Consider the following 57,671-nt stretch of genomic DNA (forward strand, 5'->3'; position numbering starts at 1 on the left):
CCAAAGGGGAAGAGATCTACTGCGATGAGTTCGGCCGCGTAAAAGTCGAATTCCACTGGGACCGCGCCGAATTCAACAGTGAGCGCAGCAGTTGCTGGGTGCGGGTGGCGTCGAGCTGGGCCGGTAACGGTTTCGGTGCCGTCATCCTCCCCCGCATCGGGATGGAAGTGGTGGTGACCTTCGAGGAAGGTGATCCCGACAAGCCGCTGATTACCGGCTGCGTGATCAACAAGATAACCCCCGCGCCGTACAAGCTTCCCGAGCACAAGACCCGAACCGTGCTGCGCAGTCGCAGCTCGCCTGACACGGGTGGCTACAACGAACTGACGCTTGAAGATCGCGCCGGTCAGGAACTGGTTTACCTGCGCGCCCAGCGCGACATGGAGCGGCAGGTTCTCCATGACAGCCGGCTGGCGGTCGGGCGCGATCGTTGGGAAAGCATCCAGGGCAGCAGCCAGACAACGGCCGGAAAAATCATCACCGTCGAGGCGGGCCAGCAGGTGCAGATCAAGGCCGGCGCCAGCGTGGTGCTGGATGCCGGCGCCAGCATCACGCTGAAGGCGGGCGGTCACCACATCGTGATCGACAGCGACGGGATCTTCAGCAGTACCGAGATGGTGGCGAGTGGAAAGACGTCCGCCAGCGGAGCCGTTGATCATCCAGAAGCCACAATGGCGGGTGCCTTGGCCGCAGGACCAGCAACTGCTTCCACTCAAGCAGCGGAGGAAGGAGAACTCGAAGAAGAGGAGGAAGAGGTCGAACTGGAGGATGAAACGCCTGCCGGAATTACTTTGCGGATTGGCGTGTTTTTCGATGGGACGGGGAACAACAAGGCCAACAGCGAAACGGTCGCGGCTTGCTATGCGCCAGATGCCAATCTGGCTGAGGCTGCCGAAGAGATTCAGAAGCACTGCGCCACTTATGGCTATGACGGAAATGGCAACTCGCCGGATAACAGTTATGGAAACGATGTGAGCAACATTGTGCGGTTGCATGAACTGTATACGGACCATGCCTTCGAGGTATTAGCGGAGAACACGAAACAGGCCTCCCTGCGCGTATACATCGAAGGCATCGGTACAACCGCTGATGGAGGCGATTCACTTTACGCACAGGCAACCGGCCGAGGCGAAACCGGTGTCCTGGCTCGTGTGGAGCAGAGCCCTGAAAAAATCATGGACCAAATGCGAACACTGATTAAAAAAAACCCCAATGCGCTAATAGAAAGAATCGAGTTCGATATTTTCGGTTTCAGTCGCGGCGCCGCCGCTGCACGGCACTTCGCGAACGAGGTACTCAAGGGCAAGCGCAGCATTCTCGCAAAGGCGCTGCCAGCGGGCTCTCCGTTCTTGGTCAGTGGCTTTGACTGGGATCCACAATCCAGTATAGGCATCAACTTCATTGGTCTGTTTGATACCGTCGCGGCAATCGCCAATCCATGGTTGCTCGACTTCACTGGCGCCAACAGCAGAAATCCGGGACTGAACTTGAAGCTGCCGGAGGGTTGCGCCAACAAAGTGGTGCACCTGGTGGCGCGTGATGAACATCGCGAGAACTTTGCCCTTAACAGCCTGGGTGAGATTGATCTGGTATTACCCGGCGCCCACTCGGATCTGGGAGGTGGTTATCTGCCCAGGGCCGGGGAGAAACTTCTATTGAGCAGTCCGGTCACCAGCACCATCAGCCGAAGCCACGAAGCGACCCGTAGCGCAGCTTACGTCGCTGCCGAAAAGGAGGCATTTACCTGGTATACAAAAGGCGTCATCGAAGATGACGCTCCAGGCAATCAACTGCGGGTTGCACTCTGGGAAACCCCTGTCATTCAACGATTGGAAAGGGGCCGATCCACACCGGATCCCCAGAAGCGGGTTTATGCTGCGGCCATGATTGAGCGCCCGGTACACGGTGAGTTGTCGCTGGTGTATCTACGCATCATGCATGAGCTTGCGGTGAGAGTCAGTGTACCGCTCAAGTTGATTCCCGACAGGCCAGCGCTAAATTTGCCCGTAGAGTTAATACCCATTCACAAAAAACTCCAGGCTTACGCCTTGGGCGAGTCATCTGTTGAAGGACTGACTATCAAAGAACGGGCTCTGTTACGCAGTCGCTATATCCATCTTTCTGCGCACTGGAACGCAGCCAAAGATTTCAACAACAGCGACATGAGCATTGTTTTCATAAACCGACCGACAAAAGACAAACAACGAGTGGTGCACCCCCATGAATAAACTCACTCGGCCCATCAAAAAACACACGGGGTTCGTCCTCGGATTGCTGTTGGTGCTTTGCACTCAAAGTCATGCACAACCGATCACCAAACGGCCCTGGTACCTCGGCTTCGGAGCACCCGCCTACATGGAGGTCTGGATTGAAACGGCCGACGTAGTGGATATCCGTGAACGTGTGTTCAAACGTGCCGGCGCCGGGATTGCCTCGGTAAACACCCCCGCCGACAACAAGGGCAAGCCTGCGGGCTGGCCTGACAGCCCCGGCAGCGGCGCCGGACGTGACGTCACCGGTGCCGATCTTCCCCGCTTGATCTATGTGCGATGGCAATCATTGGCAGAGCCTCAAACCTACGAGGCCTACATTGTTATTCCCGAGTCCGCGCGGGAAATCATGCGCAAACCGGAAAAGGCTTTTTGCAGACTGGATGGCAAATGGATCACAGACTACCGCGACCGCATAGGTATTGGCTTGGCTCCCGGCGGCATTGCCAAGGTCTGGCTGGGAGCGCCTTGTCTCAAGTCTGTCGAGATAACTCGGGTTGAAGGGAGCATCGTCAAGCAGGGGCCGTATCAAGGGAAAAATGGAGGACGCTACGCGCTACCTCTTTCACCCGAGTCCAAAACCTACATCGAAAAATACGGCATTCCCTTCGGGAGCTGGTAAGGCATCACATCCCCTTCAGTCACCTGCCAATCTGCAATCACTGGACAAAGGGATCCATAAGTAACGTTAGGGAGGGTTAAACCATCATGAGCGGCAGACACAATAAACGATCAATATCAGGGTTTGGATGCGCTTTGGTTGTCATGCTAACGCTCACAACCAGCACCTCTGCTCGTGCTGAGGGCTGCATCGGATTTGGATGCCTATTGAACGGTGGCCCCTTGGAGTTCTCGATGCTGACCGGGATCGGGTTGCTATTCACAACGGTTGGACCGTTCATTTCAACTTCAGACGCCAGTTCGGACGGCCCCTCGAAACATTACACCCAAGCCTTGATAGACGATGCAGCTGCGCATCTGGCGACGGAGGGCGAATACGAAAGTCCCATTCTCGAGTCCGAGTGGCGTAAATACCTGAAATCTTATGGACACCAGCCAAGCAAGAACGAGTTCGCCAGAATGGTGCTGGCCACCTACGGGTAACCGGCTAGACGAATCCCATAACGATCCACCAAGACCAGCTCGGCTCGCCATCAGCCAAAAAAATGGGCATCCGACCGCAATCGGTATGCCCATTTTTTATTACGGTGTTCCCCCGCTGTTCAGGGAGTGCGCCGCGATTATGGATTGACGCTGTCTTTCAACGATTTGCCTGGCTTGAACGCAACGGTGTTGCTGGCCTTGATCTTCACCGGTTCACCGGTCTGCGGGTTTTTGCCGGTGCGGGCACCGCGGTGGCGTTGCAGGAAGGTGCCGAAGCCCACCAGCGTGACGCTGTCCTTGCGGTGCAGGGCGCCGGTGATTTCTTCGAGAACGGCGTTGAGAACGCGGTTGGCCTGCTCTTTGGTCAGATCCGCTTTTTCAGCGATTGCAGCGGCGAGTTCTGGTTTACGCATTAGTGAAGCCCCTTTGACGGTTTTTTGTTGTTATGTCCGTGCTGTTCTCGTTGGAACAGCGCCCAAGGCGCCGCAGGCTCTACTCTGCGGCAGACGGGAGTGAGGATGGCACGCGGTTAAGGGCGGCGCCAGTCTCCCCGCGACCTTTGTGGGGGCAAAAGCGGGGTGATTCCGACAGAACGACCGGTATTTACGCCAGCAAGGCCGGAAGCTGTTTGTTCAGCGCAAGTTTTTCCATCACCGTCGTGCCGGTCAGGGCATAACCGAGCAGTTGCCCTTCGGCGTCATGACACAGCACCTTGACGTCGGCGCCCTGCCCTTCGACCGTCCAGACGCCTTCGCGGCCCCGTGGCGGCGGGGAAACCACCAGTGGGCAAACCGGGGTTTTCACGGTGATCGGCATCGGTCCGTAGTTCACCACGGTCGGGTTGCCGGCCAGGGTCTGTGCCAGCGCTCGCGCGCAACTCATGAGGGGCATGACGTACAGAAGATTCAGCCCGTCGACCTCGGCGCAGTCGCCCAAAGCGTAAATGTTGGCGTGCGAGGTTTGCAGATGACGGTCGACCACCACGCCGCGATTGGTCTGGATGCCGGCGGCCGCCGCCAGATCGATCCGCGGGCGCAGGCCGATGGCCGAGACCACCACATCGCACGGGACAACCTGACCGTCGGACAGGTGCGCTTCCAGCCCATCAGCGACTTTTTGCAGGCGGGTCAGCACCGGGCCGAGGTGGAAACGTGCACCGAGGCTTTCCAGCCCGGCCTGCACCGCAGCCGCCGCAGCGGGATGCAGCAGGGTCGGCATCACCTGCTCGCACGGTGCAACCAGTTGCACCTCGTAGCCACCCAGAATCAGGTCGTTGGCGAACTCGCAGCCGATCAGCCCGGCACCGAGCAACAGCACCCGACGCTTGCCGGCGGCCGCCGCGCGAAAGCGCGCGTAGTCTTCGAGATCGTTGATCGGGAACACCAGATCCCCGCCGTCGCCTTCGATCGGCACACGCACGGTTTCCGCGCCCCAGGCGAGGATCAAGTCGCGATAGCTCACCGCTTCCTCACCGATCCACAGCCGCTTGTGGCCCGGATCGATGCCGCTGATGCGGGTATGGGTGCGGATCTCGGCCTTCAACTGCTCGGCCATCGCGCCCGGCTCGGCCATGCTCAAGCCGTCGGCGTCCTTGTGCTTGCCGAAGCAGGTTGAAAGCATCGGCTTGGAGTAGGAGCGACCGTCATCGGCGGTAATCAGCAGCAACGGGGTTTCGCCATCGAGTTTGCGAAACTCGCGGGCCAGGTTGTAACCCGCAAGCCCAGTGCCAATGATGACGACAGGTGCGCTCATGCCCTACTCCTCAGTGTTTTCTCAGTTGATTTCGATCATTTCGAAGTCCATCTTGCCGACGCCGCAGTCCGGGCACAGCCAGTCTTCCGGCACGTCCTGCCACAGGGTGCCCGGCGCAATGCCGTCATCCGGCCAGCCGTCGGCTTCGTTGTAGATCAGGCCGCAGACCACACATTGCCACTTTTTCATTCAGGTACTTCCTCAGGGTTCAGGCTTTAGCCGGCGCGGACGGTCGATGGTGCAGCGCTGCCGTCCGGCTCAGGGCGTTTTGTACTGATCGTGCCGGGCAGATGCAAGCCTGTTCGGCGCAGCGGCGACCCGGATCAATCAAACTCGCGGCTCGCCATGGTAAGCTCGCCGCCTCATTTGCTGCCAATAATGACTCATTGTGCAACACACAAACGCTCCGCTGTGGCGCCCGCAAAGCGAACTGACACCCCTCCCCGACACATCCACGCTTGACTGGCTGTTCGATGAAGGCTCCCTGACCCGCCGGCTGACGCGCCTGTCCGATGACGGCTTCAGCGTGACGCCGCTGTTCGAAGGCTGGCAGACCCTGCGCGACGACGAATGCGCCGCGCTGGACCTGGACGAAGGCAGCGAGGGCTGGGTGCGCGAGGTGTATCTGCGCGGGCATGGCGAGGCCTGGGTGTTCGCCCGCAGCGTGGCTTCGCGCAGTGCCTTGCAGGGCGACGGCTTGCACATGGATGAACTGGGCAGCCGCTCGCTGGGCGAACTGCTGTTTTGCGATCACGCCTTCCAGCGCCGCGCCATCGAAGTCTGCCATTACCCGGAACACTGGCTGCCCGAAGGTTTCCGGGCTGCCGGCCTGTGGGGACGGCGCTCGCGGTTCGACCGTGGCGCCTTGAGCGTCCTGGTGGCGGAGATTTTCCTGCCTGCGCTGTGGGAAGCCGTCCGCGCCCGTCCGGAGAACTGCTGATGTACCAAAGCCTGCTCAAATCCCTGAATCGCTTGAACCCGCGCGCCTGGGACTTCATCCAGCTGACGCGGATGGACAAGCCGATCGGCATTTACCTGCTGCTGTGGCCGACGCTCTGGGCCCTGTGGATTGCCGGTAAAGGCTCGCCATCGCTGGCCAATATCGTGATTTTCGTCCTCGGCGTGATCCTGACCCGCGCTGGGGGTTGCGTGATCAATGACTGGGCCGACCGCAAGGTCGACGGCCACGTCAAACGCACTGCGCAGCGACCCATTGCTGCCGGCAGGATCAGCTCGAAAGAAGCGCTGGTGTTCTTCGCGCTGCTGATGGGAGTGAGTTTCCTGCTGGTGCTGTGCACCAACGCCGCGACCATCTGGCTGTCGCTGGGCGGTCTGGCGCTGGCGTTCACTTATCCGTTCATGAAGCGCTACACCTACTACCCGCAAGTGGTGCTGGGCGCGGCGTTTTCCTGGGGCATGCCGATGGCGTTCACCGCCGAAACCGGTGAGCTGCCGGCAACCGCCTGGCTGCTGTGGATCGCCAATCTGCTGTGGACGGTGGGCTACGACACTTATTACGCGATGACCGACCGCGACGATGACCTGAAGATCGGCGTGAAATCCACGGCGATCCTGTTCGGCGATGCAGACCGGGTGATCATCCTGACCTTGCAGGCGCTGTCGCTGGGCTGTCTGGTGCTGGCGGGGTCGAAATTCGAGCTGGGAATCTGGTTCCACCTCGGCCTGCTGGTAGCCGCCGGGTGCTACGCCTGGGAATTCTGGTACACCCGCGACCGGGACCGGATGCGTTGCTTCAAGGCGTTCCTGCACAACCATTGGGCCGGTTTGGCGATTTTCGTAGGGATCGTGCTGGATTACGCGTTGCGCTGATCTCAAGAAATCGCGGCCCGAGGCAATGCCTGCGGGCCGCGATCCTGATTCACTGCCAATGAATTACTTGTGCTCGTGAACCACGTGCCACACGTCCTTCATGCCATCGCCCTTCATTTCTCCGGGCTTCTCGTCCTTCACGAAGGTGTACAGCGGCTTGCCGTCGTAGGCGTACTGCATCATGCCGTCATCGCGTTTGATGACTGTCCATTTACCTTCAGCCTTGGCATCCGCCGGCGCCATCAACGGCGGCCAGTTCTTGGCGCAATCGTCGTTGCACATCGACTTGCCGCCACTGTCCTTGTCGAACGTGTAAAGCGTCATGCCCTTGTGGTCGACCATCATTCCGTCTTTCATCATGGCCGGCTCGGCCGCCATCGCCAGTCCGGGCAGAGTCAGGGCGGCAGCCATCAGCAAAGCCTTAAAGGAAGCAGTCATTTGAGTCATGGAAACCTTCTCTTGTGGTTGTCAGGATTCGGACTTAGAGCTTAGTTCAGGATTCGCACAATCGCCGCCGGACTAAAATACTGTCACACGACTGCAATAATTCCGTTATCTAATGCGGCGCAAGACAGTTAAATGACAAGAGGATTAAGGCATGGTTGGCAGGAGCATTCTGATCGTCGACGACGAAGCGCCCATTCGCGAAATGATCGCCGTTGCGTTGGAAATGGCCGGCTATGACTGCCTCGAGGCAGAGAACTCGCAGCAGGCCCACGCCATCATCGTCGACCGCAAGCCGGACCTGATCCTGCTCGACTGGATGCTGCCCGGCACTTCCGGCATCGAGCTGGCCCGCCGTCTCAAGCGTGATGAGCTGACCGGGGACATCCCGATCATCATGCTCACTGCCAAGGGCGAAGAGGACAACAAGATCCAGGGCCTGGAAGTAGGCGCCGACGACTACATCACCAAACCGTTTTCCCCCCGCGAACTGGTGGCACGCCTCAAGGCCGTGCTGCGTCGCGCCGGCCCGACCGATGGCGAAGCGCCGATCGAAGTCGGCGGCCTGCTGCTCGACCCGATCAGCCACCGCGTGACCATCGACGGCAAACCTGCCGAGATGGGCCCGACCGAATACCGTCTGCTGCAATTCTTCATGACCCACCAGGAGCGCGCCTACACCCGTGGCCAGTTGCTGGATCAGGTCTGGGGCGGCAACGTCTATGTTGAAGAGCGCACCGTCGACGTGCACATCCGGCGCCTGCGCAAGGCCCTCGGCGATGCCTACGAAAATCTGGTACAAACCGTGCGCGGCACCGGCTACCGGTTCTCCACCAAAGCCTGAGCCGAGCGTCAGCCCCGTAGACAAGGACCGCATTTTCCGTGAACCAAAACTGGCATGGCACCCTGATTCGCCACATGCTGTTGCTGGTCACCGGCTGCCTGGTGATCGGCCTGATCACCGGCTACTACGGCTGGAGTCTGGCGGCGGGCCTGGGCCTGTACCTGGCCTGGACGCTCAAGCAACTGCTGCGCCTGCACGAATGGCTGCGCCTGCACCAACCCGATGAAGCACCGCCCGACGGCTACGGCCTGTGGGGCGAGGTGTTCGACAGCATCTACCACCTGCAACGCCGCGACCAACGAGTGCGCGGACGCCTGCAAGCGGTGATCGACCGCGTTCAGGAGTCCACCGCCGCGCTGAAAGACGCGGTGATCATGCTCGACAGCGACGGCAACCTGGAATGGTGGAACCGCGCCGCCGAAACCCTGCTCGGCCTCAAGACCCCGCAGGACAGCGGCCAGCCGGTGACCAACCTCGTCCGGCATCCGCGTTTCAAGGAATACTTCGAGCAGGAAAGCTACGCCGAACCGCTGGAAATCCCCTCACCGACCAATGATCGCGTACGCATCCAGCTGTACCTCACGCGCTACGGCAACAACGAACACTTGATGCTGGTGCGCGACGTCACGCGCATCCATCAGTTGGAACAGATGCGCAAGGACTTCATCGCCAACGTCTCCCACGAGCTGCGCACCCCGCTGACGGTGATCTGCGGCTACCTGGAAACCCTGCTCGACAACGTCGAGGAAGTGAACCCGCGCTGGAGCCGCGCCCTGCAGCAGATGCAGCAACAGGGCGGGCGTATGCAAACCCTGCTCAACGACCTGCTGTTGCTGGCCAAGCTGGAAGCCACCGATTACCCGTCGGACAACCAGCCGGTGCACATCGACACCCTGCTGCAGTCGATCAAGAGCGATGCGCAGCAGTTGTCAGGCTCAAAGAATCAGCGCATCACCCTGGAAGCCGATACCAGCATCCTGCTCAAGGGCAGCGAGGCGGAACTGCGCAGTGCGTTTTCCAACCTGGTGTTCAACGCCGTCAAATACACCCCGGCCGAAGGCAATATCCGCATCCGCTGGTGGGGCGACGATCAGGGCGCGCACCTGAGCGTGCAGGATTCCGGGATCGGCATCGACAGCAAACACCTGCCGCGCCTGACCGAACGCTTCTACCGCGTCGACTCCAGCCGCAACTCCAACACCGGCGGCACGGGCTTGGGCCTGGCCATCGTCAAACACGTACTGCTGCGCCATCGCGCCCGGATGGAAATCAGCAGCGTGCCCGGTCACGGCAGCACCTTCACCTGCCATTTCGCCCCGGCCCAGGTCGCTCAGGCACGGGTCATCAGCGCCGCTGAGTAATGCCGGACTAGGCAATCGCCAGGTCAGCCGCTACATTGGCTGACTTGCGCCTGCCTTTCAGGTGCGGATTTTTCTTTCTTTCGAATCACACGGAACCCGCAAAACTCCATCATGGACCCTTCCCCTGGCTTGTCCCTCGCAACAATATTCGCCGATTTCGGCATGATTCTTTTCGCTCTGATCCTGGTTCTGCTCAACGGCTTCTTCGTTGCGGCGGAGTTCGCCATGGTCAAACTGCGCTCGACCCGGGTCGAAGCCATTGCTGAGCAGCACGGCTGGCGCGGGCACATCCTGCGCACGGTGCACAGTCAGCTCGATGCTTACCTTTCGGCGTGCCAACTCGGTATCACCCTCGCCTCCCTCGGCCTGGGCTGGGTCGGCGAGCCGGCGTTCGCGCACATTCTCGAACCGCTGCTGAGCGCGGTCGGCGTGCAGTCGGCGGAAGTCGTCAAAGGCATCTCGTTCTTCACTGCGTTCTTCATCATTTCGTACCTGCACATCGTGGTCGGCGAGCTCGCACCCAAATCCTGGGCGATCCGCAAACCCGAGCTGCTGTCGCTGTGGACGGCGGTGCCGCTGTACCTGTTCTACTGGGCCATGTACCCGGCGATCTACCTGCTCAACGCCAGCGCCAACACCATCCTGCGTATCGCGGGGCAAGGTGAGCCCGGCCCGCATCACGAGCACCATTACAGCCGTGAAGAACTGAAACTGATCCTGCACTCTAGCCGTGGTCAGGACCCGAGCGACCAAGGCATGCGCGTGCTGGCCTCGGCGGTGGAAATGGGCGAACTGGAAGTGGTCGACTGGGCCAACTCCCGGGAAGACCTGATCACCCTTGAGTTCAACGCCCCGCTGAAAGAAATCCTGGCGATGTTCCGTCGCCACAAGTTCAGCCGTTATCCGGTGTACGACAGCGAGCGCAAGGAGTTCGTCGGCCTGCTGCACATCAAGGATCTGCTGCTGGAGCTGGCGGCGCTGGATCACATTCCCGAGTCGTTCAACCTCGCCGAACTGACCCGCCCACTGGAGCGCGTGTCGCGGCACATGCCGCTGTCGCAGCTGCTGGAGCAGTTCCGCAAGGGCGGCTCGCACTTCGCTGTGGTCGAAGAGGCGGACGGCAACATCATCGGCTACCTGACCATGGAAGACGTGCTGGAAGTGCTGGTCGGCGACATCCAGGACGAACACCGCAAGGCCGAGCGCGGCATCCTCGCCTACCAGCCGGGCAAGTTGCTGGTGCGGGGCGATACGCCGCTGTTCAAGGTCGAGCGCCTGCTGGGGATCGACCTGGATCACATCGAAGCCGAAACCCTCGCCGGGCTGATCTACGAAACCCTGAAACGGGTGCCGGAAGAGGAAGAAGTGCTGGAAGTCGAAGGCCTGCGGATCATCATCAAGAAGATGAAAGGTCCGAAGATCATTCTGGCCAAGGTGCTGATGCTCGACTGACGGGGTTTACTGCTTGCCCAGCGCAAAGTTGGGCAACGCCCCCAGCGGCTGGTTGAACTGATACGGAATCGACACCAACCCCATCCCGGTATTGCGCTGCACCACGAAGTGCAGGTGCGGGCCGCTGCTGTTGCCGGTGTTGCCGGACAGCGCCAGCGGACTGCCCACCGCCACTCGCTGCCCCTCGCGCACACTCACCGACCCTTGTTTGAGATGCAGGTACACGCCCATCGTGCCGTCGTCGTGCAGGATCCGCACGAAGTTGCCGGACGGATCGGTGCCGCGTCCGTTCTGGGAATTCTCGGTCTTCACCACCACCCCGGCGCGCGCCGCGATGATCGGCGTGCCGACCGGCATGGCGATGTCCATCGCATATTTGTTCTTCGGCCCGAAGTGGCTGTAATCGCCATTGGCGCCCTGACTCAGGCGGAACGGCCCGCCACGCCATGGAAACGGATAGCGATAGCCCTGAGCCGCGCCAGCCGGGTCGCCGAGGGAATACTGGAACATCGGCGTGTACACCAGCGGTTTGCCACCGGATACCGGCGTCAGCAACGCCAGCCGCGTATTGCTGCGCGCCGGTAGCACCCGGCGAATCGTTTGCGCCGGTGCGCCGCGCACGTTGCTCATCCCGGTAAACGCCAGGGCAACCTCGACCGGCGCATACAGGTCGTTGCGCACGAACACCACGTCCGCGCCCTTCTGTTTCTTGATGTCGAGATAGACCTGGCGCTCGAGGCGCTCGACCATCCGATCCTGAAACACGAACACCTGGGAGCCTTTGCTCGGACGGTCGCTGTACGAAACCACTCCGTTGGCATCGGTGGACTTGTAGATCGTCATGGCCACCGTCGAGGTGGAGGCCATGAACAGACCACAGAAAAACAGCAGGCGCAGGGGCATGGGCAAAAGTTCTGTCGAGTAAGGCCTGGGAATGAGCCTAGCAGCTGAAGCAGACCAGGCTAGTCGACAGATGTTTCAAATTGGGCAGTGCGAGAGATGGGTGGTGCTTTTGATGACCCCATCGCCAGCAGGCTGGCTCCCACAGGTTCGGTGTGAACCCCGTGGGAGCCAGCCTGCTGGCGATGGCGGACGGTCAGGCGACGAAGATCACGCGCCCGGAACGAAGTGCTTCTGCGCCGTGCCGCGGGCGATCAGGCGGGAGATGTAGTCGAGCTTCTGCGCGTCCTGGTCGACGAAGCGGAAGGTCAGTTGCAGCCAGTCGCTGTCGGGTTTCGGCTCGTGGGCGACGACGGCGTGCAGGTAGCCGTTGAGACGGGCGATTTCGGCGTTGTCGCCCTGCTCCAGATCGAGCACGGCGCTGTCGAGGATCTGCGGCAGGGTGTCGGTGCGTTTCACCACCAGCAGCGCTTCCTTGATGCTCAGGGCCTTGATCACGCATTGCTGGGTGCCGCTAGGGAGGCGCAGTTGGCCCTGACCGCGACCGCCGGCTGGAGCGCTGGACGCTGCAGGAGCTTTCACCGGCGGGCTGTTGAGCAGGCCACGCTGTGGCGCGGCGGCAGGTGCCGGGGCTGCAGCGGCAGGCTTGGCAAACGGGTTGGCCGCCGCCGCAGTCGGTGCGGAACCGACGACCGCAGCCTTGCCGCCGGTCAACGCGCTCAGGGAGTCGTTGCCGAACGCCGAGTTCATCTTGGTTGGAGCGCTGTTCATCAGAGTGTCGAGCTTGCCGACCTTGTTCAGGGCCTGCTTGACCTTGGTCAGCAGTTGCTCGTTGGTGAACGGCTTGCTGACATAACCGGTAACACCGGCCTGGATCGCCTGCACGACGTTTTCCTTGTCGCCCCGGCTGGTGACCATGATGAACGGCATGGTCTTGAGGTTGTCCTGCTCACGGCACCAGGTCAGCAGTTCGAGACCGGACATTTCCGGCATTTCCCAGTCGCACAGCACCAGGTCGAAGGCTTCCTTGGCCAGCATGGCCTGGGCCTTCTTGCCGTTGATGGCGTCCTCGGTGCGGATCCCCGGGAAGTAATTACGCAGGCACTTTTTCACCAGGTCACGAATGAACGATGCATCGTCCACGACCAACACACTGATCTTGCTCATCCAACACCCCTATTAAAATCCCGGCAAGCATAACGCTGGCTGATGGCACATTGCCAAAACTCTTCAGTCACGCCGGGACTTTTCGTTCGCGGGTGCTGCTTTTTATTTCGGTTCTGCCTATGAAAAGCAGAAACAAAAACGCCCGGCCAAAGGGCCGGGCGCTTTTCTCAGGCAATCTTACTTATCGTCAGCATCGCCCGGAACATTAGCGGTTTCGCCACTTGTCCCTTCAACTTCTTCCTTCATGCGCTTGAGGCCCATGTGCCGCACGTCGGTACCGCGCACCAGGTAAATCACCAGCTCGGAGATGTTGCGCGCGTGGTCGCCGATCCGCTCAAGCGAACGCAGGACCCAGATAATGCTCAAGACCCGCGAGATAGAGCGCGGGTCTTCCATCATGTAGGTCGCCAGCTCGCGCAGGGCGGTCTTGTATTCGCGGTCGATGATCTTGTCGTATTGCGCCACCGACAGCGCCAGGTCGGCGTCGAAACGGGCAAAGGCGTCCAGCGCATCACGCACCATGTTGCGCACCTGGTCGCCGATGTGGCGTACCTCGACGTAACCGCGCGGCGCTTCGCCTTCTTCGCACAACTGGATCGCACGGCGGGCGATCTTGGTCGCTTCGTCGCCGATGCGCTCAAGGTCGATCACCGATTTGGAGATGCTGATGATCAGACGCAGGTCGGACGCCGCCGGCTGACGACGGGCCAGAATGCGCAGGCATTCTTCGTCTATGTTGCGTTCCATCTGGTTGATCTGGTCGTCGATCTCGCGCACTTGCTGGGCCAGGCCCGAGTCGGCCTCGATCAGCGCGGTGACTGCGTCATTGACCTGCTTCTCGACCAGCCCGCCCATGGCCAGCAGGTGGCTGCGCACTTCTTCCAGTTCGGCGTTGAACTGCGCGGAAATGTGATGGGTAAGGCCTTCTTTACTAATCATGTTGGCGTCCTTGGAGCGTCCGGTAAGGTGCGGCGGGCCGCAGCGTCAATTCTGTGAATAACCCGCAACTGTCAGCCGTAACGACCGGTGATGTAGTCTTCGGTCTGCTTCTTGGCCGGATTGGTGAACAGGGTATCGGTGTCGCCGAATTCCACCAGTTTGCCCATGTACATGAACGCCGTGTAGTCGGACACCCGCGCCGCCTGCTGCATGTTGTGGGTCACGATGACGATGGTGAACTTGGATTTGAGCTCGTAGATCAACTCTTCGACTTTCAGGGTCGAGATCGGGTCGAGTGCCGAGCACGGTTCGTCGAGCAGCAGCACTTCCGGTTCCACGGCGATGGTACGGGCGATCACCAGACGCTGTTGCTGACCACCGGACAGACCGAGAGCCGAGTCATGCAGACGGTCTTTGACTTCGTCCCACAGGGCCGCGCCTTTCAGTGCCCACTCGACGGCTTCGTCGAGGATGCGCTTCTTGTTGATGCCCTGGATGCGCAGGCCGTAGACCACGTTTTCGTAAATGGTCTTGGGGAACGGGTTAGGCTTCTGAAACACCATGCCGACCCGGCGACGCAGCTCGGCCACGTCTTCGCCCTTGCGGTAGATGTTGTTGCCGTACAGGTTGATCGCGCCTTCGACGCGGCAGCCGTCCACCAGATCGTTCATGCGGTTGAAGGTACGCAGCAGCGTGGACTTGCCGCAGCCGGACGGGCCGATGAAGGCGGTCACGCGCTGTTTCGGGATGTTCATGCTGACGTCGAACAGCGCCTGTTTCTCGCCGTAGTAGAGGCTCAGGCCCGGCACTTCGATGGCCACGGTTTCCTGCTCGAGGTTCAGGCTCTGCTTGTCGCGGCCCAGGGCAGACATGTTGATGCCGTGGGTATGTGTTTCGTGCTGCATGGGAGATCCCCTGTGCTAACAAATTCGGTTCGGTTGGCTGCCGGGATACAGGCCGGCAGCCCTTCAATTCTTGTGACGGCGATCAGCTGTCCAGCGCCTTGTACTTCTCGCGCAGGTGGTTACGGATGTACACCGCCGACAGGTTCAGGGTGGCGATCACCAGCACCAGCAGCAGCGCCGTGGCATACACCAGCGGCCGCGCGGCCTCGACGTTCGGGCTCTGGAAGCCAACGTCATAGATGTGGAAGCCCAGGTGCATGATCTTCTGATCCAGGTGCAGGTACGGGTAGTTGCCGTCCACCGGCAGCGACGGCGCCAGTTTCACCACACCTACCAGCATCAGCGGCGCCACTTCACCGGCGGCGCGAGCCACGGCGAGGATCATGCCGGTCATCATCGCCGGACTGGCCATCGGCAGAACGATCTTCCACAGGGTTTCAGCCTTGGTCGCGCCGAGGGCCAGCGAGCCTTCACGCACGGTGCGCGGGATACGCGCCAGACCTTCTTCGGTGGCCACGATCACCACCGGCACCGCCAGCAGCGCCAGGGTCAGCGAAGCCCAGAGCAGACCCGGCGTACCGAAGGTCGGTGCCGGCAGCGCTTCAGGGAAGAACAGACGGTCGAGCGAGCCACCGAGCACATAGACGAAGAAGCCCAGACCGAACACGCCGTAAACAATCGCCGGAACACCCGCCAGGTTGTTCACCGCGATCCGGATCACCCGGGTCAGGGTGTTCTGCTTGGCGTATTCACGCAGGTACACCGCCGCCAACACGCCGAACGGGGTCACGATCATCGCCATGATCAGGGTCATCATCACGGTGCCGAAGATCGCCGGGAAAATCCCGCCTTCGGTGTTCGCTTCACGCGGGTCGTCGGACAGGAATTCCCAGACCTTGCTGAAGTAGAAACCGATCTTGGTGAACGTCCCCATCGCGTTCGGCTGGTAGGCGTGAACCACTTTGCCCAGGCCGATTTCGATTTCCTTGCCGTTGGCATCGCGAGCGGTCAGCGCGTCACGGTTGAACTGCGCGTGCAGATCAGCCAGACGGGCTTCGATGTCCTGATAGCGGGCGTTCAGCTCGGCGCGCTCGGATTCCATGTCCGCTTGCGCGGTGGCGTCGAGCTTGCCTTCCAGCTCCAGCTTGCGACCGTGCAGACGGATGCGCTCGAGGCCGGCGTTGATTGCGCCGATATCGGTTTTTTCCAGCGACTTGAGCTGCGCGGCGAGGCCGTTCACGCGGTTGATCCGCGCCTGCAGCTCAGGCCAGGCCGCTTCGCCTTCGGCGATCACCTTGCCGTCCTGTTTGACGTTGACCAGGTAGCCGTAGAAGTTGCCCCACTCACGACGCTCCAGCGCCATCAGCTCCGGCGGATTCTTCTGGTCGGTCAGCCACTCGCCGACGATCCAGGTGAAGTCGTTGCCGTTCAGGTCACGGTTGCCGACCTTGATCAGCTCGCGGGTCATGAATTCCGGACCTTCGTCCGGCACCGGCAGGCCGGCGCTCTTCAGACGGGCGCGCGGCACTTCTTCTTTCTGCACCACTTCGCCCACGACCAGATGCTGGCCCTGGCCCGGTACGTCATAGCTGGCGTGGATCAGATCCGCCGGCCAGAAGTGACCCAGACCGCGCACGGCGATCACCGCCAGCAGGCCAATGGTCATGATGACCGCGATGGACACCGCGCCGCCGCTGATCCAGACGCCGGGGGCGCCGCTCTTGAACCATCCTTTCAGGGAGTTCTGTTTCACAGACTTCTACCTTTGCTTAAAGCGACGAGTATTTCTTGCGCAGACGCTGACGAATCAGTTCCGCGAGGGTGTTCATGACGAAGGTGAACAACAGCAGCACCAGCGCCGAGAGGAACAGCACGCGGTAGTGGCTGCCGCCGACTTCCGACTCCGGCATTTCCACCGCGACGTTGGCGGCCAGGGTGCGCAGGCCTTCGAACAGGTTCATTTCCATGACCGGGGTGTTGCCGGTGGCCATCAGCACGATCATGGTTTCACCGACTGCACGGCCCATGCCGATCATCAGCGCCGAGAAGATGCCCGGGCTGGCGGTCAGGATCACCACGCGCGTCATGGTCTGCCACGGCGTGGCACCGAGGGCCAGCGAGCCCAGGGTCAGGCCGCGCGGCACGCTGAACACGGCGTCTTCGGCGATCGAGTAGATGTTCGGGATCACCGCAAAACCCATGGCCAGACCGACCACCAGTGCGTTGCGCTGGTCGTAGGTGATGCCCAGGTCGTGGGAGATCCACATGCGCATGTCACCGCCGAAGAACCAGTTCTCCATGAACGGGCTCATGTACAGCGACAGCCAGCCCACGAACAGGATCACCGGGATCAGCAGCGCACTTTCCCAGCCATCCGGGACTTTCAGGCGGATCGATTCAGGCAGGCGGCTGAAGGTGAAACCGGCGATCAGGATGCCGATCGGCAGCAGCATCAGCAGGCTGAAGATGCCCGGCAGATGCCCTTCTACATAAGGCGCGAGGAACAGACCGGCGAAGAAGCCGAGGATCACCGTCGGCATCGCTTCCATCAGCTCGATCACCGGCTTGACCTTGCGGCGCATGCCCGGGGCCATGAAGTACGCGGTGTAGATCGCAGCGGCGACGGCCAGCGGTGCGGCCAGCAGCATCGCGTAGAACGCGGCTTTCAGGGTGCCGAAGGTCAGTGGCGACAGGCTCAGTTTCGGTTCGAAATCGGTGTTGGCAGCTGTCGATTGCCAGACGTATTTAGGCTCGTCGTAGTTCTCGTACCAGACCTTGCTCCACAGTGCGCTCCACGAGACTTCCGGGTGCGGGTTGTCGAGCAGCAGCGGTTGCAGCTTGCCGCCGGCTTCGACGATCACGCGGTTGGCCCGTGGCGACAGACCGAACAGGCCCTGGCCTTCGACGACTTGATCGACCAGCAAGGTGCGGTGCGCGGTGCTGTGGAACACGCCGAGCTTGCCGCTGGCATCCAGGGCCAGGAAGCCCTTGCGACGTTCTTCGGCGGAAATTTCAACGATCGGCGTGGTGCCCATCTGGAAGGTGCGGATCTGCTTCAGGCGCAGCTCGCCATCGGTGTCGCGGGCCATGAACCACTGGGCCAGGCCACCCTTGGAGTCACCGACGATCAGCGAGATACCACCGACCAGTTGCGTAGTCGCAGTGACTTCAGCGTCAGCGTTTTCCAGCAGCTTGTAGCGACCGTTGAGGCTCTTGTCGCGCAGGCTGAACACGTCGGCCTGAGCACGCCCGTTGACCACGTACAGCCATTGCTGGCGCGGGTCGACGAAGATGTTTTTTACGGGCTCGGTCATCTGCGGCAGATCGATACGCTTCTGCTCGTTGGTGACTTCGCCGGTCATCATGTTTTCTTCGCTGGTCAGCGACAGCACATTGAGTTGCGAACCGGTGGAGCCGACCAGCATCAGGGTCGAATCGGTGGCATTGAGGCTGACGTGCTCCAGCGCACCGCCACTTTCGTTGAGCGCGATCGGTGTCTCGCCGTACGGATACTCGATGGCCGGAGTGATGGTCTTCTTGCCATCCGGGTAGCTGACTTTATAAGTGTGACGGAACACCAGCGCCTGGCCGTTGGACAGGCCCACGGCCACCAGCGGATGGCCCGGCTGGTCTTCGCCGATGGAGGTCACACTGGCGCCTGCCGGCAGGGGCAGATCGACGCGCTTCAGTTCAGCGCCACTGTCGATGTCGAAGAACAGCGCCTGGCCCTTGTCGGAAACGCGCATGGCCACCTGATTCTGCTCTTCGAGCGAAATCATCAGCGGCTTGCCGGCGTCCTGCATCCAGGCCGGGGTGAGTGCATCTTTCGCGGTCAGGTCGGCACCCTTGAACAGCGGCGCGACCACGTAGGCGAGGAAGAAGAAGATCAGGGTGATGGCTGCCAGTACCGCCAGCCCGCCGACGAGGACGTACCAGCGGGTGAAGCGATCCTTGAGCGCGCGAATGCGGCGCTTGCGTTGCAACTCAGGCGTATTGAAGTCAATGCGCTTGGGAGGGTTCGTAGTCATTTTGGAATTGGCCAGATCATTCATGCGCACACCCTAGCGATCCTGTATGACAGAAAGATGACAATGCAGTGACGCACCAAATCCGCCGCCAGCAGGGCACTGGCAGTGGATAGAAGAATTCGGGGAGTGTGGGGGCCGGGCCGCTTGCGGGCCGGGCCCCACACGTGAGTCAGGCGGGGTTCACCCCTGACTCAGTTTGTTACTTTTTTGCGACTTCAGCGCCGCCTTCCTGCAGACCCAGGTCAGCCAGTGCTTTTGCAGCAACCTTGGCCGGCAGCGGGATGTAACCGTCTTTCACGACCACTTCCTGACCCTGTTTCGACAGAACCAGTTTCACGAACTCGGCTTCCAGCGGGGCCAGAGGCTTGTTCGGGGCTTTGTTGACGTATACGTACAGGAAACGCGACAGCGGATACTTGCCGTTCAGGGCGTTTTCTTCGGTGTCTTCGATGAAGTCCGAGCTGCCTTTCTTGGCCAGGGCCACGGTTTTCACGCTGGCGGTCTTGTAGCCGATGCCCGAGTAACCGATGCCGTTCAGCGAGGAGCTGATCGACTGCACGACCGAAGCCGAGCCTGGTTGTTCGTTGACGTTAGGCTTGTAGTCGCCTTTGCACAGGGCTTCTTCCTTGAAGTAGCCGTAGGTGCCGGATACCGAGTTACGGCCAAACAGCTGAACCGGCTTGTTGGCCAGGTCGCCGGTCACGCCCAGGTCGCCCCAGGTTTTCACGTCGGCTTTGGCGCCGCACAGGCGGGTGGACGAGAAGATCGCGTCAACCTGTTCCATGGTCAGGTGCTGGATCGGGTTGTCCTTGTGTACGAAGACAGCCAGGGCGTCCACGGCGACCGGGATAGCGGTTGGCTTGTAGCCGTATTTCTGTTCGAAGGCCGCCAGTTCGGTGTCCTTCATCTTGCGGCTCATCGGGCCCAGGTTGGAGGTGCCTTCAGTCAGCGCAGGTGGCGCAGTGGCGGAGCCAGCGGCCTGAATCTGGATGTTTACGTTCGGGTATTCTTTTTTGTAGTTCTCGGCCCAGAGGGTCATGAGGTTGGCCAGGGTATCGGAGCCGACGCTGGACAGGTTGCCCGACACACCAGTGGTCTTGGTGTAGCTCGGGATCGCAGGGTCAACAGCGGCAACCGCGTTGGCGGTCGCAACGCCAGCAGCGACAAAAGTCATTGCCGCCATCAAACGCTTCAGTTTCATGCCTTACTCCTAGCAGATAGGGTGTGTTAAGTCGGGGCCAAGTATCAGCAGGCCGTGTGAACACTCTATGGCTGAAATATGACAATTGGATGAAAGGCCAGCATCCCTGTCGGAAGGCTGGCCTTTCAGTTGTAACCGCAAGTGTGAAGTTGGCTTAGCGACCTTTGCTCCACAACCACGCGCCGACCAGGATCCCCATCCCGCACAGCACCGCCACATAGTAGGCAGGCCCCATCGCGCTTTCTTTCAGCAGCAGGCTGACGACCATCGGCGTCAGGCCGCCGAAGATCGCGTAAGCGACGTTATAAGAGAAGGACAGACCGCTGAAGCGCACCACCGGCGGGAAAGCCTTCACCATCACATAAGGCACCGCGCCGATGGTGCCGACCAGAAAACCGGTCAACGCGTACAGCGGGAACAGCCAGTTCGGGTGATCGGCGAGGCTGTGGTAGAAGGTCCAGGAGCTGGCCAGCAGAGCCGCGCAGCCGAACACAAACACGCGACCGGCACCAAAGCGATCCGCCAGCGCGCCGGAAATGATGCAGCCAAAGCTCAGGAACACGATCGCCAGGCTGTTGGATTGCAGCGCGGTGGTCGGCGAGAAGTGATAGACCGTCTGCAGCACGGTCGGGGTCATCAGGATCACCACGACGATGCCGGCGGACAGCAGCCAGGTCAGCAACATCGACACTGCAATGGCCCCGCGATGGTCGCGCAGTACGGCGCGCAGCGGCACTTCTTCGGCCAGGGCCTTGCGCAGTTGCAGTTCGGCGAACACCGGGGTTTCGTGCAGCCAGCGACGCAGGTAAACCGAGAACAGGCCGAACACGCCCCCCAGCAGGAACGGGATCCGCCAGGCGTAATCGGAAACTTCCGTTGGCGTATAGAGGCTGTTGATCGCGGTGGCGACCAGCGATCCCAGCAGGATGCCTGCCGTCAGGCCGCTGGTCAGGGTGCCGCAGGCGTAGCCGATGTGCTTGCCGGGTACGTGTTCGGAAACGAAGACCCATGCCCCCGGTACTTCGCCGCCAATCGCCGCGCCCTGAATGACGCGCATCAACAGCAGCAGGATCGGCGCCCACAGGCCGATCTGCGCGTAGGTCGGCAGCAGGCCCATGATCAGGGTCGGCACGGCCATCATGAAAATGCTCAGGGTGAACATCTTCTTGCGCCCCAGCAGGTCGCCGAAGTGCGCCATCACGATCCCGCCCAGCGGCCGCGCGAGGTAGCCGGCGGCGAAGATGCCGAAGGTCTGCATCAGGCGCAGCCACTCGGGCATGTCGGCCGGGAAGAACAATTTGCCGACCACGGTGGCGAAGAACACAAAAATGATGAAATCGTAGAACTCCAGCGCGCCCCCCAGGGCCGAAAGCGACAGAGTCTTGTAGTCATTGCGGGTCAACGGTCGTGCGGGTTGGTCGGGCTGCGCGAGGCTCGAGGGCGCTGTGGTCATGGCAAGGTCTTCTCTTATAGTCGGATCTGCCGCCACAACAACGCTGGCTGTGGCTCGGGCAGGTTCGGCACCATAGCAAATTGTTCGAAAAAGCACATAGAGGCGCGTATTTGCCGGTCGAAATCAGAACCGGACGGTCGTCGCGGAGTCTACCGACCGATATACTCGCAACCTTGCTCCGGTTTGTAAGGGGTTGCTGTGCGAAAACGTCGTTGGCCCGACCCTTGCTCGGGATTAGCCGGTTTCGCAGAGTTTCTCCTTAGGCGCCTGATGGAAAACGTGACGAACGTAGTATGTTCGGTGCTGAATCGTTTTTCCCGAAGACGGCTACCACCAGCAATACCCAACGAAGAGTCACGGGTCAGAGGCACCCCCGGCATGATAGAGCTCGAACAAGAAGATCCGATCCCGCAAGGCGACCTGGCCCTGCAAATCACCGCGCTACCCCGCGAAACCAACGGCTTCGGCGATATTTTCGGCGGTTGGCTGGTCGCACAGATGGACCTGGCCGGCACGGCCATGGCCAGCCGTGTTGCCGGTGGCCGTGTCGCGACCGTCGCCATCGACCGCATGGCGTTTCTGGTGCCGGTGGCTGTCGGCGCGCAATTGTCCTTTTATACCCAGACCCTGGAAATCGGCCGCAGCTCGATCCAGATGATGGTCGAGGTGTGGAGCGACGACCCGCTGTCCAGCGAGTGGCGCAAGGTGACCGAAGCGGTGTTCGTGTTCGTTGCCATCGATGGCAGCGGTCGCACCCGCTCGGTTCCGCCACGCGCACGTTAAACCTCGCGACCGTTTCACGGTCGATAGTCGTCCAAGTTGCTGATCGAGAGTTGTCCCATGAACACGCCCAACGTTGAAGCCGTGAAACTGGATGAACTGAACTGCTGGCGCATCCGCCACGGTCAGGCCGAAGTGCTGGTGGCCCAGCAAGGCGCGCACATCCTCAGTTATCAGGTGGACGGCCAGCCGCCGATCATCTGGCTGAACGACAAGGCCGTGTTCAAGACCGGCCAGAGCATCCGCGCCGGTGTGCCGGTGTGCTGGCCGTGGTTCGGCAAGTTCGAACGCAACCCGCAGAGCGTGCAGGCCATGTACACAGGTGCGCAACCGGCCCCCGCGCACGGTCTGGTGCGGGCAATGGATTGGGAGCTGGGCGGCATCGAATCAGAGGCTGACGGCGTCAAGGTCGAATTCACGCTGCCCCACCCCGAAGGCGGACTGCCGGGCTGGCCGCATCAGGTCGACCTGACCCTGACCCTGCATTTGTCCGAGCAATTGCAGTTCAGCCTGACCAGCCACAACCGTGGCAACGACACCGTCAGCCTCAGTCAGGCGTTGCACACGTATTTTTCCGTCAGCGATGTGCGCAACGTGCACGTCGCCGGCGTCGATGGCTTGAATTACATCGAGACCCTGGACGACTGGAAGACCTGCACCCAGCAAGGCGACCTGCACTTTGCCGGCGAAACCGACCGCATCTACCTCGACGCCCCGCCGCAACTGAGCATCGTCGACCCGGCCTGGGAGCGGCGCATTGTGCTGACGGCTACCGGCTCGCGCACGGCGGTAATCTGGAACCCGTGGATCGACCGCGCGGCAGCACTGGCCGACATGGACAACGACGGCTGGCAACGCATGCTGTGCATCGAGACGGCGAACGTGATGGACGACGTGGTGACTTTGGCGCCAGGTGCTAGCCATACAATGGGCGTCAGCGTCGGCAGCAAGCCGCTGTAACCAGTACCCCAAAACAAAATGTGGGAGCGAGCCTGCTCGCGAATGCGTTATGTCAGCCACCCTTCAAGTGTCTGATACACCGCTTTCGCGAGCAGGCTCGCTCCCACAGTTGTTTTGGAGTGACTATTACAGATCAGATTCCTGCACCACCCGCACCTTGTCCGCTTCCAGCGCATACGCCGCATCGGCCAGGTCATTGCTGACCTTTTCGATCTTCAGCGTGCCGGTCACCCATAACGGCGTGTAGATATCGTCCAGCTTCAAACCCTTCGGATAGCGCACCAGCACCAGTTGATTCGGTGGCGGTGGCGGCACATGGATGCAGGCGCCCGGGTACGGCACCAGGAAGAACAGCGTGCTGCGACCCTTGGCGTCGGATTCCAGCGGCACCGGATAACCGCCGATGCGGATGTGTTTGTCATTCATCGACGCTACGGTCTTGGTCGAATACATCACCGCCGGCAAACCTTTGGCCTGCTTCATCCCGCCTTTCTGGGTGAAGGTGCCGGTGGCTTCCGGGGAGTTGTGGTCGATTTCAGGCATGGCCTCGAGGGCTTTCTGGTCCGACTTGGGCATCAGTTCCAGCCAGTCGGTTTCCGGCAGTTCGCCGGCGTGGGCCAGACCGCTGCCCAGCAAAAGGAGAGTCAACAGAAGACGGCGCATGAAGGTGCTCGGTAAAGGATGCTCGAAAAGGGAGGGGACGTTGAATCGCCGAGCATTTTAGCCCTCCCCGCCGGATTGGCGGAGAGGACTTTGTCGCTTTGAATCAGTTCTTTTTGATCAGGCCGTAGATCACCAGCAATACGATGGCGCCAACCAGCGCACCGATGAAACCTGCGCCCTGACCGGCCTGATAAATGCCCAGAGCCTGGCCTCCATAAGTGGCTGCCAGCGAACCGCCGATACCGAGCAGGATGGTCATGATCCAGCCCATGCTGTCATCGCCCGGTTTCAGGAACCGCGCCAGCAGGCCGACGATGAGGCCGATAAAGATGGTTCCGATAATTCCCATGGCATTTCCCTCTGAATGGTAGATATGCGATGAAGCCTAGCCAGACTTTCGCATCCTGCCATCAGAGAACGGCGGCCCCTTAATGGTTCCGCCTCTGCCAGATGAAACTGTCGTTACTCGGCGATCAGCGCTTCGACCTTGAGGATCTGCTGCTCGAGGGTCGCCTTGTCCTTGCAGCGCAGGTTGGCGTGACCGACCTTGCGCCCGGCCTTGAAGGCCTTGCCGTAGTGATGCAGGTGGCAATCGTCGATGGCGATGACCTTCTCGACCGGCGGCACCACACCGATGAAGTTGAGCATCGCGCTCTCGCCGACCTTGGCGGTCGAGCCCAGCGGCAGACCGGCAACGGCCCGCAGGTGGTTTTCGAACTGGCTGCACTCGGCGCCTTCGGTGGTCCAGTGCCCGGAGTTGTGCACGCGCGGGGCGATTTCGTTGGCCTTGAGGCCACCGTCGACTTCAAAGAACTCGAACGCCATCACACCGACATAATCCAGCTGCTTGAGCACGCGGCTGGAATAGTCTTCGGCCAGAGCCTGCAGCGGGTGATCGGAGCTGGCGACCGACAGCTTGAGAATGCCGCTGTCGTGGGTGTTGTGCACCAGTGGATAGAATTTCGTCTCGCCATCGCGGGCGCGCACGGCGATCAGCGACACTTCACCGGTAAATGGCACGAAGCCTTCCAGCAGGCAAGGCACGCTGCCCAGTTCGGCGAACGTACCGACCACGTCTTCCGGCTTGCGCAGGACTTTCTGGCCCTTGCCGTCGTAACCCAGGGTGCGGGTTTTCAGCACGGCCGGCAGGCCGATCGACGCAACGGCGGCGTCCAGGTCGGCTTGCGACTGGATGTCGGCGAACGCCGGGGTCGGAATCCCCAGGTCCTTGAACATGCTCTTTTCGAACCAGCGGTCGCGGGCGATACGCAGGGCTTCGGCGCTCGGGTAGACCGGCACGAATTGCGACAGGAACGCCACGGTTTCCGCCGGGACGCTTTCAAACTCGAAGGTCACCAGATCGACTTCATCGGCCAATTGACGCAGATGATCCTGATCGCCGTAATCGGCCCGCAGGTGTTCGCCCAGCGCAGCGGCACAAGCGTCCGGCGCAGGGTCGAGGAAAGCGAAGTTCATGCCCAGCGGAGTACCCGCCAAGGCCAACATGCGACCCAACTGGCCGCCACCGATTACACCGATCTTCATCTCAACAACCTCAGGCAATACGTGGGTCTGGATTGTCCAGGACGCTGTCTGTCTGCTCGGCACGGAAGGTTTTCAGTACCGCGTGGAATTGTGGATGCTTGGCGCCCAGGATGCTCGCCGACAACAGCGCGGCGTTGATCGCGCCGGCCTTGCCGATGGCCAGGGTGGCGACCGGAATACCGGCCGGCATCTGCACGATCGACAGCAGCGAGTCGACACCCGAAAGCATCGCCGACTGCACCGGCACGCCCAGCACCGGCAGGTGGGTCTTGGCCGCACACATGCCTGGCAGGTGGGCTGCGCCACCGGCACCGGCGATAATCACCTCGATGCCGCGGCCTTCAGCCTCTTCGGCGTACTGGAACAGCAGATCCGGGGTGCGGTGGGCAGAAACCACCTTGACCTCGTACGGGATGCCGAGCTTTTCCAGCATATCGGCGGTGTGGCTAAGGGTGGACCAATCGGACTTGGAGCCCATGATCACGCCAACCAGTGCACTCATCGTCGCGCCTCTTCTCTCTGGGCGCCCGCAGGCGCGTCAAAAACAACAAGCCACGCAGGATGCGTGGCTTGTTGTAGGAAAAATGGCCGGACGAACCGGCCGAAGGCCGCGCAGTATACCGCAAAGAAAGCAATAAACAGCCCCCGTTGCGACCATCTGTCATCTGGTCAGAATCATTCATCCAATTGACTTCAGGATCAAGAATCTGGCGCCCATTTTTCTAAAAACAAAGAACGTCCATACGTTCATATAAGTGCACTTTCAGCCCTGTCAGTTCTTATGACATAAAATCCAAAACACTTCAGAAAGCCATTGCTGATAGTTAGTGATATACAAACAGCCGTCAGCTACTGCAGCTGTAATACCGCTCACCAAACAGCAACCAAACTGTTTTCAGAGCTTATATCTCTAAATAACTTCACACAAAGTTGTGTCCTTACATCTGACACAACTTTTGTCACAGGCCTCATGCCTGACCGCTAACTATCAAAAGGTTAAAACATGTTCAAGGAACCATTGGCACTCCTGGTCTTCATCCACAAGGATCTCGCGGACTACAACAAAGACGACTTGTACGATAAACATTTCTCCTGGCTCGTCGAGGAAATGGAAAACATCTCCGGGCGCAAGATGCTGGTTCGTTTGATCAGTCCATCGGAAGCACAAGATCTGAGCGATCATCCCTATCAAAACGATGATGCAAGGGCATCGCTGAGAGAGTGGACGACCAAGGTAAGTAAACATCATAGCGCTCGCCCGAGGAAAGATTTGAACCCTCGATTTAACAAATATCTATTACTGACGCGCTACCCCATAAACGATCGCGTACTGGGAGCTGCACATTCCCCTGGCTTCGCGGGCATAGCTTCAATTGAAAAAACCAGAACCGCCGCTCACGAAGTTGGGCATATGTTCAACGCCACCCATGAAGATGGCGAAATTCTTTATAATGGATGGTGGAGCGAAACGATCATGTTAGAGATAGGTGGCTTCTCTGAACTTCGCCCTGACGCAAACCGATACAGCGATAAGAATCGGGAAAACATTCAAAAATATTTAGACTCCTCGGCACCCGCAGGCCCAGGGAGTTGGACATTCCGCTTCTAAGATTATGAAGATTGGGACTGAACAGAAGAAAGCCACCCAACAAAATGGCAGAGGCGCAAAACAACTTGCGCCTCTGCTTCTTTCAATCAGGCATTACTGCTCGCCGCACCGCCCTCCAGCTTGCGCCACAACAACCGCACATTGGCCTTGCGCACCAGCGCGCAGCGGTACAGGCGAATCTCCAGCGGCACATGCCATTGCGCACCGCCGCAGACCACCAGTTCGCCACGGGCCAGTTCGGCCCGCACGCTCAGTTGCGGAACCCAGGCGATACCAAGGCCTTCCAGCGCCATGCTTTTCAGGCTGTCGGCCATGGCGGTTTCATAAATCGTGGTGAAACGCAGCTGACGCTGGCGCAGCAAGCCATTCACCGAACGCCCGAGAAACGCTCCGGCGCTATACGCCAGCAACGGCACACTGCCCTCTCCTTCCAGATCGAACATCGGTTTGCCATCGGCATCCGCCGCGCACACCGGGAGCATTTCGGTCTGGCCCAGGTGCAGCGACGGGAAAATTTCCGGGTCCATCTGCATGGCCGCGTCCGGGTCATAGAACGCCAGCATCAAGTCGCAGCCACCTTCACGCAGCGCGTGCACCGCGTCGCCGACGTTGGTCGCGACCAGCCGGGTGGCGATGTTCAGGCCTTCGTTGCGCAGTTGAGCGATCCAGCGCGGGAAGAATCCGAGCGCCAACGAATGCGCCGCTGCGACTTGGATCACTTCGCCTTGCCCACCTTCGAGGTGATGCAAATGGCGCAACACTTCACCGAGCTGTTCGACCACGGTGCGCGCGGTTACGAGGAACAATTGCCCCGCCGCCGTCAGCTCGATCGGCGTGCGCGAGCGGTTGACCAGCGTCAGCCCGAGCGCCGCTTCCAGGCTGCGGATCCGCCGGCTGAAGGCCGGCTGGGTCACGAAGCGCCGTTCGGCCGCCTGCGAGAAGCTGCGGGTGGCGGCCAGAGCACTGAAGTCCTCGAGCCATTTGCTTTCCAGATTCATCACGTCCTCCCGGACACGCACCAAAACAGGTCACACGTCTGCCGTCCACGCGGCGTCACACGGGCATTATGCCGAATGTGCATAGGGCAGTGTTTAACAGCATTGGCCCAAAAATTCCCACAAGCCTAGCATTCGCAGCGTTCCGGCACAGACCGGGTCCCTATCGAGATGATTTCTATCATGTCCTCCGCTGCATCATTCCGCACAGAAAACGACCTGCTTGGCACCCTCGAAGTCCCTGCTCAAGCGTATTACGGCATCCAGACCCTGCGAGCGGTGAACAACTTCCGTCTCTCGGGCGTTCCGATTTCGCACTACCCGAAGCTGGTTGTCGGTCTGGCAATGGTCAAACAGGCCGCTGCTGACGCCAACCGCGAGCTGGGTCACCTGAGCGAAGCCAAGCACGCTGCCATCAGCGAAGCCTGTGCCCGTCTGATCCGCGGCGATTTCCACGAAGAGTTCGTGGTCGACATGATTCAAGGTGGCGCCGGTACCTCCACCAACATGAACGCCAACGAAGTGATCGCCAACATCGCGCTGGAAGCGATGGGTCACCAGAAAGGCGAGTACCAGTACCTGCACCCGAACGACGACGTGAACATGGCGCAGTCGACCAACGACGCCTACCCGACCGCGATCCGCCTGGGTCTGCTGCTGGGTCACGACGCGCTGCTGGCCAGCCTCGACAGCCTGATTCAGGCATTCGCGGCCAAGGGTGAAGAATTCAACCACGTCCTGAAGATGGGTCGTACCCAGCTGCAAGACGCCGTGCCGATGACCCTGGGTCAGGAATTCCGTGCTTTCGCCACCACCATGGGCGAAGACCTGGCCCGTCTGAAGACGCTGGCCCCGGAACTGCTGACCGAAGTGAACCTGGGCGGCACCGCGATCGGCACCGGCATCAACGCCGACCCGCGCTATCAGGCCCTGGCCGTACAGCGTCTGGCGCTGATCAGCGGTCAACCGCTGGTTCCAGCCGCCGACCTGATCGAAGCCACCTCCGACATGGGCGCCTTCGTGCTGTTCTCCGGCATGCTCAAGCGCACCGCGGTCAAACTGTCGAAGATCTGCAACGACCTGCGCCTGCTGTCCAGCGGCCCGCGCACCGGCATCAACGAAATCAACCTGCCGGCGCGTCAGCCAGGCAGCTCGATCATGCCAGGCAAGGTCAACCCGGTGATTCCGGAAGCCGTGAACCAGGTGGCGTTCCAGGTCATCGGTAACGATCTGGCGCTGACCATGGCAGCCGAAGGCGGCCAACTGCAACTGAACGTGATGGAGCCGCTGATCGCTTTCAAGATCCTCGACTCGATCCGCCTGCTGCAACGCGCCATGGACATGCTGCGCGAGCACTGCATCGTCGGCATCACCGCCAACGAAGCGCGCTGCCGCGAACTGGTCGAGCACTCGATCGGTCTGGTCACTGCACTGAACCCGTACATCGGCTACAAAAACGCCACCCGCATCGCCCGTATCGCCCTTGAAAGCGGCCGCGGCGTGCTGGAACTGGTGCGCGAAGAAGGTCTGCTCGACGAAGCCATGCTCGCCGACATCCTGCGCCCGGAAAACATGATTGCTCCGCGTCTGGTTCCGCTCAAAGCCTGAGCCGACGCGTGACTTGTAGCACCGCTCACCAGGTCGAGGGACTAGACACCTCTCACCTTTTGAGGGCTTGGGGATGATTCCCCGAGCCCTTTTTTTTAACTGTTTGAACCTGAGAACCGTATGTATGGAAGCTGGCTGTAAACCGGCTCCCAGACAAGCCCGACGCCGGTAACGTCGGGTGTTTCAAAGCTTCGTTTCGTCGCTTGCACCACAACCGTGCAGACGGGCGCCGCACTGATCGGTATAGTGCCGCCCCTCTTCGCGTGAGCGGTCGTCGGTAACGAGGCCATAACCCATGCGAAACCCGAACTAATAACAAACCCGCGATATGGATCCGGGACGAACCCTCGCCTCGCCTGTTGTGCCGCGCGCACACCGGTGTAACGCGATGTTTCTGACCATCCAGCATTTGCTTAAACAATAAACAGCGAGGAAAAATCCATGCTCGAAGTCATCAACGACTTCCTCTCAGGGAAAGTACTGATCGTGCTCATTGTCGGGCTCGGTAGCTACTTCACGATTCGCTCGCGTTTCGTTCAATTGCGCCACTTCTTCCACATGTTCGCGGTGTTCCGCGACAGCCTCAAGGGCAGCGCCGGGCAACTCAGCTCGTTTCAGGCCCTGATGCTCAGCCTCGCCGGCCGCGTCGGTGCAGGCAACATCGCCGGTGTCGGCATCGCCGTGACCCTGGGTGGTCCGGGTGCGGTGTTCTGGATGTGGGTGACCGCACTGGTCGGCATGTCCAGCAGCTTCTTCGAATGTACGCTGGCCCAGGTCTACAAGCGTGCCGATGGCGACGGCCTGTACCGTGGCGGTCCGGCTTACTACATCCAGCACGGCCTGAAGCTCAAAGGCATGGCGGTGGTGTTCTCGATCCTGCTGCTGGTCACCTACGGCTTCGCCTTCATCGGCCTGCAGTCCTACACCGTGACCCACTCGCTGCAAAACGCCTTTGCCTTTGATCCGCAACACACCGGCATCGTCCTGGCAGTGCTGCTGGCCATCACCTTCATCGGCGGCATCAAGCGCATCGCTTCGGTGTCCGACCTGCTGGTGCCGATCAAGACCCTGGCCTACATCGGTGTGACCCTGTACGTGATCGGCACTCAGATCGAACACGTGCCAGCCATGCTGGTCACCATCTTCAAAAGCGCCTTCGGTCTTGACCCGGCTTTCGGCGGCCTGCTCGGCAGCGCGATCGTGATGGGCGTGAAGCGTGGCGTGTTCGCCAACGAAGCGGGCCTGGGCAGTGCGCCGAACGTCGCCGCCGTGGCCGCCGTGAAGCACCCGGGTGCTCAGGGCGTGGTTCAGGCGTTCAGCGTGTTCCTCGACACCTTCGTGATCTGCACCTGCACCGCGCTGCTGATTCTGTTGTCGGGCTTCTACACCCCGGGCTTCGAAGGTGACGGCATCGTCCTGACCCAGAACTCGCTGGCCGCCGTGGTGGGTGACTGGGGCCGCATGTTCGTCAGCGTCGCGCTGTCGCTGTTCGTCTTCACGTGCATCCTCTACAACTACTACCTGGGCGAAAACAGCCTGCAGTTCCTCACCCGCAACCGCGCTGCGCTGATGACGTTCCGCGGTCTGGTGCTGGCGCTGGTGGTCTGGGGTTCGATGCAGGATCTGTCGACCGTGTTCGCCTTCGCCGACATCACCATGACCTGCCTGGCCTTCGTCAACCTGATGGCCCTGGCCCTCCTGTTCAAGGTCGGCATGCGCGTGATGCGCGACTACGATGCGCAGCGCCGCGCAGGCGTCGACCAACCGGTGTTCGACTCCAGCAAGTTCAGCGACCTGGATCTGGACCTGAAAGCCTGGCCTGCCAACCCGTCGGCCGACACCCAGACTGACGCTCAGCCGCAAGGCATCCCGGCAGCGCAACGCTGATCGGGTAAAAACCGGGCGCAGATCCTGCGCCCGGCGTGACACAAGCAGCGGTCGGCGTCATGCTCGACCGCATGCTGTCCTCGTTCAGGAGAACTCCCCATGAATTCCTCGACCTACCCTGCCGCCCAGCACGTCATGGTGCTGTACACCGGTGGCACCATCGGCATGCAGGCCAGCGCCAATGGCCTGGCCCCGGCGTCCGGTTTCGAAGCGCGGATGCGCGATTACCTGCACAGCCAGCCTGAGCTGGTGGTGCCGCAGTGGCGCTTTCGCGAAATGTCGCCGCTGATCGACAGCGCCAACATGACCCCGGCCTACTGGCAGCAACTGCGTGAAGCGGTGGTCGACGCCGTCGATGTGCAAGGCTGCGACAGTGTGCTGATCCTGCACGGCACCGATACTTTGGCCTACAGCGCCGCAGCCATGAGCTTCCAGCTGCTCGGCCTGCATGCCCGCGTGTGCTTCACCGGCTCGATGCTGCCGGCCGGCGTCACCGACAGCGATGCCTGGGAAAACCTCAGCGGCGCACTGGTCGCCCTCGGCCACGGCCTGGCGCCGGGTGTGCATCTGTATTTCCACGGCGAACTGCTGGCCCCGACCCGTTGCGCGAAAGTGCGCAGCTTCGGCCGTCATCCGTTCAAACGTCTGGAGCGTCAGGGCGGCGGCGTGAAAGCCACGTCCCTGCCGGCAGCGCTGAACTACAACCAACCGAAGCAACTGGCAAAAGTTGCCGTGTTGCCGCTGTTCCCGGGCATTGGCGCCGAGATCATCGACGGCCTGCTCGACAGCGGCATTCAGGGTCTGGTGTTGGAGTGCTACGGCAGCGGCACCGGGCCGAGCGACAATCCAGAGTTCCTCGCCAGCCTTGGCCGGGCGCGGGACAACGGCGTGGTGGTGGTTGCGGTCACGCAGTGCCATGAAGGCGGTGTGGAACTGGATGTATATGAAGCCGGCAGCCGCTTGCGTGGTGTTGGCGTGTTGTCCGGTGGCGGCATGAACTGCGAAGCAGCGTTCGGCAAGTTGAGCGGACTGCTCGGTGCAGGCCTTGATACGGCTGAAGTACGGCGTCTGGTGGAACTGGACTTGTGTGGTGAGTTGGTCTGAGACCACGTCATGGCCCTGTGGGAGCGGGCTTGCTCGCGAAAGCGCTGTGTCAGATGCGTTGATGTCGTCTGACACAACGCATTCGCGTGCCAGCCCGCTCCCACAATTGACTCTTCGTCCGGCATGTAACTTGCTGCGTTCCAGCTATCCCAAGGCTGGAAGATCTTATGCTCCACTCCCACCTCACTACGCTCAATGCGGTCTCGTTGATCCTCAACACGTTCAAGACCGAAGGTCTACCCAGTGAAGCGCTGCTCGCCGGCAGCGGCATCAGTGCGGCGGATCTGAGCCGGGCCGACACTCGCATCACCACCAACCAGGAGATGCAGGTCTGCGCCAATGCAGTCGCGCTCAAGCATGACATCGGTCTGGAACTGGGCCGGCGCATGCATGTTTCCTGCTACGGCATCCTCGGTTACGCGCTGCTGACCTGTGCCACCTTCGGTGACGCTTTGCGGCTGGCGATCCGTTATCCGGCGCTGCTGGGAACACTTTTCGAGCTGAGCCTGGAGGACGACGGCGAGCGCGTCTGGTTCGTTGCCGCCGATTACCGCGAAAGCCCGGCAATGGCGGTGTTCAATGCCGAGTTCTGTCTGGTGTCGCTGAAAGTCATCTGCGACGACCTGCTCGGCCATCCGCTGCCATTGCTGGCTGCCCGCTTCGAACACGCTGCGCCGGACTATCGCGACAGCTACGCCGAGCACTTCAAGGCGCCCGTGCATTTCGGCGCCAAGGACAACGCCTTCGCCTTCGACCGACGCTGGCTAGACCAGCCGCTGCCACTCGCCGACCTCATCACCCATCAGGCCATGGCCGAGCGGTGCCGCAAGCAGAACATCGAGTTCACTGGCCGTCAGGCGTGGCTTGGGCGGATCCGTCAGTTGCTCAGCGCACAACTCAACGCCGCGCCGGGGCTGGAAGGTCTGGCGCAGCAGATGAACTGCTCGCCGCGTACCTTGCGTCGACATCTGAAGGACATGGGTTGCAGCTACCAGGAGCTGCTCGACGAACTGCGTTTCGAGCGGGCCAAGCAGATGCTTTGCGAGGATCAGTTACCGATCTACCGCATCGCTGAAACCCTGGGTTTCAGCGAGACGGCAAGCTTCCGCCATGCCTTCGTGCGCTGGAGCGGTGTGGCACCGAGTCAATTCCGGCCACACGGTTAAACCGTCGAGGGGCGATATCAGGTCAGTATTTTTGGCCACATCGATCCCCTTTTGGCCTCTCTGGCCGTTCTCCGATTCGGCTCACGCCGCAACACTGTGATCAACAGAATCAGCCCCTGCGGAGAACAACAAATGTTGACGATCTACTCTGACGATCACCACCTGCACCATGGCCGCTGCGAGTTGATCGACGGGCAACTCAAGCCTTGCTTCGAGATGCCGTCGCGCGCCGACCACGTGCTGCAACGGGTAAAAAATCAAAACCTCGGCCCGGTCGAGGCACCGAAGGATTTCGGCCTCGGGCCGATCGAGCGCATCCACAGCCGCGACTACCTCGACTTCTTCAAAGGCGCGTGGGCGCGCTGGACCGAATTCAACACCGACGGCGACTTGCTGCCCTACACCTGGCCGGCGCGCACCCTGCGTCAGATCAAGCCGACCAGCCTGCACGGCCAGCTCGGCTATTACAGCTTCGACGGCGGCGCGCCGATCACCGCCGGCACCTGGCAAGCGGCGTACAGCGCGGCGCAAGTGGCGCTGACCGCACAAGCGGAAATCCAGCGCGGCGCCCGGGGTGCCTTCGCCCTGTGCCGTCCGCCGGGACACCACGCTGCCGGCGACTTGATGGGCGGTTATTGCTACCTCAACAACGCCGCCATCGCCGCGCAGGCGTTCCTTGATCAGGGCCACAAGAAGGTCGCGATCCTCGACGTCGACTATCACCACGGCAACGGCACTCAGTCGATTTTCTACGAGCGCAGCGACGTGCTGTTCACCTCGATCCACGGCCACCCGGAAGCGGAATTTCCGTTCTTCCTCGGCTACGAAGACGAGCGCGGTGAAGGGGCCGGCGATGGCTTCAACTTCAACTACCCGCTGCCGGCCGGTTCCGGCTGGGATGTCTGGAGCGCAGCGCTGGATCAGGCCTGCCAGGAGATCGATAACTACGGCGCCGACATCATCGTCGTGTCGCTGGGCGTCGACACCTTCAAGGACGATCCGATCTCGCAGTTCAAGCTCGACAGCCCGGATTACCTGGCGATGGGCAAGCGCATCGCGGCCCTCGGCAAACCGACCCTGTTCGTCATGGAAGGTGGCTACGCGGTAGAAGAAATCGGTATCAACGCGGTGAATGTGCTCGAAGGTTTCGAGCAATGAGCCGCTTCAAGTCCGCCACCTGATACCCCGACCCGCACACGCGGGTCTTTTTTTGCCTGCGATATTTATGTACCGCAACCGCTCCCGTCTCGCCCGCTACCTTGCTCGACCCGGCGCCGCTTCCGGCCGCCTGAGGTTCAATCAAGGAGATGGCCATGCCTGAAATCCCGACGCCCAGCGCTGTCGACGTACTGACCCAACTGGTGACCGGTCCGTCACTGTGGGAGGTCGCCACGAATACCTTGCGCCCGGCACTCAAGACCCTTTATCCGGAACTGGAGCTCGACCCGCGCCAGACCCTCGTGGTGACTCCGGTCTGGCAAATCGACGGAGATCGCGTGATTCCTGGCCGAAGCCGCTCCGAATCCCTGACCAATGTGCTGGTGCGTCTCGCACTTGGCGCGACCACCGTCACCTGGATCGATGGGGAGCATTACCTTGTCCGGCGCTCGACGAATGAGCAACCGGTCACGCTGGCGGTCAAGATCGATGCGCTCGCCCGCTTGATCAATGAACTCGCGCCACTGCTGTTCGTGGCTTATCAGGAACAACAGATCGATTACTGGAACGAACCCACAGGCCTGTCGCATCCGCGCTGGTATTCGTTGTCGGACGCCTTGCGTGCACTGTGGGACGTCAAGGATACAACCGACTGGGACGAACATCGGCTGGCCATGGCCCGGGCCGTTTTCGCCGATCCTGACAAAACGCAGCGCCTGCCCCGGGACAAGTACAAGACCCGCGCGTACCTGATCGATGTCGACGCGGGTGACGAGGTGCAACGCCGCCATCTCCACGTCCTCGACACCGCCGTGCTGGTCGGCTCGGTAGCCGGGCGCACCCTGATCCTGAGCCACTCACTGCCGCTGGGTTTCCAGCGCTTCGACTCTTTCGAGGAGCTGGGCGAGGCTATCAGGAACGCGTATCCGGCGAAGGCTGTTCCGGTCTCGCTGAACTGGCGGCTGATCGAGCCAAAGGGCAATTTTTTTGATCGCCAGGCCTGCATTCTCATCGCTCTGGAAGCAGACGCCATCGGCGCGCTCGGGTCGCCGCCCTCGACCCGGCCGGGCGTTCTACCGCATCCGGGCACGCTCGGCAGACACACCGCAGAGCTGCCACCGCAACTCCAACCCCAGGCCGAGCACTTGCGACCACTGCTGCCGTCCTGGCTGGACCAGGCCAGGGCCGATGACCAGACCTGCTACAGCCGCCACCTGCTGGATCTGGTGCTGATACAACACCAGAACGCCGGCAAGACGTTCCAGAACGAAGTCCCCGACCTGCGCACTTTCACCCTCGAAGCCCTGAGCGCACAGATCCGCAGAGAACAACCCCAGACAAACGATGTAAGGGTCGACAACCTCGAAATCAGCATTACCAGCCTGGTGGTCTGGGGCACGTTCATGTGGCCGGGCAATACCGAGACCCTCACGCTGTCCCTCACCGATCTCGCCTTGCAGAATCTGGCCGGGCTGCCGCCGGGCAACAAAGTCGTGCGCTGCAAGGACGGCACTCCGGTGCCTGACTGGATGAGTGCCGATTATCTGGAAAGGCTCGTGACCACCGTCGACATCGGGGCCCGTTACCCGGCCATGCTCAAACGCTGCCTGGTCGAGGACAGCACCCGGGCCTCCACCCTGCAGCGGCTTTACACTCGACAGTTAGCCGCCGAGCTGCCGCTGCTGGCGTTGCAACACAAGATCCGTGGCGAAATGGATATCGACGAACAAGGCTATCGGTACATTGTCGCTGCACTGGCCGACACCGCCAGCGAACGGCAAGTGGATGGACAGCAGATCGTTGTCCGCCCGCTGGCTTTCATTGTCGGCCAGCGCCCCCGTGACATCGTTGCCAATATGTTCATCATCGGTCCGCGTCAGACCGATCAGGGCCCCTGCCTGCTTTACCGGCCTCTGCTCGATCCGCCACTGATCCAATACGCCAGCCCCGCCAACCTGCTATACGCAATCAAGCATTCACGCTCGATTCGCCAGGCGGTACTGGCCTGGTTGCCTGACGACGTGCGCTTCAATTACGAGCAGTACGTATTTCCCGCCAGGCTGCCTTCGATCTGGACGATTCCCCAATCGCTGGTCGATCCGAGCGCCGCCCTCGATATGAGCGGTCCTGTTTCGTTGGCCAGCGACGTGATCGAAGACCCGATTTTGCCAGCCCTGTTCAACGCCAATGTGCAAGCCATGCTCACCCAGTCGGACCGGCAGTCGGTATCCAACGCTGAAGCACGCTGGGCTTCGCTGAAGAATGGTGGCTGGCGGATTTTCAATGCGGCGCTGCCGTTCCTGGGGCGCAGCGTGGGGACGGCGGCGTGGATCTGGCAGATCATCGATGACTTGCAGGCAATGAATGACGCCGCCAATGAGGCTCCGGCCCGACTCGACTGGAGCGCGCTGGCCGACATCCTCCTGGCACTGGGCATGGTACTGGCCCACAGGGCCGCTGTTGGCAGAAGGCCGGTCCATGAATCACCGGCGTCGCCGCAAACCGTCGTTGAAACACCTGCCCGAACGCTATCCCCGGCCATCAAGGTGCTGCGCCTTCCGGACATCGGCGACCGCGAACTGTCCGCCAGCCATGACATCTCGGTCAACGCCATCGGCGCTCTGGACCGCTCGCAACCGGGGCTTGGCTCGCTGCTCGACAGCCTCCAGGTCCCCAGGCCCGAAGGCCTGGGTGATGCCCAGGACGAGGGCCCATACCAACACCTTCATGCCCATGGGCGCGCCTGGTATGCAGCAGTCGGTCAGCGCTGGTTCGAGGTGATCGTGAATGACGACGAACGTGTCCAGATCAGCGATTCGCGCCAGCAGCCTGCGCGTACCGGGCCGCTGCTGACTCACAATGCCGACGGTCAGTGGTTCGTCGATCTTCGCCTGCGCCTCAACGGTGGCGGCCTGCGCAGCCGGCTCAGGAAACTGCAGGACGATAACCGGGCGCGGCTGATTCAGATGAAGGCAGCGCTCACCGACTTCGACGCCACCTTGCAGGCCAAACAGACCCAGCTCAAAGAGGTGCGCGAGGCCATGCTGCAGGCCACCCCCGATAACCGTTCGAGCGCCCGGGAGCAGTTTCTCGACACCCTGGAGGTGCAGATCAGGGCGTACGGTGAGCATATCCAGCAGCTCAAGGCCATGAACGTCGTCGAACCTATCCCCAATTACCGTACCGCCATGATCGAGCGGTTATCACTGCAGCTGTTTCTGGTGCAATCCTGGCTCGACGAACAATCGTCCGAATTCCGCAGCAGCCTGAGCACTACCCTGGCATTGCTTGACGAACCCTCGGCACCCCTGTCGGCAGAGCGCAACGCGCCTTTTACCAAAGCCAGTGACATGACCCAGGGCATGATCGACAAGATCGAATACGCCCGTAGCCGACTCGATGAACTGAGCCTGCTGGGCAGGGACGCCCTTGAAGTCACGCGAGACTACAAGGCGAAACTCCCCCGCTACACGATCGATGACCTCAAGCTGCTGCAAATCACGCTGGAGCAGGAGCTGTGCATCAGGCCGGACCTGACACAAGAGCCGGTCGATGCGCGGCTGGCGCTGGAAAACCTGATCGATGATGCGGCGCTGAACATCCAGAGTTCTCTGGAAGTGAGCAACGAGGAGAGTCTGCAAAATCTGAGTCAGCGGATCGAGACGATGAGCAATCTGGCCGAACAGTTCGTCGCTGTCGATCAGCGCTTTGCAGACCTGCTCGTCGAGTATCCGGAGCAACTGCTTGCCGATCGCATCGAACAGGTACGCCGGCGCGTTGCCGGATTTGCCGACAGGACGGTCGACCGGCTGGTGAACCTGCTGCGCGACCAACGACAGTTCGATCCCGTACCGGGCCCTTCTAAACCATCGACGGCGTCGGCCAAAAAGGTCATCAAGACCCGTTACAAGGGCACGGTCGTCGGTGAGCCACGCAAGGACGCCAGTGGCCGGGAAACCGATCTGGTCGACGTGCGCGCGCCACTGACGGGCAAGATCATCGCCACCTTTCACGAAAAGAGTCCGGGTGTCTGGCTCGAAAGGGTCACACCCAAACCCCTGTCAAAAGGACCGGCACCCAGCCTGCACCGCTGTATCGAGGAAGGCCAGGCGCTGATCGATGGCTTGCCTGCCTTTCACCGGCGCACGGAGGCCCACATCAACCGGGCCGCGCGCATTCCGAGCGAAATTCAGGATCTCTACTACCTGCATGCCGACCGGTTGCGCGAAGCGAGGGATGCAATCGACCGGGCCCTGACCGCGCGCAATCTCACCGATGATCGCAATGCCACGGCCAGCACTTTGAACAGAGAACTCGCCGATGCCGCCACCGCGCTTTATCAGCGCGGCCAAAGCGCACGCATCCGGATCATCAAGCAACAACCACCCACCGCGGCCCGTGTCGAATGGCTCAAGAGCAAGGGCCAGGTAGACATCTCGAAAGCCACTGCACGGCAGCGGCTCAAGGGCTCCGGGAAGGGTTACCTGGACGAGTACGAGGTGCTCGATCACGAAACCCACGCGGTTCTGTGGTACGCGCACTTCCACTACAGCGGAATCAATGATCCGGTGACCGCCTTCAACGCCGCGCACCTGAAAACCGTAGAGCAACGCCGACTGGGTGGGCGCTTCGATCCACGCACCACCGGCAATCAGGAACTCATCGCCATTTACCGCGGTGAAATCAATCGTGCGCAGGCCGCTGCGCTGTTCTTTTCCTGACGCCGGTGCGCCGCTGCCCGCGAAATTCGGGCATCGGCCGACGGCATATATCTATGCACCGCCCTGCTCGATGCCCGCCCGGATAACGTGCGTCGCATCAGGGCCGCCAGCCGCGCTGCCCTTTCACACGGGATCTGAACCATGACTGAAACCGCCGCCGGCACCACGCCTGCCTCTTCCCCGTTTTTGCTCGAACAGAGCCGGCTGATCGATCTGATCAGCCAGGGCCCGACGCTGAATCAGGTGGCCTCGACGCTACTGCAACAGGCGCTGGGAAAGCACTATGCACACCTGCAGATCGACCCCGATCACACCATGCTCGCCACTCCGGTTTGGCGCGACGATGAACAAGGGTTCGCGATCGAGTCTTTCCGGTTCGAATCCCTGACCCACGCGCTCATCCGACAGAGTGTCGAGAAAACCCGAGCGAACCTGATCGAAGGCGAACATTTCCTGACGGTCACGCCGGACGTCCAACCGGCCACTCACCTGGCCGTCGACATGGATGAGCTGACATCGCTGCTCAACGAGCACGCCGCATTCTTTTTCATCGCCTTCGCACAGCAACAACTCGACTACTGGAATGGAACCGGCGCACATTGCCCCCGCTGGCAGGAGCTGTCCGACACACTGAAAACCGCCGTGGACGTGCAATCCGCTGTTGGCTGGGATGCCGACGCCTGCGCCCTGGGGCGGTGGGTGGCCAACCATCCGGAAAAGCCCATGCGTCAATCGACACTAAACGGATTCAGCCAGATCCGCGCTTGCCTGCTGGATATCGACCTGGTCGAGGGCTCGAACACCACTCACTTGACCATCGCAGGCGCGATCGTGCTGACCGCGACCGTCAAACAGCGCGAACGGTTTTTGATGTACACCATCGGCGCCGGCCACGAATCGTTTTCGTCCCTTGCCGAACTGGGAGAGTCACTGCCCGGACGCCTCGACCTGGACCTGAGCGGGCGCAGCCTCGAGTGGCGACTGGTGGAGCCGCAGGAAAACATTTTCGACAGTTGTACGTGGGCATTGGTGAACATTCAGCTGGACGACATCAAGGCCCTTGATCCCGCCAACCGCCCCGTCGTTCCGACTGCCCTTTCCTCGCCATCGCACAACAGGCATTTAAGCGGCAGGGACCATGCCCGGCTCAGCCAGTTGAACCGGGCCATTCCCAAGTGGCTTAACACGGGGTCGATCCGTGATTTTCAGGCTTACACACGCTACATCGTCGAACTCGGCAGGCTTCATAAGGAGGAACCGAGTGATAACGTCGGACAGCCTCTGCTTTCGATCAAGTCCTACGCTCAACGACAGATGCGCGAGGCGATTGTCGCCGACAAGGCTGCCGAAGACGCCGCCTCGCTGCCGCTCGACGACCTGCAGATAACCGTCACTCACAGCTTCGAGGTTGCCGGCCTGACCCTGCCCAACCCTCTGGAGCAGGAACATCAGACCCTCGGTGAGTTCGCCCTTGAAAACACCACGCCGTATCTCGCCAGCGTCGCGTTCACCAATGGCCATGGCGTGCCGGCATGGTTGACCGTCGACTACCTGACGCAGATGGCAGAGCAGGTCGATATTGGAGGCCATTATCCGGCACTGATAAAAAAGGCACTGATCGACGACCCGCAACAGGCCGCCCGCCACAGGGCCCGCTACCGGCGCCAGCTGCCGACCCTGCTGCCGCTGTTGGCCCTGGAGTGCAAGCTCCGGCATCGAGGCGATGTCGACGAGCGCGGTTACACGTATATCTGTCAACTGATGGCATCCATCAGCGCGGGACAGTCCGACACCGAGCCCGGCGTGTACATCCGCCCTTTGGCCTTCAGGCCTCGATACCGCCTGAGCAACGTGGCCGACACGGTGGCCAACACGTTCATCATCGGGCCGCGCGAGCCGGAGCTGGGCCCCTGTGTGCTTTACCGGCCATTGTCGGACACCCCGCTGCGGCAGTTCGCTTCCCCGCAAAACCTGCTCTACGCGATTTATCAGCCTGGAGAGTTGCGAGACTCGGTGCTGGCCTGGCTGGCCAGCCCGTCGCTGAGTTTCGAATACGCCCAGTTCGTTTTTTCCAGCGGCATTCCGTCACCCTGGATCATTCCCCGGATGGCGTTCGAGCCCTTTATCCACTTCGACTTGATCGGCCCGATCGGACTGGACGATACGCCGCTGACCGGCGATATCCTCGACGCCCTTCACACTGCCAACAGCCAGGCGCTGGCCGAACTGGCCGACCGCCAGTCAGTCTCCAACAGCGAACGTCGGCGAGCCTTGCTCGCGAACAGCGGCTGGGCGGTGTTCAGTATCGCGTCCAATTTCATGGTTGGCGCAGCAGGCACCGCCGTGTGGGTCTGGCAAACCATCGAACAGATCCAGCAGGCAATCGATGCCCGGGAACAGGGAGACACACTGGTGGAGTGGCGCTCCGTCGGAGACATCCTGCTGACCCTCGGCATCATCCTGACGCAGCACATCGCCACGCTGCGCAGTCGTACGCCCCTGGCGCTGTTCGAGACCTCGGCTGAACAGACACTGGAAGAGATACCCGCCGTTTCCGTTGCTTTCCCGCCAACGCCGCCGACCATCCGTTTCAACGCAAACGCCATGACCGACGTGATTGCCCCGAACCATCTGTCGAGCGTCGAGCCAGGCACTCTGGTACGCCCGTCAACCAGCGCCGGATTCACGGCCATGCTGGAGCGTTTCCAAATACCCGATCCGGATCTGGACGGACATTCGATTTCCCCGGTCAGCCACCTCTACACCCTCGGCGATCGGTTATGCGCACGCGTGGGAGCGCGCTGGTTTCAAGTGACGGCCCCCGACAATGAACCGGTCTGCATCGTAGACCCGGCCGACCCTTCGCATACCGGCCTGGCCATCAAATTCGATGACACGCTGGGTGAGTGGCACTGGGACCCGAAACTGCGACTGCGCGGAGGCAGCCCGACCGGGCGAATCGAGGCGCTGCGGCGCGCCAAGGCGCAAAACAAGGAAAAAGCCTGGACGGCCCTTCATCAGTTCATGGCGCAGGAAGTGACCCGCAAAAACGCAGTGAGCAGCGCCCTGCTCGAGTTGCCACGGGACGGTTCCTCGAGTGAATTCGAACCCAGGGCCCAACGCTACCTGGCGTTGGCCGAGGCGCTGGGTGACGAATACACCCAGGCGCTCGGACACCTGGAAACCTGGCGTCAGAGCGGAGGCGGTGGCGTGTTCTATCAGTCCCAACTGATGCGCCTGACCGCAGAACAACACCGATGCCTGGGCGGTGCACTGCGCCTGCAGATGCGTGTCTATGCACAAATGACCGAAAAATTCGCCAACAGTGCAAGCGCAGATATCTCCCTGTCACGGGACGAACAGATCGATATCACCACCCGAGCCACGGCACTGAGCGACCAGATGATCGCCCGACGGCAGGTTCTGCGTCAGTCGCTGGACACCCTGGGACAACTGGCGGGGATTTCGAGCAAAGTGGGGCACGATCTGGAACGGCTGCTTCCGGCGTTCACCGATCTGGACCTCAAGGCCAACGAAATCAGCATGGCTTACGAATGGTGCGTGCGCGAACAGCCCGGCCCGGCCATGGAAGATGCCCGAGAAGCCGTCAACCTCATCACCGGCAACGCTTCGACTGCCAGCCATGACCTGATCGAGCTGACCAGGGCTGAACCGATCGCTGGCGCGCAGCACCAACGAATCGAGCAATTGGCCCGCTTGAACGACCGCTTCGCCAGCCTCGCGCAAGAGATCGAGCAGTTGCCCGCCGCCCACCCGGGACTGTTCGTGCAGGCGCGACTGGATCGCATCCATGAGCTGATCGGTGAATTCCATGCGCTGGCCGGCGCGCGCCTGGTCGCAGAACTACCGGAGCGCACCGAGCAGCCGGTCGTGTCCGTTTCGCAGCCGGGACCGTCGACGTCGAGACCCAGGGTGAAGGTCAGCAAGAGCCGCCCTCGTCAGGGCGCCAGCGAATCGTCACGCGAGAGCGAAGAGTCCGGTGCTATCAGGGAAATCCCCTTTATCAAACTGTCGCGTTCGCGGCTCCCCAAAAAATCTGATGCCGTCGATGTCATCGCGCGGGCATTGGAACTGAATCTGAAAATCAACGAGTTCAACCGTACAACCCGGGAAGATGCCAAACGTCCCGGCCGCATTCCAGCGGACATTCGTGACATGTTCGAACAGCAATCGGTCAGGCTCACGCAAACGGCCAGCGACGTCGACGCTGCGCTCGCAGCCCAGCAAAGGGCTGGGCGCCCCCCTCTGCCGGTGGCCTCTCTCAGTCAGGAACTACGCAACGGAGCGCAACGCACCCGGACCGAAGGCATCAGCACCTATGCCGCGATGCTCAAGCAACGCAAACCCCGGGAGGCGTACTTTCACTGGCTGTATGACAACGGGCTGGTGGAGGTGGTCAAGGATGAACGCGGACGCATCCGCACCCGGCAACGCGGGGATTATTTTCAGGAATACCGGATCCTCGACAAAGCCCGCAATAATGAACCGCTCTGGGTGGCGCATTTCCATTACGACGCCCTGAAGGACCCCGACGCGAAATACACCACCGCCCACCTCAAACCCGCCGAGCCCTACTTGCAAACGCTCGACGCGGCGACGCGGCAATCCTTGAGCACGTTCGATGCGGTCGAGAATGCGCTGCGTAAAATTGTCGATCCGGTGGTTCGGGACCTGTTCCTGAAGCCGCAGCCCCGCGACCCGGTCGACGATTGACGTCACGTCGCAGGCTCACACCCGCCAGGCCCGGCGCAAACGGCCCAGCGCCGAATCGATCGCCGGCTCCGGGACGGCGGCGAAACCCAGCACCAGACCGGCTCGCCGATCGAGCGGGGTCAGCGAGTCGGGCAGCCAGTAGTTACTCAATCCGCTGATCTCAACCTCTACGCTGCGCGCCAGTTCGATCAGCTGGCGCTCGCGCTCGACGCTCTCCACCGGCACCGTCAAATGCAGGCCGGCGGAGACCGCGGGCAGCGGGCCGACACCCTCGACCTCCTGCGGCCAGCCACTCATCAAGGTGTCGCGCCGGCTCAGGGCGGCTCGGCGCATCCTGCGGATATGCCGCTGAAAATGGCCGGCGGCCATGAACTCGGCCATCACCGCCTGAGTGCTGACTTCGGAATGCCGTACGTCTACCGCGCGACGTTGCGAGAAAGCCTCGACCAGGCCCGGCGGCAACACCAGATATCCCAGGCGCAAGGCCGGAAACGCCACTTTGCCGAAAGTCCCCACGTACAACACCCGTCCTTGCCGGTCGAGTGCAGCCAGAGGGGCCAATGGCGCACCGGTGTAGCGGTACTCACCATCGTAATCATCCTCGACGATCCAGCCCTGAGTGCGCTCGGCCCAGGCCAGCAGTTCGAGACGACGGGCCAGGCTCATCACCACCCCGGTCGGGTATTGATGAGACGGCGTGACATACGCCACCCGGCAGTCTTCGGCGGCGGCCAGGGCCGTGCAGTCGATGCCCTCCTGATCCACGGCGATGCCCTGCAACCGGCCACCGGCCAGCGCAAAGGCATGACCGGCTGCGCGGTAGCCGGGATTCTCGATACCCACCCCGGCGCCCGGCTCCACCAGCAACTGTGCACAAAGGCTGATTCCCTGTTGTGCGCCACTGGTGATCACAATTTGTTCAGCCGAGCACTGCATACCCCGCGAACTGCGCAAATAAGCGGCAATCAGACCGCGCAGGCGCGCATCGCCTGCCGGATCGCCATAACACAGCTGCTGCGAATCGGGTTTGCGCCAGAACGCCGCGTTCAGCTTGGCCCAGACGTCGAACGGGAACAGATCGAAGGCCGGAACACCGACCCGGAATGCTCGCGGCGGACCGCTTGGTGGCGTCGGTAAATGGTTCTGTTCAAGCCGCTGCAACGCACCGCTGTGGATAACTTTGCTGGATAAATCACCAGTGGAATCTAACGAAATTGTGGATAAGGCTGTGGGTAAGCCTGTTGAAAACCCTGTGGATATTTTTGTGGATAGTTTTTTCGCGGGCGCCAGCGATTGCGGTAATTGCGCCACGTAAGTGCCGTCCCCGACCCGCCCTTCGATAAAGCCTTCGGCATACAACTGATCGTAGGCACGCACCACGCTGTTGCGGGAAATCGCCAGTGCTGCCGCCAGATCACGGCTCGCCGGCAACCGCGTGCCGCTGGCCAGGCGCCCGTCGAGTACCCGCAGGCGCAAGGCCTGGTAGAGCTGACGGCTCAGGCCTTTGCGGCGGTCGAGTTCGATACCGGCAGGGTTGAACGGCAGCGACAGTGTGGTCGGATCGGGCATGACAATGGACCTATGAAATTGGTCATCAATGGCTCTTACAACAGACCAATAGCCTGCCTACGATGCAGGCATTCGCCAAGGAAATTTTCTCCATGTACACACCCCGCGCCTTTGCCATCGACGACCTGTCCCAACTGCACGAACTGATCCTCGCCACCCGCCTCGCCATTCTGGTGACCCACGGCGAACAAGGCTTGCAGGCCAGTCATGTGCCGGTGTTGCTGCATCGCGAACAAGGTCCGAACGGTACGCTGTACGGGCATCTGGCCAAGGCCAATCCGCAGTGGAAAGACCTGCGCGACGGCGCCGAGGCCCTGCTGATTTTCCCCGGTGCCGATGCCTACGTCAGCCCGGGCTTTTACCCGAGCAAGGCCGAGCACGGCAAAGTCGTGCCAACCTGGAACTACGTCGCCGTGCACGCCTACGGTCACGCCGAAACCTTCAGCGATGGCGGTCGGCTGCTGGATATCGTCAGCACCCTCACCAATCGCCATGAAGCGGGCCGCGCCCAGCCCTGGTCGGTCGACGATGCCCCGGCCGATTACATCGACGGCATGCTCAAGGCCATCGTCGGGTTCGCCATTCCGATCGATCGCCTCGAAGGCAAGCGCAAGCTCAGCCAGAACCGCAGCGCCGAAGATATCGCCGGCGTGCGCGAAGGCCTGGCCGCCAGCCCCGACATCAACGATCAAACCCTCGCTCACTTGATGCGTTAAGGAAATCACCATGAGTCAGATCGACATCCGTCCGGTCAGCGCCGCCGATCACGCCGCCTGGCTGCCGCTGTGGCAGGCCTACCTGCGCTTCTACAACACGGAATTGCCGGACGCCGTCAGCCAAAGCACCTGGCAGCGCTTTCTCGACCCGAACGAACCGACCCTCGCCGCCCTCGCCTGGGCTGACGGCAAAGCGGTGGGCATGGTGCATTTCATCTACCATCGTTCGAACTGGAGCATCGAAAACTCCTGCTACCTGCAAGACCTGCTGGTGGAGCCGCAAACCCGTGGCACCGGCGTCGGTCGCCTGTTGATCGAACACGTCTACGCCACGGCCAAGGCCGACGGTTGCTGCAAGGTGCACTGGCTGACCCACGAAACCAATGCCACGGCGATCCAGCTCTACGAGCGCATCGCCGAACGCCCGGGTTTCATCCAGTTTCGCAAAGCCATTTAAGGAGCCACGCGCATGACCATTTCTCTCGCTGACTGGAAAGGCGTGCCGCCGCCCTCGACCACCCTGATCGAAGGCCGCTTCATCCGTCTGGAAAAGCTCGACCCGGCGCGCCACGGCGACGACCTGTTCAATGCCCTGCAAGGCCCCGGCGCCGACCCGAAGCTCTGGGATTACTTGCCCTACGGCCCGTTTCCGGAACGCAGTGCCTTCAATGACTGGCTGAACAACCACGCCGCCCACAGCGACCCGTATTTCTTCAGCGTCATCGACCGCGCCAGCGGCCAGGTGCAAGGCATCCTCAGCCTGATGTCGATCGTCCCGGCTCAGGGCCGCATCGAAATCGGCCACGTCACCTTCGGCGCCCCGATGCAGCGCTCGCCGAAAAGCACCGAGGCGGTCTACCTGCTGGCCAGGGAATCCTTCGCCCTCGGCTACCGCCGCCTGGAATGGAAATGCAACAACGGCAACGCCCGCTCCAAATACGCGGCCGAGCGCCTGGGCTTCAGCTTCGAAGGCGTGTTCCGCCAACACATGGTGGTCAAGGGCCAGAACCGCGATACCGCGTGGTACTCGATTCTGGACTCGGAATGGCCGGCGATTGCGGCCGGGTTCGAACGTTGGTTGAGCGATGAGAATCAGACGGCGGATGGGCAGGTGAAGGGGTTGGTCGAGTGCCGCGCTTGAAACTCGATCGACACTAAGCGGGTTGCGGGTTCAGCTGTTGTTTCGCCGAACCCGTACCACGCCCATTTTCAGTCCAAACGGGCGGAACACGGCATTCAGCGATTTCAGTGTCTGATTACCCTCGCCGTGTTCGATGTGCACCAGCGTGCGTACCGAAATCTTGCACATCTTCGCGAACTGGGTCTGATGCAGCCCGGTCACCTCCACGCGCAAACGGCGAACGGCTTCACCGATTTCTACGGTTCCTTCAGCCAGCGCTTCTTGAATGCTTTCGATGAGCAAGGTGCGCTCGGCGACGGTCATGCTCATTTCAGATCCCATTCTTTCAATCGTTGCTCCAGGTTTTTCAGGTGGACGCCCGGATGATTCATTGTCCGGTCAGGCAAACCGCTGGCGCTCAAAATGTCCGGCAACTCGGCCAGGCACTGCGCGTCTTCACGCAGGCGCTCGAAAGATTCCGGCGCGTCGGACAACCCTGCCAATGGGTCATCCGGATCGGAAATATCCGCCAATGCGCGACAAACCCCTCGCCAATCGACATCTCCCGCCCTCTCCAGCTCTTTTGGCCATTTGGTGGTGCGGGTCACACCTTCGTCATCCATGACCATGGGGGCCAGATCATAAATGGGGGCCAAACGATACGAGCCCTCGTCACGAATGATTGCGGTATTGCGACCGTGGTTGTCCGAGTTGCCAAGAATCTTGTTGATCAAGTCCCGGCGTAAATAGTCCGCCACCAGCGCCGGAATCTGATCCGCTTGCCCCGCATTGCGCCAGAGCTCGGCGAGCATGCGAATGACATCCATATGGTTCATCGCGCTTCCCGGCGTCGTCACTTCGGCCAGCGAATAAATCGACTCCACGGCAAAACGCTCTACCCCACGGCTCGTCACCTGGCGATCAAAACGCTGCACCCACAAGCTGGGTTTGTTCGCTTCCTCTAACGCCAGACCTTCTGCCGCGACGGTTTCGATGCCCAGTGCCTGAAGCGCCTGGTAGTAGTGGAATTCGCTGCGCAGGATGTCTTGATCGGTTTGACCTCCCTTATTCCGGGCGAACTTCACAAACCAGTGCTGATGGACGTTTTCATCATCCAGCACGGCATCGGGATACAAAAGACCGGCGTGATCCTCTGCCAGAAGAATCTTGGGAGCCTCACCTCCGGCCCCTGTCGCCCCACCAATCGCAGCTCCCATTTCATAGGCATATTCAAGGAAGCGGTGGTCACGGCTGACGACCTCCTGACGCTGAAAACCGATGGGCTTGCGCTCATCGACAGCCTCGGCCGATTCTTTTATCCGCATGTTGCCGATCGGAGCTGGAGTGCAGCGACCAAGCAGATAAAGATCGGCACTGATGCCTGCAGGTTTCTCCTGCCCCAGACGTGCCAGAAGAAACCTTTTAGCGGCGCCTGCCGGCGCGATGTCATGCACGAATGCAGGGGTGATGGATCGCCGGCCTTCCCAATCAAGGGGGAACAGCGCACTCACGGCCTTGGAAAAAGGGGAGCCGATGACCTCGATGTTCTCGACCAGATACGCCGACTCGTAGCCAAAGCTGCAGCGGCTTTCGAAGCCTTTTTCGGGCGAGTCGAAACTCAACACCATCGCGTCGTGCCATTTGCCGGCGTTGAATATCTGCAATGTCAGATTGTGCATGCGGCTCTCATCTGCAATTAAATGCATTACTGCGGTCGTTTGGTGAACTTTAAATGCAATATAGTGCATTTCAGAAGATCGGGAGTCTCGTCAACATGCAGTAAAGTGCAGATGAAGGGTTAAAACCTCGAAAAAAACGCAAAATAATGCAGATGCCGCTGAGTTCGCCATGGACATCATTTTGTAAAAACCCTCCGCTATACAGGACGCCCCGCTTATAACAAAAAGGACGTTCTGCCCATGCCCTTCCCGCCCCAGCGCCTGTCGTTTGCCATTGCCCTGCTGATCGCCACCAGCGCCGCCCACGGCAAGACCGTGCAGATCGATACCGCCACGACGGCATCGCAGACATTGGGTGGCGGCGACACACTGACGATTTCGGCGCCGGGCAGCATCACCAACAGCGGCAAGGCAGTGAGCCTGAAGGACAAGACCAGCGGGGTCGGTGTAATCATCGATAACGCCGGCAAGATCATTTCCAGCGGTGGCCGGGCGATTGATAGCAGCGGCGATCTGACCCAGGCGCGCAACTACGCCATCCATAACCGCAGCGGCGGGCAGATTCTCGGTTCCAACGATGCGATTCGCATCGACAGCAACTTTGTCAGCGGCAGCCTGTTGATCGACAACAGTGGCACCATTCGCTCGACCACCGGCCAAGGCCTGGATCTGGATGCGTTGCGCAGCGACGGGGTAAAAACCACGATCATCAACCGCGCGGGCGGGCTGATTCGTGGCGACGCCAGCGACGGCATGAAGACCGGCGCCAATGCGACCATCAGCAACTACGGCGAGATCTCCACCGGTGACTCGCACAACGCCGACCAGAAATTCGACGGCATCGATATCGACACCGCGACCGGCGTCAGCGTGACCAACTACGGCGTGATTTCCGGCGGACGGCATGGCATTACCACTGACCTGGGAGCGACGCTGGTCAACTACGGGCAGATCACCGGGCGCAACGGCTCCGGTTTCGGCTCCGATGGCGACGGCACGTTGATCAACCACGGCACCATCACTGGCGCGTATTCCGGGTTGCAAGCCAATGGCGACGGCGACGGCGTGGACATCGACAACATCGCCCACATCGAAAACTACGGCACCATCCAGGGCGTCGGCGCCGGCGGTGTGGACAAGGGTGGTTTCGCCAATGGCAGTGAAGGCATTGCCCTGGGCGGCGGTTACATTCTCAACGCCAAGGATGCACTGATCAGCGGCGCCAACAGCGCCATTCTGGTAGATGACGGAAGCGGCGGTTCAGGGCTGGCGGCCACCACGCTGGAGAACTACGGCACTATCCAGGGCCTCAACGGCTTCGGCGTGAAATTCGTCGGAGAGTTCGCCGACAGCGTGATCAACGGCGGCACAATCAGCGGCAGCAACGGCCTGGCGCTGGACCTGGGTGGCGGCAATGACAGCCTGACCCTGCGCAGCGGCAGCCGCTTTGTCGGCGTGGTCGATGGCGGCAGCGGTTACGACCGGGTGGTGATGGACGACGCGGCGGGCGGCAGCTTCGGTGCCAGCCGCAACTTTGAATGGCTGGAAGTCAAACAAGGCGCCTGGACGCTCACCGGCAGCGGCGACTTCAGCGACGGCGGTGCCGTGCGCAACGGCGCCACTTTGGTCAACCAGGGTGGCATCGCCGGCAACCTGACCGTGGACGCCGGTGGTGTGTATGCGGGTGGTGGTTCGGTGGGCAACCTCAACGTCAATGGCACGTTGCGCACCGACACCCGCCTCGGCACCGCGACCATCGCGCACGACTTGAACATGGGCAGCGCATCCACCCTCGCCTACGGCGTCAACGCCGATGGCAGCAGCGCACCGGTTCAGGTTGGCGGCACGGCCAACCTCAACGGCGCGACGCTGGCGGTCAATCCCGGTAGCGGAACCTATCCGTGGCAGAGCCATTACACAGTGCTGCAGGCAGCGCGGGTCAACGGCAAGTTCGGCGCGATCACCAGCGACTACGCGTTCCTCACGCCGACCCTCGCCTACACACCAACGCAGGTCGACCTGACCTATACCCGCAATGACGTGGCCTTCAATGAATTCGCCGCCACCGGCAACGGCAGCAACGCCGCCAACAGCCTGGCCTCGATCGGCAAGAACAATGCGCTGTACAACGCCCTGCTCAACACCACTCAATCCAGCGCGGGCGCGGCCATCGAGCAACTGGCCGGCGCCAGCAACGCCAACCTCACCAGCGCCACCCTTGGCGCCAGCAGCCAGGTTGGCAGCAGCATGCTCTCGGCCATGCAGCAAATGGGTGGCAGTCCCGGCTTGATGGTCGGTCTTGATCAGCGTGATACGCCGATCCTCGCGGCTAACGGCGTTCCGTCCGAAGCGCGAAACCTTAATGACCCGAATGCCCGGGGCCGGCTCTGGCTGCAGGCCATCGGCGGCTACGGCAAGCTGGATGGCGAACACGGCAGCAGCGGTCTGGAACAGCGCACCAAGGGCAGCGTGCTCGGCGCCGACTGGGCGCTGAATCCACAATGGCGACTGGGCGTGCTCGGCGGCTATTCGAAGACCGACCTTGACGCCACCGGCGTCGACGGCAATGTCGAGAGCTGGCACGCCGGTGTTTATGCGCTGCATCAAAACGGCCCGCTGGCCCTGCGCCTGGGCGCGGCGTACAGCGGCCATCAGGGCGAAAGCAAGCGCACCATCGCATTCAATGGTTTCAGCGATCGCCCCAAAGGCGATTACGACGCCGACAGCCAGCAAGCCTTCGCCGAACTCGGCTACGCCATGGGCAGCGGCCGACTGAGCGCCGAACCGTTCGCCGCCCTCGGCTACCAGCGCTATCACCGCGACCGCTATCAGGAAAAGGGCGGCGCGGCGGCCTTGCAGGTCGACAGCCAGACTCAGGACAACTTCAGCAGCACCTTCGGCGTGCGCCTGGCGCACCTCAGCTCGCTGGACAATGGCATGAGCCTGACTCCACGGATAGCCGCTGGCTGGAAGCACACCTACGGCGATGTCAGCAGTTCGACCCGTCAGGCCTTCGTCGTGGGTGGCACGGCGTTCAACGTCGATGGCAGCTCGCTGGATCGTGACAGTCTGGTGCTCGAAGCAGGGCTGGATCTGGGCATTTCTTCGCGGCATACGCTGGGGGTTGGATACAGCGGCGAGATTGGCAGCAACAGCCGAAATCACGGGTTGATCGGGCAGTGGCAGATGAGTTTTTGAGATTTCGCCAATCCGGATTTCAGCGGGTGTTGTAGGTAAAAGCGTCTGGACGATTGGGTAATCATGGCGGGTTCACCTCCCGCCGGCGACCGGGCTACAAAAGCAGACGCTATCACCTGCATGTGGCTCGGAATTGCCCGGCATCGGAGGACCGGCGTCGACTTTTACAGTTTGACCTCATTTCACCTGAGGCGAACGGAATGCCCATTCAATGCAAATACAAGCTCCAACATCTTGTCCTGGCGGTTGCGCTGGCAGTCGGTTGCGTGGAATTTTCTCTGGCGGAGCAGTCGGAGCCCGACGTGCCGGTGGTGAAAGAGGTGAAACCCAAGAACCCGCGCAAACCTAAGGACAAACCTACTCCACTCAAGGTCGCTGAAGAAACAACGCGTGAGGAAAGGATCGCTCCACCCCTGGAAAAAATCCCCGTCAGCACCGAGATTCCCGTGGTACCCGCTCACCCAGCCGACGACATTCCATCCAAAACAGTCGCCACGACAGAGAGTGGCAGCGCGCTCGAAGAAAGCCTTGAAAAACCAGCGCCCTTAACGGAACCGGTTCTGGCCGAAACATCCGCAGCTCAACAAACCCAAGCGGTAGACCAGCCGCCGTCAACGGATTCCCCTCCACCTCCAGGCAATGCAGCCATTGCAGCCCTGCTCGCTGCCGACGAAACCACGGCCGCCCTCGCCTACTATCAACTGGCGGGCGGCAGCAATGCCAACCTCGCCAATGCAACCCTGAGCAGTGTCACGCCGGTCAGCGCCAGCCTGCTGTCAGCCATGCACCAACTCGACAATGCCCACGACTCACCGGGCAACTCACCACGCCATGCGGCCGGCAACGCAGACACCGGCAGGGTCTGGCTGCAAGCCCTTGGCCACAGCGGGAAACTCGATCGCGAATTTGAACCGATGCAACACTCCACCAAAGGACTGCTGCTCGGCGCGGACAGGCGCCTCGATGAAACATGGCACCTGGGCTTGATGGGCGGCACCTCCGACACGCGCATCGACAGCAAAGAACTGGACGGCGATCTCGACAGTTGGCACATCGGTGCCTACGCCTTGCGCCAGACTGGCCCGCTGTCACTTCGGTTAGGCGTAGCCTGGAGCCGTCATGAAGGCAATACCCGTCGCGAAGTCGCATTCGGCCGTTTCCATGACCGGCTAAAAGGCAACTACCAGGCCAGCACCCAGCAAGCGTTCATCGAATCGGGATACAACCTGGGTCGGGCCAACGTCAGCATCGAGCCATTTGTCGGCCTTGGCTACCAGCGTTACCACCGCGATGGCTACACCGAAAAAGGCGGGGATGCGGCGCTCAAGGTTCACGCTCAATCCCAAGGCAACTTCAACACCACCGTCGGCCTGCGCATGGCGAAAGTCAGCACGCTGGATAACGGCATGCGCCTCACTCCACGATTCAGCGCGGGATGGAAACACGTTTACGGCGAGACCTATACCAGCACCCGCCAACGCCTGGCCACGGAAACTGAAGACTTCACTGTTTACGGCGCCAAACTGGATCGCGACAGCTTGAAACTCGACACCGGGCTGGATCTTGCGGTCTCGAACAGTCACACATTGGGTGTCGCACTGTCCGGAGAAATCGGTACCGACAGCCGTAGCCATGGCATCTCAGGCCAATGGCGAATGGCGTTCTGAGTACAGACGGGATTGCTGCCGCACGTTGCGGCAGCGCCTTGAAAGCAAAAAAAGGGGAGCACATGCCCCCCCGAGGTTTAAAGCGTTGTATCGAGGCCGTTATCTCAGCCTTCGATCTCGATCAGGATTTCGCCGGGGTTCACCCGGTCCCCCTTGGCAACGTGAATGGCGGTGACCTTGCCGGCAATCGCAGCCTGGACTTCGGTTTCCATCTTCATCGCTTCGGTGATCAGTACGGCCTGGCCCGCCTTGACGGTGTCGCCTTCCTTGACCAGCACATCGACGATGTTGCCCGGCATGGTGGTGCTGACGTGGCCCGGCGCCGAAGCCTGCTTGCGCTTGCTGCTGCCGCCGCCGACGAATTCGTTGAGTGGTTCGAACACCACCTCTTCCGGCATGCCGTCGATGGACAGGTAGAAGTGACGCTTGCCTTCAGCCTTGACGCCGACACCGGTGATGTCCACGCGGTAGGTTTCGCCATGCACGTCGATGACGAACTCGGTCGGTACGCCTTCGCCGCCGGCCGAAGCCACCTTGCCCGCTTCCGGGATCGGCAGCAGCACTTCCGGGGTGAGGGTGCCGGCGGCACGCTCTTCGAGGAACTTGCGGCCGATGTCCGGGAACATGGCGAACGTCAGCACGTCTTCTTCGGACTTGGCCAGTGCGCCGATATCGGCACGCAGCTTGGCCATTTCCGGCTTGAGGAGGTCGGCCGGGCGTACGTCGATCACCTCTTCGCTGCCAATGGCCTGACGACGCAGCTTCTCGTTCACGGTGCCAGGCGCTTTGCCGTAACCGCCTTGCAGATAGAGTTTCACCTCGTTGGTGATGGTCTTGTAGCGCTCGCCGGCCAGCACGTTGAAGAACGCCTGGGTGCCGACGATCTGCGAAGTCGGGGTCACCAGCGGCGGGAAGCCGAGGTCTTCACGTACTCGCGGAATCTCCGCCAGCACTTCGCCCATGCGGTTCAGAGCGCCCTGCTCTTTCAGCTGGTTGGCCAGGTTGGAAATCATCCCGCCCGGAACCTGGTTGACTTGAACACGGGTGTCGACGGCGGTGAATTCGCTTTCGAACTGGTGGTACTTCTTGCGCACCGCGTAGAAGTACAGGCCGATTTCCTGCAACAGTTCCAGGTTCAGACCGGTATCGAACTCGGTGCCTTTGAGCGCAGCGACCATCGATTCTGTGCCAGGGTGACTGGTGCCGGAAGCGAAGCTGGAGATCGCGGTGTCGATGTGGTCGGCACCGTTTTCGATCGCCTTGAGCTGGCACATCGCTGCCAGGCCAGCGGTGTCGTGGGAGTGGATGAACACCGGCAGCGACTGTTCGGCTTTCAGTGCACGTACCAGTTCACCGGTCGCGTACGGAGTCAGCAGACCGGCCATGTCCTTGATCGCCACCGAGTCGCAACCCATGGCTTCCATTTGCTTGGCCTGGGCGACGAACGCGTCGATGGTGTGCACCGGGCTGGTGGTGTAGGCGATGGTGCCCTGGGCATGTTTGCCGGCAGCCTTCACCGCTTCGATCGCCACGCGCAGGTTACGCACGTCGTTCATTGCGTCGAAGATACGGAAGACGTCAATGCCGTTGACCGCGGCCTTGGCGACGAACGCCTTGACCACGTCATCGCTGTAATGGCGATAGCCCAGCAGGTTCTGGCCGCGCAGGAGCATTTGCAGGCGGGTGTTGGGCAACGCAGCGCGCAGTTGGCGCAGACGCTCCCACGGGTCTTCTTTCAGGAAACGTACGCAGGCGTCGAAGGTTGCGCCGCCCCAGCATTCCAGTGACCAGTAGCCGACTTTGTCGAGCTTGTCGCAGATCGGCAGCATGTCTTCGGTGCGCATGCGGGTGGCGAGCAGCGATTGGTGAGCGTCGCGCAGGATGGTATCGGTGACAAAGATCTTCTTGCTCATTCTTGTATTCCTCACAGGCCTGCGTGGGCGGCGATGGCGGCGGCGATGGCCAGGGCCAGCTCTTCGGGTTTGCGCTTGATCGAGTAGTTGGTCAGTTCCGGATGGCTTTCGACGAAGCTGGTATTGAACTGGCCGCTACGGAATTCCGGGTTGCGCAGGATTTCCTGGTAGTACGCGGCGGTGGTCTTCACGCCTTGCAGACGCATGTCGTCGAGCGCGCGCAGACCACGGTCCATCGCCTCTTCCCAGGTCAGCGCCCAGACCACCAGTTTCAGGCACATCGAGTCGTAGAACGGCGGAATGGTGTAGCCGGTGTAAATCGCCGTGTCGGTACGCACGCCAGGGCCGCCGGGGGCGTAGTAGCGTGTGATCTTGCCGAAGCTAGGCAGGAAGTTGTTTTTCGGGTCTTCGGCGTTGATCCGGAATTGCAGGGCAAAACCGCGATGCTGAATGTCTTCCTGCTTCACCGACAGCGGCAGGCCGGAGGCAATGCGGATCTGTTCGCGGACGATGTCGATCCCGGTGATTTCTTCGGTGATGGTGTGTTCCACCTGCACCCGGGTGTTCATCTCCATGAAGTACACCTCGCCCTCGGCGAGCAGGAACTCCACGGTGCCGGCGTTCTCGTACCCGACAGCCTTGGCCGCGCGCACCGACAGGTCGCCGATGTAGGCGCGCTGTTCCGGGGTCAGTTGCGGACTCGGGGCGATTTCGATCAGCTTCTGGTTGCGACGCTGGATCGAGCAGTCACGCTCGAACAGATGCACGACGTTGCCGAAGCTGTCGCCGAGGATCTGCGCTTCGATGTGTTTCGGATTGACGATGCATTTTTCCAGGAACACTTCCGCCGAACCGAAAGCCTTGGTGGCTTCGGAAATGACCCGGGGGAAATTCTGTTCGAGTTCTTCGCGACTGTTGCAGCGACGGATACCGCGACCGCCACCACCGGAAGTTGCCTTGAGCATCACCGGGTAACCGATGCGGTCGCCCTCGCTCAACGCTTCCTCGATGCCCGAGACGTTGCCTTCGGTGCCCGGCGTGACCGGTACGCCGGCCTTGATCATGCTGCGGCGTGCTTCGGTCTTGTCACCCATGCGGCGAATGACTTCCGCCGACGGGCCGATGAATTTGATCCCGCGTTCGGCGCAGATGTCTGCCAGCTCGGCGTTTTCCGAGAGGAAACCGTAGCCGGGGTGCAGTGCATCGCAACCGGTTTCCACGGCCAGGTT

45 protein-coding genes (2 of these 45 only partly in view) are annotated in these 57,671 nt (G+C 61.2%); 23 read left to right on the forward strand and 22 right to left on the reverse strand.

From position 1 onward, the window contains the following. The 3 genes from tssI to PDR5_RS30270 form a co-directional block, all read left to right on the forward strand. Positions 1-2,228: the 3' portion of a type VI secretion system tip protein TssI/VgrG gene (tssI, locus tag PDR5_RS28405; RefSeq protein WP_064600476.1), read on the forward strand. The gene continues 1,129 nt to the left of window position 1, outside the view; the window shows 2,228 of its 3,357 coding nt (coding positions 1,130-3,357); its start codon lies off the left edge, out of view; its stop codon occupies positions 2,226-2,228. Then, complete coding sequence (locus PDR5_RS28410) at positions 2,221-2,892, forward strand: DUF2931 family protein (protein ID WP_064600479.1); 672 nt, start codon at positions 2,221-2,223, stop codon at positions 2,890-2,892. Before tssI ends, PDR5_RS28410 begins: the two co-directional genes overlap by 8 nt. Before the next feature lie 233 nt (positions 2,893-3,125). Next, on the forward strand, positions 3,126-3,374 hold the full coding sequence (locus PDR5_RS30270; protein WP_236187597.1) for a hypothetical protein: 249 nt from the start codon (positions 3,126-3,128) through the stop codon (positions 3,372-3,374). Between the two features lie 137 nt (positions 3,375-3,511). Here the strand turns inward: PDR5_RS30270 and PDR5_RS28420 are convergent, their stop codons facing one another. From PDR5_RS28420 to PDR5_RS28430, 3 genes are all read right to left on the reverse strand, one after another. After that, positions 3,512-3,787, reverse strand: coding sequence for an HU family DNA-binding protein (locus tag PDR5_RS28420; RefSeq protein WP_003213368.1), 276 nt, complete (start codon positions 3,785-3,787; stop codon positions 3,512-3,514). A 190-nt stretch (positions 3,788-3,977) separates the two neighbouring features. Further along, on the reverse strand, positions 3,978-5,126 hold the full coding sequence (locus tag PDR5_RS28425; protein ID WP_064600487.1) for an NAD(P)/FAD-dependent oxidoreductase: 1,149 nt from the start codon (positions 5,124-5,126) through the stop codon (positions 3,978-3,980). A gap of 21 nt (positions 5,127-5,147) precedes the next feature. Next, complete coding sequence (locus tag PDR5_RS28430) at positions 5,148-5,315, reverse strand: rubredoxin (protein ID WP_007954349.1); 168 nt, start codon at positions 5,313-5,315, stop codon at positions 5,148-5,150. Between the two features lie 199 nt (positions 5,316-5,514). On the opposite strand from PDR5_RS28430, the gene PDR5_RS28435 reads away from it, so the two are divergent. Both PDR5_RS28435 and ubiA read left to right on the forward strand, forming a co-directional pair. After that, positions 5,515-6,066 carry a chorismate--pyruvate lyase family protein gene (locus PDR5_RS28435; RefSeq protein WP_064600489.1) on the forward strand — a complete coding sequence of 184 codons (552 nt, stop codon included), beginning with the start codon at positions 5,515-5,517 and terminating at the stop codon, positions 6,064-6,066. Then, the gene (gene ubiA / locus PDR5_RS28440; protein ID WP_064600491.1) at positions 6,066-6,956 is read left to right on the forward strand and encodes a 4-hydroxybenzoate octaprenyltransferase; all 891 of its coding nucleotides are present in this window, start codon (positions 6,066-6,068) and stop codon (positions 6,954-6,956) included. Before PDR5_RS28435 ends, ubiA begins: the two co-directional genes overlap by 1 nt. Before the next feature lie 63 nt (positions 6,957-7,019). On the opposite strand, the gene PDR5_RS28445 is transcribed toward ubiA, so the two are convergent. Next, positions 7,020-7,403, reverse strand: a complete 384-nt coding sequence (locus tag PDR5_RS28445) for a COG4315 family predicted lipoprotein (RefSeq protein ID WP_064600493.1) — start codon at positions 7,401-7,403, stop codon at positions 7,020-7,022. 151 nt (positions 7,404-7,554) lie between these two features. On the opposite strand from PDR5_RS28445, the gene phoB reads away from it, so the two are divergent. From phoB to PDR5_RS28460, 3 genes are all read left to right on the forward strand, one after another. After that, positions 7,555-8,244 carry a phosphate regulon transcriptional regulator PhoB gene (gene phoB / locus PDR5_RS28450; protein ID WP_007896474.1) on the forward strand — a complete coding sequence of 230 codons (690 nt, stop codon included), beginning with the start codon at positions 7,555-7,557 and terminating at the stop codon, positions 8,242-8,244. Between the two features lie 74 nt (positions 8,245-8,318). Beyond that, positions 8,319-9,605: a phosphate regulon sensor histidine kinase PhoR gene (gene phoR / locus PDR5_RS28455; RefSeq protein WP_218887987.1), complete on the forward strand. Its 1,287-nt coding sequence runs from the start codon at positions 8,319-8,321 to the stop codon at positions 9,603-9,605. 111 nt (positions 9,606-9,716) lie between these two features. Further along, entirely contained in the window at positions 9,717-11,057 is a 1,341-nt protein-coding gene (locus PDR5_RS28460; RefSeq protein WP_007954342.1) for a hemolysin family protein, read from the forward strand. Positions 11,058-11,063: 6 nt separating this feature from the next. Here PDR5_RS28460 and PDR5_RS28465 read toward each other — a convergent pair whose 3' ends face one another. From PDR5_RS28465 to PDR5_RS28500, 8 genes are all read right to left on the reverse strand, one after another. Next, entirely contained in the window at positions 11,064-11,960 is an 897-nt protein-coding gene (locus PDR5_RS28465; protein WP_064600495.1) for a peptidoglycan DD-metalloendopeptidase family protein, read from the reverse strand. Positions 11,961-12,167: 207 nt separating this feature from the next. Beyond that, on the reverse strand, positions 12,168-13,124 hold the full coding sequence (locus PDR5_RS28470; protein WP_064600497.1) for a response regulator: 957 nt from the start codon (positions 13,122-13,124) through the stop codon (positions 12,168-12,170). Positions 13,125-13,301: 177 nt separating this feature from the next. Then, positions 13,302-14,063: a phosphate signaling complex protein PhoU gene (gene phoU / locus PDR5_RS28475; protein WP_007954334.1), complete on the reverse strand. Its 762-nt coding sequence runs from the start codon at positions 14,061-14,063 to the stop codon at positions 13,302-13,304. Between the two features lie 71 nt (positions 14,064-14,134). Continuing rightward, positions 14,135-14,968: a phosphate ABC transporter ATP-binding protein PstB gene (gene pstB, locus PDR5_RS28480; RefSeq protein WP_007954333.1), complete on the reverse strand. Its 834-nt coding sequence runs from the start codon at positions 14,966-14,968 to the stop codon at positions 14,135-14,137. A gap of 82 nt (positions 14,969-15,050) precedes the next feature. After that, a complete protein-coding gene (gene pstA / locus PDR5_RS28485; protein WP_064600499.1) occupies positions 15,051-16,721 on the reverse strand; it encodes a phosphate ABC transporter permease PstA in 1,671 nt (556 codons plus the stop codon). A 16-nt stretch (positions 16,722-16,737) separates the two neighbouring features. After that, positions 16,738-18,771 (reverse strand): ABC transporter permease subunit, encoded by a 2,034-nt coding sequence (locus tag PDR5_RS28490; RefSeq protein WP_170844920.1) that lies wholly within the window; start codon positions 18,769-18,771, stop codon positions 16,738-16,740. 424 nt (positions 18,772-19,195) lie between these two features. After that, positions 19,196-20,197 (reverse strand): phosphate ABC transporter substrate-binding protein PstS, encoded by a 1,002-nt coding sequence (locus PDR5_RS28495; RefSeq protein WP_064600501.1) that lies wholly within the window; start codon positions 20,195-20,197, stop codon positions 19,196-19,198. Positions 20,198-20,351: 154 nt separating this feature from the next. After that, positions 20,352-21,650 carry an MFS transporter gene (locus PDR5_RS28500; RefSeq protein ID WP_064600503.1) on the reverse strand — a complete coding sequence of 433 codons (1,299 nt, stop codon included), beginning with the start codon at positions 21,648-21,650 and terminating at the stop codon, positions 20,352-20,354. A 378-nt stretch (positions 21,651-22,028) separates the two neighbouring features. Here PDR5_RS28500 and PDR5_RS28505 point away from each other — a divergent pair, with 378 nt between their 5' ends. Together PDR5_RS28505 and PDR5_RS28510 are read left to right on the forward strand one after the other, a co-directional pair. Beyond that, entirely contained in the window at positions 22,029-22,433 is a 405-nt protein-coding gene (locus PDR5_RS28505; protein ID WP_003229628.1) for an acyl-CoA thioesterase, read from the forward strand. 57 nt (positions 22,434-22,490) lie between these two features. Beyond that, entirely contained in the window at positions 22,491-23,390 is a 900-nt protein-coding gene (locus PDR5_RS28510; protein WP_064600505.1) for a D-hexose-6-phosphate mutarotase, read from the forward strand. A 126-nt stretch (positions 23,391-23,516) separates the two neighbouring features. On the opposite strand, the gene PDR5_RS28515 is transcribed toward PDR5_RS28510, so the two are convergent. The 4 genes from PDR5_RS28515 to purE all read right to left on the reverse strand — a co-directional run bounded on the left by PDR5_RS28515 (position 23,517) and on the right by purE (position 26,100). Next, positions 23,517-24,053: a DUF3299 domain-containing protein gene (locus PDR5_RS28515; protein WP_064379774.1), complete on the reverse strand. Its 537-nt coding sequence runs from the start codon at positions 24,051-24,053 to the stop codon at positions 23,517-23,519. 103 nt (positions 24,054-24,156) lie between these two features. Further along, complete coding sequence (locus PDR5_RS28520; protein ID WP_003229635.1) at positions 24,157-24,402, reverse strand: GlsB/YeaQ/YmgE family stress response membrane protein; 246 nt, start codon at positions 24,400-24,402, stop codon at positions 24,157-24,159. A 113-nt stretch (positions 24,403-24,515) separates the two neighbouring features. After that, positions 24,516-25,598, reverse strand: coding sequence for a 5-(carboxyamino)imidazole ribonucleotide synthase (locus PDR5_RS28525; RefSeq protein WP_011336621.1), 1,083 nt, complete (start codon positions 25,596-25,598; stop codon positions 24,516-24,518). A gap of 10 nt (positions 25,599-25,608) precedes the next feature. Then, on the reverse strand, positions 25,609-26,100 hold the full coding sequence (purE, locus tag PDR5_RS28530; protein WP_007954291.1) for a 5-(carboxyamino)imidazole ribonucleotide mutase: 492 nt from the start codon (positions 26,098-26,100) through the stop codon (positions 25,609-25,611). Positions 26,101-26,601: 501 nt separating this feature from the next. Here purE and PDR5_RS28535 point away from each other — a divergent pair. Continuing rightward, positions 26,602-27,207, forward strand: coding sequence for a hypothetical protein (locus tag PDR5_RS28535; RefSeq protein ID WP_064600507.1), 606 nt, complete (start codon positions 26,602-26,604; stop codon positions 27,205-27,207). 86 nt (positions 27,208-27,293) lie between these two features. Here PDR5_RS28535 and PDR5_RS28540 read toward each other — a convergent pair whose 3' ends face one another. Then, entirely contained in the window at positions 27,294-28,205 is a 912-nt protein-coding gene (locus tag PDR5_RS28540; protein WP_064600509.1) for a LysR substrate-binding domain-containing protein, read from the reverse strand. A 180-nt stretch (positions 28,206-28,385) separates the two neighbouring features. On the opposite strand from PDR5_RS28540, the gene aspA reads away from it, so the two are divergent. The 7 genes from aspA (at position 28,386) to PDR5_RS28575 (ending at position 44,580) form a co-directional block, all read left to right on the forward strand. Then, complete coding sequence (gene aspA, locus PDR5_RS28545; RefSeq protein ID WP_039765095.1) at positions 28,386-29,810, forward strand: aspartate ammonia-lyase; 1,425 nt, start codon at positions 28,386-28,388, stop codon at positions 29,808-29,810. A gap of 441 nt (positions 29,811-30,251) precedes the next feature. Beyond that, the gene (locus PDR5_RS28550) at positions 30,252-31,697 is read left to right on the forward strand and encodes an alanine/glycine:cation symporter family protein (RefSeq protein ID WP_064600511.1); all 1,446 of its coding nucleotides are present in this window, start codon (positions 30,252-30,254) and stop codon (positions 31,695-31,697) included. Positions 31,698-31,796: 99 nt separating this feature from the next. Further along, positions 31,797-32,801, forward strand: a complete 1,005-nt coding sequence (locus PDR5_RS28555; protein ID WP_064600513.1) for an asparaginase — start codon at positions 31,797-31,799, stop codon at positions 32,799-32,801. Positions 32,802-32,968: 167 nt separating this feature from the next. Further along, entirely contained in the window at positions 32,969-33,967 is a 999-nt protein-coding gene (locus PDR5_RS28560; RefSeq protein WP_064600515.1) for an AraC family transcriptional regulator, read from the forward strand. Between the two features lie 132 nt (positions 33,968-34,099). Then, the gene (locus PDR5_RS28565; protein ID WP_064600518.1) at positions 34,100-35,125 is read left to right on the forward strand and encodes a histone deacetylase family protein; all 1,026 of its coding nucleotides are present in this window, start codon (positions 34,100-34,102) and stop codon (positions 35,123-35,125) included. Positions 35,126-35,280: 155 nt separating this feature from the next. Next, on the forward strand, positions 35,281-39,846 hold the full coding sequence (locus PDR5_RS28570; protein ID WP_064600520.1) for a dermonecrotic toxin domain-containing protein: 4,566 nt from the start codon (positions 35,281-35,283) through the stop codon (positions 39,844-39,846). Positions 39,847-40,161: 315 nt separating this feature from the next. Next, positions 40,162-44,580 (forward strand): dermonecrotic toxin domain-containing protein, encoded by a 4,419-nt coding sequence (locus PDR5_RS28575; protein ID WP_237233764.1) that lies wholly within the window; start codon positions 40,162-40,164, stop codon positions 44,578-44,580. 15 nt (positions 44,581-44,595) lie between these two features. Here the strand turns inward: PDR5_RS28575 and pdxR are convergent, their stop codons facing one another. Continuing rightward, positions 44,596-46,149: a MocR-like pyridoxine biosynthesis transcription factor PdxR gene (gene pdxR, locus PDR5_RS28580; RefSeq protein ID WP_064600524.1), complete on the reverse strand. Its 1,554-nt coding sequence runs from the start codon at positions 46,147-46,149 to the stop codon at positions 44,596-44,598. Between the two features lie 92 nt (positions 46,150-46,241). On the opposite strand from pdxR, the gene PDR5_RS28585 reads away from it, so the two are divergent. From PDR5_RS28585 to PDR5_RS28595, 3 genes are read left to right on the forward strand one after another with little or no spacing between them, the layout of a single operon-like run. Continuing rightward, entirely contained in the window at positions 46,242-46,865 is a 624-nt protein-coding gene (locus tag PDR5_RS28585) for an FMN-binding negative transcriptional regulator (RefSeq protein WP_039765080.1), read from the forward strand. Positions 46,866-46,875: 10 nt separating this feature from the next. Then, entirely contained in the window at positions 46,876-47,322 is a 447-nt protein-coding gene (locus PDR5_RS28590) for a GNAT family N-acetyltransferase (RefSeq protein WP_064600530.1), read from the forward strand. A gap of 12 nt (positions 47,323-47,334) precedes the next feature. After that, entirely contained in the window at positions 47,335-48,006 is a 672-nt protein-coding gene (locus PDR5_RS28595) for a GNAT family N-acetyltransferase (RefSeq protein WP_064600533.1), read from the forward strand. Between the two features lie 30 nt (positions 48,007-48,036). Here the strand turns inward: PDR5_RS28595 and PDR5_RS28600 are convergent, their stop codons facing one another. Together PDR5_RS28600 and PDR5_RS28605 are read right to left on the reverse strand one after the other, a co-directional pair. Next, the gene (locus PDR5_RS28600) at positions 48,037-48,315 is read right to left on the reverse strand and encodes a helix-turn-helix domain-containing protein (protein ID WP_064600535.1); all 279 of its coding nucleotides are present in this window, start codon (positions 48,313-48,315) and stop codon (positions 48,037-48,039) included. Next, entirely contained in the window at positions 48,312-49,664 is a 1,353-nt protein-coding gene (locus PDR5_RS28605) for a HipA domain-containing protein (RefSeq protein ID WP_064600537.1), read from the reverse strand. Before PDR5_RS28605 ends, PDR5_RS28600 begins: the two co-directional genes overlap by 4 nt. Positions 49,665-49,904: 240 nt before the next feature. On the opposite strand from PDR5_RS28605, the gene PDR5_RS28610 reads away from it, so the two are divergent. After that, on the forward strand, positions 49,905-52,862 hold the full coding sequence (locus tag PDR5_RS28610; protein ID WP_064600539.1) for an autotransporter outer membrane beta-barrel domain-containing protein: 2,958 nt from the start codon (positions 49,905-49,907) through the stop codon (positions 52,860-52,862). Positions 52,863-52,915: 53 nt separating this feature from the next. After that, positions 52,916-54,529 carry an autotransporter outer membrane beta-barrel domain-containing protein gene (locus PDR5_RS28615; protein WP_335720508.1) on the forward strand — a complete coding sequence of 538 codons (1,614 nt, stop codon included), beginning with the start codon at positions 52,916-52,918 and terminating at the stop codon, positions 54,527-54,529. Between the two features lie 104 nt (positions 54,530-54,633). Here the strand turns inward: PDR5_RS28615 and oadA are convergent, their stop codons facing one another. Both oadA and PDR5_RS28625 read right to left on the reverse strand, forming a co-directional pair. Further along, complete coding sequence (gene oadA, locus PDR5_RS28620; RefSeq protein ID WP_039765069.1) at positions 54,634-56,442, reverse strand: sodium-extruding oxaloacetate decarboxylase subunit alpha; 1,809 nt, start codon at positions 56,440-56,442, stop codon at positions 54,634-54,636. A gap of 11 nt (positions 56,443-56,453) precedes the next feature. Beyond that, positions 56,454-57,671, reverse strand: the 3' portion of a protein-coding gene (locus PDR5_RS28625; protein WP_007954255.1) for an acetyl-CoA carboxylase biotin carboxylase subunit. It continues 198 nt past the right edge of the window; 1,218 of the gene's 1,416 nt are visible here — the last part of the coding sequence; the start codon falls outside the window, past its right edge; its stop codon occupies positions 56,454-56,456.

It is taken from the genome of Pseudomonas sp. DR 5-09 (assembly GCF_001655595.1).
Classification (GTDB): Bacteria; Pseudomonadota; Gammaproteobacteria; order Pseudomonadales; family Pseudomonadaceae; genus Aquipseudomonas; species Aquipseudomonas pharyngis.

Excerpts from the sequence above, each read along its gene's own strand:
- PDR5_RS28410 (WP_064600479.1), top strand. The coding sequence starts at position 2,221 with ATGAATAAACTCACTCGGCCCATCAAAAAACACACGGGGTTCGTCCTC.
- PDR5_RS30270 (WP_236187597.1), top strand. The coding sequence starts at position 3,126 with ATGCTGACCGGGATCGGGTTGCTATTCACAACGGTTGGACCGTTCATT.
- PDR5_RS28420 (WP_003213368.1), bottom strand. The coding sequence starts at position 3,787 with ATGCGTAAACCAGAACTCGCCGCTGCAATCGCTGAAAAAGCGGATCTG.
- PDR5_RS28425 (WP_064600487.1), bottom strand. The coding sequence starts at position 5,126 with ATGAGCGCACCTGTCGTCATCATTGGCACTGGGCTTGCGGGTTACAAC.
- PDR5_RS28430 (WP_007954349.1), bottom strand. The coding sequence starts at position 5,315 with ATGAAAAAGTGGCAATGTGTGGTCTGCGGCCTGATCTACAACGAAGCC.
- ubiA (WP_064600491.1), top strand. The coding sequence starts at position 6,066 with ATGTACCAAAGCCTGCTCAAATCCCTGAATCGCTTGAACCCGCGCGCC.
- PDR5_RS28445 (WP_064600493.1), bottom strand. The coding sequence starts at position 7,403 with ATGACTCAAATGACTGCTTCCTTTAAGGCTTTGCTGATGGCTGCCGCC.
- phoB (WP_007896474.1), top strand. The coding sequence starts at position 7,555 with ATGGTTGGCAGGAGCATTCTGATCGTCGACGACGAAGCGCCCATTCGC.
- phoR (WP_218887987.1), top strand. The coding sequence starts at position 8,319 with ATGCTGTTGCTGGTCACCGGCTGCCTGGTGATCGGCCTGATCACCGGC.
- PDR5_RS28460 (WP_007954342.1), top strand. The coding sequence starts at position 9,717 with ATGGACCCTTCCCCTGGCTTGTCCCTCGCAACAATATTCGCCGATTTC.
- PDR5_RS28465 (WP_064600495.1), bottom strand. The coding sequence starts at position 11,960 with ATGCCCCTGCGCCTGCTGTTTTTCTGTGGTCTGTTCATGGCCTCCACC.
- PDR5_RS28470 (WP_064600497.1), bottom strand. The coding sequence starts at position 13,124 with ATGAGCAAGATCAGTGTGTTGGTCGTGGACGATGCATCGTTCATTCGT.
- phoU (WP_007954334.1), bottom strand. The coding sequence starts at position 14,063 with ATGATTAGTAAAGAAGGCCTTACCCATCACATTTCCGCGCAGTTCAAC.
- pstB (WP_007954333.1), bottom strand. The coding sequence starts at position 14,968 with ATGCAGCACGAAACACATACCCACGGCATCAACATGTCTGCCCTGGGC.
- PDR5_RS28490 (WP_170844920.1), bottom strand. The coding sequence starts at position 18,771 with ATGCAGGACGCCGGCAAGCCGCTGATGATTTCGCTCGAAGAGCAGAAT.
- PDR5_RS28495 (WP_064600501.1), bottom strand. The coding sequence starts at position 20,197 with ATGAAACTGAAGCGTTTGATGGCGGCAATGACTTTTGTCGCTGCTGGC.
- PDR5_RS28500 (WP_064600503.1), bottom strand. The coding sequence starts at position 21,650 with ATGACCACAGCGCCCTCGAGCCTCGCGCAGCCCGACCAACCCGCACGA.
- PDR5_RS28505 (WP_003229628.1), top strand. The coding sequence starts at position 22,029 with ATGATAGAGCTCGAACAAGAAGATCCGATCCCGCAAGGCGACCTGGCC.
- PDR5_RS28510 (WP_064600505.1), top strand. The coding sequence starts at position 22,491 with ATGAACACGCCCAACGTTGAAGCCGTGAAACTGGATGAACTGAACTGC.
- PDR5_RS28515 (WP_064379774.1), bottom strand. The coding sequence starts at position 24,053 with ATGCGCCGTCTTCTGTTGACTCTCCTTTTGCTGGGCAGCGGTCTGGCC.
- PDR5_RS28520 (WP_003229635.1), bottom strand. The coding sequence starts at position 24,402 with ATGGGAATTATCGGAACCATCTTTATCGGCCTCATCGTCGGCCTGCTG.
- PDR5_RS28525 (WP_011336621.1), bottom strand. The coding sequence starts at position 25,598 with ATGAAGATCGGTGTAATCGGTGGCGGCCAGTTGGGTCGCATGTTGGCC.
- purE (WP_007954291.1), bottom strand. The coding sequence starts at position 26,100 with ATGAGTGCACTGGTTGGCGTGATCATGGGCTCCAAGTCCGATTGGTCC.
- PDR5_RS28535 (WP_064600507.1), top strand. The coding sequence starts at position 26,602 with ATGTTCAAGGAACCATTGGCACTCCTGGTCTTCATCCACAAGGATCTC.
- PDR5_RS28540 (WP_064600509.1), bottom strand. The coding sequence starts at position 28,205 with ATGAATCTGGAAAGCAAATGGCTCGAGGACTTCAGTGCTCTGGCCGCC.
- aspA (WP_039765095.1), top strand. The coding sequence starts at position 28,386 with ATGTCCTCCGCTGCATCATTCCGCACAGAAAACGACCTGCTTGGCACC.
- PDR5_RS28550 (WP_064600511.1), top strand. The coding sequence starts at position 30,252 with ATGCTCGAAGTCATCAACGACTTCCTCTCAGGGAAAGTACTGATCGTG.
- PDR5_RS28555 (WP_064600513.1), top strand. The coding sequence starts at position 31,797 with ATGAATTCCTCGACCTACCCTGCCGCCCAGCACGTCATGGTGCTGTAC.
- PDR5_RS28560 (WP_064600515.1), top strand. The coding sequence starts at position 32,969 with ATGCTCCACTCCCACCTCACTACGCTCAATGCGGTCTCGTTGATCCTC.
- PDR5_RS28565 (WP_064600518.1), top strand. The coding sequence starts at position 34,100 with ATGTTGACGATCTACTCTGACGATCACCACCTGCACCATGGCCGCTGC.
- PDR5_RS28570 (WP_064600520.1), top strand. The coding sequence starts at position 35,281 with ATGCCTGAAATCCCGACGCCCAGCGCTGTCGACGTACTGACCCAACTG.
- PDR5_RS28575 (WP_237233764.1), top strand. The coding sequence starts at position 40,162 with ATGCTCGCCACTCCGGTTTGGCGCGACGATGAACAAGGGTTCGCGATC.
- pdxR (WP_064600524.1), bottom strand. The coding sequence starts at position 46,149 with ATGCCCGATCCGACCACACTGTCGCTGCCGTTCAACCCTGCCGGTATC.
- PDR5_RS28585 (WP_039765080.1), top strand. The coding sequence starts at position 46,242 with ATGTACACACCCCGCGCCTTTGCCATCGACGACCTGTCCCAACTGCAC.
- PDR5_RS28590 (WP_064600530.1), top strand. The coding sequence starts at position 46,876 with ATGAGTCAGATCGACATCCGTCCGGTCAGCGCCGCCGATCACGCCGCC.
- PDR5_RS28595 (WP_064600533.1), top strand. The coding sequence starts at position 47,335 with ATGACCATTTCTCTCGCTGACTGGAAAGGCGTGCCGCCGCCCTCGACC.
- PDR5_RS28600 (WP_064600535.1), bottom strand. The coding sequence starts at position 48,315 with ATGAGCATGACCGTCGCCGAGCGCACCTTGCTCATCGAAAGCATTCAA.
- PDR5_RS28605 (WP_064600537.1), bottom strand. The coding sequence starts at position 49,664 with ATGCACAATCTGACATTGCAGATATTCAACGCCGGCAAATGGCACGAC.
- PDR5_RS28610 (WP_064600539.1), top strand. The coding sequence starts at position 49,905 with ATGCCCTTCCCGCCCCAGCGCCTGTCGTTTGCCATTGCCCTGCTGATC.
- oadA (WP_039765069.1), bottom strand. The coding sequence starts at position 56,442 with ATGAGCAAGAAGATCTTTGTCACCGATACCATCCTGCGCGACGCTCAC.